Consider the following 56,755-nt stretch of genomic DNA (forward strand, 5'->3'; position numbering starts at 1 on the left):
GAGTGTCTTCTTTGATGGCATTAGAGTCAATGAGCCGTTTGGTGATGTGGTGAACTGGGACATGATTCCCATGAATGCATTGTCGGGCATTGATGTCTTCCCAGGCTCCAACCCAATTTTCGGACGCAACACATTAGGTGGTGCGCTGTCGATGAAAACCAAAGACGGTTTTGAGAATGCAGGGGTTGATGCACAGGTGCTCACTGGATCCTTTGGGCGTAAATATCTGCAAGCCGAAGCAGGATGGAACAACGGTACAATCGGGCTGTTCGGCGCTGGAAATTTCTTTTTAGAAGATGGCTGGCGAACAAATTCACCTAGTAAGGTGAATCAGTTTTTTGGTAAAGCCAGTTACCGTGGTGACAGGCTGGATTTAAATTTAAGTACGCTTCTGGTTAAAACTGATTTGGTGGGTAACGGCTTGGTGCCGTCGCAAATGTACGAGCAAGATCGTAATAGCGTATTTACAGGTGAGGATACAACCAAAAATAAACTTCAGCAGTTTCAGTTATCAGGCAGCTACTTTGTTAATGATACGTTTACTGTTACAGGTCAGGTTTATCGACGAGATAGCAATCGGCGTGCGTTGGGTGCTGATGCTTATATGGATGGTTTTCCAAGCACGCAAGAATTGAAAAGAAATCTCAATCCTGGTGAGGAGATAAGTTGTCAATTCGTTAGTACGAACCAATATGGTGTTCCAGACTATTATGTGTTTGCTTTGAGTGATGAGTTCGATGGAACTTCAAATCCATTAATTCAAGAGTACATTAATAGAAACGGTGTAGACCCAACATATGATTACCAAACGGCCTTAGCCTCAGCAAAAAATGGGGAGCTGTCTGCAGAGTTTGCAAAAGCGGCACGTGAATCATTTGTTTATTGGAGTAATCCACAAAACCAAGCTTTATATCAATATAACAATATTCCTGTACCTGTGAGTAATGGGGATGTGACGAATTACTCAAATGGCAATAGCTCATATGTGGCTTTAGATTCTTTGTGGGATTTTTACAGGACCGCATCGTCAGACTTTGATCCGACGGTAGGGATTGAAACTTCGGTTAACTATTTTTACGATAGAAATGGCGTTAAGCATGTAGTCATCCCGATCGCCCCAATTAATCGCGATGTATGTCAAGGGGCATCAGCAGACCTTACTATCAGGGATGCGAATGGGTTGCCAGTCAACCCCGATGGTGCTGGGCATAATGGTACAGGTGTTGTTGATGGCATCCCCACGTCAGTACTTACTAACAATAATATCAAGCAACAAACAGATGGTGGTTCAATCCAATTTAATTGGAATTTAGATAAACACAAGCTAATGGTAGGGGCTTCTTTAGACTCAGCCTACGCAGCATACAGCAATAGTCAACGGTTCGGTTTACTTGATGAAAATCGAAAGGCATATCTGGCACCAGACCAGATACTGGATATGTATACAGCTGCGGACTCACCGATTTCTAATAATAATTTCAGCGGTACATCAATAACTAAAAGCATTTATGCCAGTGATACTTGGAGCCCTATTGAAACACTGCATATCACTGCTGCAGCAAGATACAACCAGACAAAGGTAAAAAATACTGTTGCGACCAGAACAGCTTTTACTTATTACAGCCTGGGATCATACGTCTCAACTCCAGACACCTTTAATCTGTGTGTTGGGGTTGAAGCCAATTGCCCATCAACAGGCTATCGAGTGGGTGATGGTGGACAGTTACTTAAACCAGCTGAAACCGAGAAATTCAGTTATTACTCCCTCAATCCATCTCTTGGCATGAGCTGGCAAGCCAAAGAAGATTTGAATTTTTATGTCAACTTAGCCAAAGGAACACGTACACCGAGTGTCGTTGAACTTGGTTGTGCTTATGATGGCCGCCCTAGTGGTCAAACAGTGCCTTTTGATTTGAATGGAAATGGTATTACAGAGCCTGGCGAGGTTATAGATATTCCCAATAGTCTTGCACAGAATCGCTCATGTACTTTACCAACAACCTTGTCAGGTGACCCATATCTGCCACAAATTAAGGCTACTACTTACGATATCGGTTTACGTGGAACTATAGGTGACAATTTTAATTGGAATATTGGTGCCTATCAGACGGATCTCAAAGATGATATTTATTTAGTCACCGTTGGTGCTGCCAATAGTTTCTTTAACACTATAGGCAAAACCCGCCGTCGTGGAGTTGAAGCTGGCATTTCAGGTAAGTTAGACCGTTTTACGTTAGGAGTTAACTACTCTCTCACAGATGCTACTTTCCAAAGTGAGTTTGACATGATCTCCGATAACAATAGCAGTGCAGTAACTACGGATCTTGGTAATGCGCTAGCTTCATTCAACGGAGAGGCTTTTCAATCAATCACTGTTAAGCCTGGTGATCGCATGCCAGGTATTCCTCTGCATAATTTAAACCTTAATTTTAGCTATGAAATCACGGACAAATGGAGGGCAGGGTTCAGTGCAGTTATGCATTCGGGCAGCTTTGTGCGAGGAAATGAAAATAACAAGCATCAACAAGGTTTAACTCAAACTCGTGTTAATAATTTGGGTAACTTTGTATCCCGTCAAACTTCAGAAAACCCAGGGAAGTTAGATGGTTATGGCGTTATTAACTTCCAAACAAGTTATCAAATCTCTAAAGAGTGGTCTGCGACTATGCTCATTAATAATATTTTTGACAAAGAGTATTTCACTGCGGGGCGATTAGGAAGAAACCCATTCTCGCCAAGTATTAACGGTGCAATTGGTCCTGGTGGCTATAACCACAACTCCGATGATTGGTTAAGTACCAATTTCTTAGCGCCAGGCGCACCTAGAGCAGCATGGTTCAGTTTGAGGTATCAATTTGTGCCCAACTAACCCCTCAACTTAATAGATTTAACGGCCTTTAGGTAAAGTTATGTTAACGACGTCAGGCTTTTTGCGTCGCCAGCGATTAAACAAGTAAGAGGGTGTAAATGTGAAAAATTCCCGTTGTGTGTATGGAATTTTCCCGATTGGTTTTTGCGATAGTAATTTTGGGTTGCGCTTGGCCTTGATCCGGTAATTTGCATTTGAGCAGTTTTTATTGATAAGTCTATTTTTGGAGCGAGCTGTGGATTTGGTGCCTGATATTGTTGATCTCGTGTTGTATTTGCTGGGTGCGCTCTCGGTGCTGGTGTGGTCCATCATCATCGTCAAAAGCTGGGTGTGGTTCAAGTTGCGCAGTGAGTCCAACAGTTTTTTGTCTGAGTGGCAGCAGGTGAAAACCATTTATGAGTTGCCGCGCATTATTTCGCACAGTAACAGCAGCTTTGCTCGGTTGTGTGATGCGGGGATGCGGGCGATGAATGAGGTGATGGCGAATTCGGTGTTGCGCCGCAATGAGCGCCAGGAGGTGATTTTGCTCTCGCTCAAGCAACAGGCTTATCTGGAGCAAAAGCGCATGGATGGCGGCGTGGCGGTGTTGGCTAGCATAGGCTCTACTGCCCCGTTTATCGGCTTGTTTGGCACGGTGTGGGGCATTATGAATGCGCTCAAGACGATCACAGCGACGGGCTCTGCCGGGTTGGATGTGGTGGCCGGGCCGATTGGTGAGGCGTTGATTGCGACGGCGATTGGCATTGCCACGGCGGTGCCTGCGGTGTTGGCCTACAACTATTTTATGCGCAAGCAAAAAGTGCACAGGGCCGATATGGAGCAAGTGGCGAGCCGTTTTCAGTCCTTGCTGACACAATCTGGCGTAGAGGGTTAATGCCATGGCGATGTTTAGTGATGGTGAGAGCGAAGATTTGGTCAGCGAAATCAATGTGACGCCGCTGGTCGATGTGATGCTGGTGTTGCTGACGGTGTTTATTGTGACGGCGCCATTGCTGATGAACGCGGTGAAGGTCAAATTGCCGCAGGCCAGTGCCGAGGTGGCGGTGACTGTGCCTAAAACCGCACACATTAGCGTGACCGATGCCGGGGAGGTGTTTCTGGACCAGCAAAACATGCCGCTAGACACCTTGACCAAAGAGCTGGGCGTACTCAAGCAGAAGCACGACCCGGCGGTGGAGATTTATGCCGATGAGCATGCGCAGTATGGCGTAGTGGCCAAAGTGCTGGCCGCGATTCAGCGCGCGGGTATCAGCAAGTTCAGTTTTGTGATGTCGCCTGAGTCACGAAAGTAACACGCCATGACCACCCTGATTTATCCTCAAGCTCAGCATGACTCACTGCTTTGGCGGGCCGTTGTGCTGTCGCTGGGGTTGCATCTGGTCGTGGTGTTGCTGTATCCAACATTGAGCCAGATTCAGTTGCCTGCCATCCCCGAGCGCATGGAAATTGAGTTTTTTTCGACCAAAGCGCCAGCCCCAGCTGTGCAACAGGTGTCACCGCCCGTGGAGACGCCCAAGCCTGCTGAGCCACCCAAGCCGATGGTAAAGCCTGTGACGCCTGTAGAGACGCCAAAGCCGGTATTGGCAGCGCCTAATAGCCATGACGCAGATTACCGAGTGCAGGAGCAGCCTGTACAGCCGCCCGCCAAGGTTGAGCCAAGCCCGGCGCCGCCTGCGTCCAGCAATACGGCCGAGAGTGCGCCGCATGCGACAAACTCAAGTACTGAAAACACCGCCAAAGATGCCAAGCCCAGCGCTGCCGCAGTCGCCACCGCTCCTGCATCAACCGAGTCTGATGAGCTCAGTGCGAGTGATAGCGATGCCTGGGGGGATTATGGCGAACAACTGCGCTCACTGGTGAATAAAAGCAAACAATATCCGGCTATTGCCATCCGCCGTCACCTCGAAGGCGAGGCGACGGTGGTCGCGCAGTTTGTGCGCGGTGAGTTGGTCAATGTGACGGTTGCTGATAGCAGTAAACATGTCCCCCTCGATGAAGAAGCCATGCGCATGGTGAAAAAGGCCATTGCGCAACTCGGTGTCAAAGACAGCCTGAAAAAGAAGAGCTTCAAAATAACAATACCGGTCTCTTTCAAGCTGGAATAACGCGCGGTTTCATGAAGTCAGGCATGCTCAGAAAGTTTATCCCTCACTTTCGCTAACAGGTATGTCTGCTCTCCAACCCCTGTACCTGCCACTTTCCTCCGGTGGGTACAGGGTCTTTTTTTAAGTGAATATTGAGAGGAATCAATGGTGATCAATCATGGTAGCGCTGGTGACCGTTTAATGAAATAAACATAAGCTTTGGGAGAAGCGTAGTGATATCAAACACAATTAAAACAACGTTGCTGGTGATGGCGCTATTGATCAGCCCGCATGCCCAAGCCAAGCTACAAACATTTGAAGAGGTTTTTAAGGGGACTTTGCCTTCGGTTAAAAATTCGGAGTTTGGTTTTTATGACGAGGTGACTACGCTGTTGAGTAAGGATGCGACATTGACCTTGTACTATCAGGTGGTGTCAGACGACCCTTTCAATTCTATTGGTGGTGGGACGTTTACCAGGGCAGATGCGCTGGGCGCATTTTCTGGCAATTTCTTTTTTTATTTATCCTCGAGTGATAAGGGGGTATCGCTATCGGGGTTTTTTGATCAGGACCTTGATTCAGCATTACCCAATACGGGCGCTTACAAATATGCATGGGCATTGGGAGACGCCGGGGCATATGGTAAAGGTGGGGGAAGCATCACAGACCAAGGCGATGTGACTTTAAACATTCACTGGCAGATCCGAACCCCTGACATTTTCATCCCAGTGCCAGAGCCGCAGATGGCCTGGTTGTTTTCTCTCGGCCTAGTCACGCTGTGTTTTAAGCGGGCTCAAACAATAATCAAATAAGGATTCAAAATGAGAAAAATCATCAAACAGGGATTATTGCTGTGTACATTGCTCGGGAGTCTGCAAGCACAGGCAAAGGTTGAAACCTACCAGCAAAGTTATGCTGGTTATTTGGCTATGAATAACATGATGGCTGCGGATTACTACGTCGATGCCACGAGTTTTAGCAACGCAGGAAACACAGTCTCGCTTAACTATGAGGCGTTAAAGCTGGTGTCTGATCCCGAAAACGCTTTATATATCGTGTTTGGCAGTTACACCAGAAGTGGCGGGCATCCGACCGTCTCCGGGACTTTTGACTTTGGTCTGAATTTATATGATCCCACGGTCCCCGTTGACCCGTACGCGGATCCTTTACCCATCATAGGTACTTTCAACTTGCAGGACCTGAAAGACTTACCGGATGGCTCATATGAGGTGCTTTATGGTGAGACGGGCACACTCAAAGGCTATATTTCTAAAGATGACTATGTTTCATTCACCATCGATTGGGTTATTTATACACCTGATAGTGTGGCTGCAGTGCCCGCCCCACCTGCCTCATGGTTGTTTGCTTTTGGCTTGTTATTGATCGGTGGTATGCGATTAAACAAACATAGCGCATAAGCCAGTGTTTGGTTGTTTATAGCCAAAGTGGTGGCTGAAATCACTCGATTTTGTGAGATTAGGCCCAAATCGGCCATTTTTACCGCTCAAATAGCATGGCACAAATTTTGCGAAATCCTTGCATGGAAAAAACAATGCATTGGTGCGGCATTAATCTGCAGTGGGCGTATACCGACTTGCTCGGTTATATCCGCTTTAAGGTGGCTTGCCCGCATGTGGCCAAAGATATTCTGCACGATGCATTTATCCGCTATACCGTCTCCACCAGCCTCAACAAAGACCAAGAGCCGCATGCTTACATGCGTAGCATCGCCAAAAACCTCATCGTGGATAGCTATCACCACCAGCAGCGTTTTATTTCGCTTGAAGCCGAGGTGGGGCTCAACCGCGAGTGGCTGGATGCGCCAGCCTTGTCGGTGGAACATCTCAACGACATCAAACAGCGGCTAGAGATGATTCAGCAGATTCTTGAGCAGTTGCCACCGCGCTGCCGCCAGGTGTTTTGGATGTATCGCGTTGAAGGGTATACCCAACCTGAAATTGCTGCCAATCTTGGCATCAGCAAAAACATGGTCGAGCGCCATGTGATGCGTGCGATTCTGGACCTCACCAGTGCGCGTGAGCTCATGTTGGTTGAAATGTGATGCACAAGCACGACGAGGCGATCAGACAGGCTGCCGTGCGCTGGTATATGCGCATGCGAGAGGCCGCCCCAGATGCGCCTGAGCGCACGACATTTGAAGTGTGGTTGATGACGGACCGCAGGCATCAGGCCGCTTACCAGATGGTGGAATCCACCATGGAAGACTTCAGCTCGACCGAGCGGCTCAAGGCGCTGTCTAGTGCCATGTCGCAAAAGCAATACTTTGAACAAAGCGCACGCCGCAAAAAACTCAGCAAGCTGGGCTCAGGCCTGGCAGTCATGCTGCTATGCGTAGGCTTGGGCTTTTTCGGTCGCAGCCAATATGTGCAGTGGCAAGCACTGCCTTTGTCGACGCAAGTGCACACCACCAGTGTGGCGCAGCTCTCCAAACAAACCCTGGCTGACGGCTCGGTGATCACCGCGAATGCCAACACGACCATGGAAATTGTCTACTATCGCCATCAACGCCTGATCAAACTCAGCCGTGGTGAAGCCATCTTCGAGGTGACCAAAGACGCTCAACGTCCATTCGTGGTCGAAACCCCGCAAGCTAAAGTCACCGTATTAGGCACACGCTTTGCCGTCAATCAGCTCAGCAAAAAAGTGCGCATCAGTGTGGATCATGGCCGCGTGCAAGTCGGGCGTAGTGATGGCAGCGCCCCCACCTTGATTCTGCACAACGGTGAAGTGGCCGAGATTGAGCCAAACAGCACGCCGCACAAAGTCAATCGCCAGGCGGCAGACAGCTTCAGCTTTATCAGTGGCCGCATCGTGTTTGACCGTGCCGATATGTTTGAAGTGGCCGATACGCTATCACGCTACCGCAACCCGCCCGTGCATGCGGCGTTTGCAGCAGAGACGCCCAAAGTGAATGCCGTGCTCAAAATTAGTGAGCTGGAGCGTTTTATCAGCACCTTGCCGCAATCGGTGCCCGTCGCCGTCAAACCCAAAGAGGATGCCCTGGTCATCGCCCCTAAATAATCTTTACAAGTATTTTTAATCCCGCATATCAGGCATTTTGCCTGCTCGTCAGTTACCCCTCTATCAACCCCTGTAACTGACGGATGCACTATGCAAAATCATAAAATCACACCCGCCATCATCGCCGCGCTCATCGCAGCCGCGTTATCCTTTGCCAGCCACGCAGAACTCAACACCCAACTGCCCGCCGAGCAAGATGAAAGTTTTGCCTTGCCGCTCAACCTCGACTTGCCCGCACAACCGCTCGCGGCCTCGCTACGGCAGTTCGCCATACAGTCCAACCTCTCGCTCACGGTAGACAGCGCCCTCATCGTCGATAAAAAAGCCCCGGCCGTTAAAGGCCGCATGACGCGCAAAGAAGCCATCAAACGCCTGCTGGATGGCAGCGGTTTGCAAGGCAAAATCAATGGCGAAAGTATTGTGATACAACGCGCGGTAAAAGCTGAGGCTAAAGACATTCAACTCGAAAAAATCGAGACCATCGCTAAGCGCCGTTACGATGTGGGTCCGTTGCGTGGTCTAGCAGTGACCAAAGAAGAAATCCCCGGCAACGTACAAAGCATCAGTGCCAAAGAGATCAAAGAGTCTAAAGCAGTCAGTCTGACTGACCTCATGAACAGCAAGTTGCAATCAGTCAATATTAACGACTACCAAAGCAACCCATTCCAGATGGACGTCACTTATCGGGGCTTCACTGCCAGTCCTCAGCTAGGCACCTCACAAGGCTTAAGCGTTTTTCTGGACGGCATCCGCGTGAACGAACCGTTTGGGGATGTGGTGAACTGGGACATGATCCCCATGAACGCGCTCAACAGCCTGGACGTCTTCCCAGGCTCTAACCCTCTATTTGGCTTGGGTACGCTGGGTGGCGCCATCAGCATGAAAACCAAAAGTGGTTTTGACAGCAACGAAGGCACCGTGGAATACCTGGGTGGCTCTTTCAAGCGTAACCAGTTTCAAGGTTCAGTGAGTGGCAATAACGGCGTAGTTGCGGGCTTTGCTGCAGCTAATATCTTTAGAGAAGACGGCTGGCGTGTGAATTCACCCAGTGAGGTCAACCAGATATTTGCTAAAGGCGAGTGGCGCAATGACAAACTGCAACTGGGCTTAAGCATGCTCTATGCAGGTAACAAGCTGGTTGGTAACGGTTTGCTGCCGACTGAAATGGCAAAACAAGATAACAGCCAGATTTTCACCAGCCCGGACCAAACCAAAAACCATTTACTGCAATTTCAGCTCAATGGCATCTGGGATGTCAGTGACACCTTCAACATCACCGGTCAAGTTTACAAACGCAAGAGTAGGCGTAACTCCAGTACAGGCGATATTAATCAGAACTTTAGTGGCGGCGCAACCAGACGGCCATTGCCGGGTGAGCAACTGGTTACAAGTTATGCAGACTTGGATCGGGATGGTTTGCCAGATCCGGACTACACACAGATGGGTGTTTACAATGTTGCGCTTGATGCAAGCGGCAACCCAATTACAGACAGTAGTGGCAATCAGGTTATTGGAACAAATGCAAATATCCCTGCTGATCCGAATCAGGGCACTCAAAACGTGCTGGATAGCAAAGGGAATGTTGTTGGAACCAAGCCGCTGTGGGGCCCGCAATTAGTGTCTAATTCGTCAGAGCCAAGTGAGGCTTGGAAAGAAAAGGCGCGTCAACTCTGGGGACTCAGAAATTACAATACCCAAAGTAATGATTTGATAGCTAAACTGTTTAATCTCAACCATGGTGCGACTGAGCCAAATGAAGTCTTTGATGCGCGGAATGGCACTATTTCTGGTCAATACTTTGATTCAAATGGTTTTATGACTGTGCTCAGTTACAACCCAATATATTTCTCGGCACAGGATGCGCAAGGTAATAACATCGTAGAGCAATTCCCTGGTGTCAACATGGGGCTTGGTAGCCCTACTGGTATTTTAGTACGCGACCCTGTTACAGGCTTTCCGATACAACGTAATGGGGCTGACTGCGATACTGTCGCTTCCCCAACCGGCGTACGCGGTCAGTGTTCAGGCTATATTGAAGGCACGCCTACCGCATTAATCACCGAAACGGACATTGACCAAGTGACGGATGGCGCGGCCATGCAGTTAAATTGGAATCTGGAAAAACATAAGTTCATGGTAGGTGCCTCCGTGGATGCCTCAGATGCCAGCTACACCAGCGGACAATACTTGGGGCTTTTAAGTAACCAACGCAAAGCCTACCTAGACCCTGCCAATGTCGGCTATGAGTTTGCTGCCGCCAGCCAAAAGTTGGGGTTAAACGACTTTGCCGGCAATAGCATCACCAAAAGCCTGCTGTTTAGCGAAACTTGGACGCCTACCAAAGAATGGGCATTTACTGCTGCTGGTCGATATAACATCACCCATATTAAAAATGAATTGGCGGTTAATAACTATTTGGGACTGAATGGACCGACGGCATTCAAAAACTTTCTTGAAACACAGCAGTTGTGTAATGACCTCAACAATGACGGGACAGTAACACCCGACGAATGTCCTTCAATCACCATCATCCCGTTTTCAACCGCATTGGCAAATGATTTAGGCGCGATTGGGCCAGGTGAAACCGAGAAATTCACCTACCGTTCATTTAACCCTAGCTTGGGGGCAACCTGGCAACCGACAGAGACGCTGAACCTTTACGGCAACTGGAACAAAGGTGCACGAACTCCTAGCGTGATTGAGTTAGGGTGCGCCTTTGATGATACGCCGGTTCCAGTTGGCCAGCAGGCGGATGGTACAACGATCTATGCCCCTCGCAGCTTGCAACAACGGCGCTTTTGCAGCCTGCCCAGCACCCTTTCCGGTGACCCTTATTTAAAACAAGTGCGTTCAGAAACGCTGGAGTTTGGTGGGCGCGGCTATCTCACCCCACAAGTGCAGTGGAACGCCACTATTTACCAGACTGACCTGACGGATGACATCTACTTTGTTTCTTTTACGCCAGAACGTAGCTTTTTTCAGAATATTGGCAATACTCGCCGCAGAGGCTTAGAAATGGGGTTGCAAGGCAAAGTGGGTAAATGGGGCTTTAGAACCAGCTACTCCCTGACAGACGCCACCTTCCAGGACTCTTTTAGTGTCGCCAGCCCGAATAACAGCAGCGCCGGTAATGTATTTCAACCTGAAGGGACTGCCTATAAAGCGACAGGGTATCAACAAATTCGCGTGCATCCTGGTGACCGTATGCCAGGGGTGCCGCTACATAACTTTAATTTCACCTTGAGTTATGAATTGACACCAGACTGGATGGTGGCTTTAACCGGCGTGATGCATTCTGAGAGCTTTGTACGCGGCAATGAAAATAACAAGCACCAAGCAGGTGCGGCCAACGTTACTTATAACTGCGGCTATCAAGGTAGCTCCATCAAGGATGGCGACATTATGTATCCAGACTCAAGGTGTTCAGTCTTTGCGACCAAACCGAACTTTCGTTATCCAGGCAAGGTGCCCGGTTATGCGGTGTTCAACTTTAGAACCAGCTACAAACTCACCAAAAACCTCACGGCGGGGCTGCTGGTTAACAACCTATTTGATCGTGAGTATTACAGCGCGGGGCGCCTGGGTACAAATCCATTCTCCCCTTCTGTGTATGGTGCCATTGGCCAAGGCGGATTCAACTACAACAGCAATGACTGGTTAGCGACAACCTTTCTTGCACCAGGGGCGCCGAGGTCTGCATTCTTTACGCTGACTTATGATTTTGATGCAGGAAAGTAGAGATGGTTGGATACTTGGGGGTCAGAGTAAAAAGTAAAGAAATCTCACTTTTACCCTGACCCGATCGACATGACTTTTAAGTGTCAGGTCAATCGCTTTAAGATCATTGGATTTGCAACTGTGTAAATTGCGTCTTGTAATCATCCACCCATTGCTGCGCATGATGGCGTTGCTTAGCGGTTGTACTGGCATGTAGGCTCGCGATGGTTTCACAGGTTTGCTGCGTGACTTTATCAATATGACTTTGGTAAGCCGAATTCGGGCTGTTTTGCATACGTTCAAACCCTGCGCGGACCAGTTGCGATTTTTCTTCGTTTGACGAGGCGGGATTTCTTAATGCCTTGAGGATAGTCAACGCATCTTCGTCGCGCCGCAGAATTTCGGCATAGATGATGGCGGGATCAATATCACTCCTGGCAATGGCCTGTTTTAAAAGGGTGATTTGTTTTTCGTTTAAATCGCCATAGACTTTTTCAGCAAAATCCGTGGATTTCTCTAACCTCACCTCTCGCTGTTCTTCTAACGTTTCCTGCCACCAGTCCTCTTTCCATTCCTGGTTGCGTTTTTCCAGCTTTTTCTCGAAATGCTGCAGTTGTTTTTCACTCAGCGTGTCGGCGACTTCGACGATGATAGGGATGACTTTTGTTTGTAGCATCTGCACATTTGATTTGATGGATTCAATACGCTGGCAGGCCATTTGTGCGCTCACATCATGGCTAAGGTCATCATGTATTTCATCCAGCAAAGACACATACCGCGGTAACTCATTTTTACGATGCCAGGCATGCAAGTCCCGCAGGGCGGGTTTGAGTTTGGCTTTTTGCGCTGCACTAAAATCAAAATAATCATCTAGCCGCCATGCGATGAGTGCAGGTGCGTTGTTGTAAGCGGTCTTGACCAGGCTACAACTCATGAGTGAAAGAGCGAGGGTGAGGATTAAAGTTTTTTTGATGATTCGCATGTTTCTACGACCAGGATTGCCGGACTAAGTTTGCGATACTGGCTACTTGTATTAGCACTGTTTTCAGTGCTAATACAAAGGCGCTTTCGGCCTGCCTCTCTCGGGATCGATCTGGCAAGGGAATGAGGCGCATCAGGCAGCACGCCACTGCCTGATGGCTGGACTAACGTTGATAACCCGGAGGGGGAGGTGGGGGCGGTGGATAATAGGTTGGAACACTTGCTGATGAGGCGCGCTGGCTGCCTTGTGAATAGGTCCTTGCCATGCTGGCAGGCACCGGGATTTTATGTCCAGCTGCATACATGCATTGATAGTAGGCATTGTCGTATTTGTCTTGGGCGTTCATGCCACTGACGGTCGCTGTATTGGCGCCGATGGCTCCACCAGACAGCGCACCCATGCCGGCACCAATGGCTGCGCCTTCGCCGCCACCAGTTGCAGCGCCTATGGCTGCCCCTATGGCAGTACCTACAGCGGTCGTGGTAGCGAGACTGGCGTTATATTGTTGGTTAACAGTCTTGCCGCCAATTTGCGTCAGCGCAAAATCCCGGCAAGACAGGTCATCTGCCCTGAAGGCGTTGAAGTCTTTGCCGGTACCTGGCAGGGCCATGCTGCTGGGGCCTGTGGGGTTAGTCGCGCAGGCAGTCAGGCTCAGCATAAGTAGCAAGGTCATGTGCCTATTGAGATGCATGACAGTCTCCTATTTGGCTGGTGTGTTTGTTGGCGGCGTCGGTGTGACTTGTTTCCAGCCGGCGGGACACTCTTTAACATAGGGGTAATAGCCGTTAGCAGCCTCGCAGTAATACCAGTAGGCAGTATTGTTGCTGGCGCTGGTTGCTGGCGCTGTGCTGTTGCCTGGGGCTGCATTCGTGGCATTGTTACTGTCCTGCTCGATATACACCTGTGACTGCGGCTGGGTGATCACCACGGGCGGTGGACTGTACACATACGGGTAAGGGTAGGCGTAGGGTGCGTAGGCATAAGGAAAAAACGGGTAAGGGGCGCCAAAATACAGACCAACGCCGCCATGCCAGCCGCGGCCAGGCGGATGTGCGTATGCAAGTTGGCTGGCGAGGGCGCAGAATACGCCCAGGCTAAGGTAAATCATCTTTTTGAGTGTGGATGTTAGCGGTAGCATAAGCCCTCCAGAAAACGTTATGTACATAACAATTCTGACAAAAGGACTTGCAAAACCCTCCCGATGAGCGGGCTTGGTTTTGTAACGGAGTGTATCTTTAAAGCACCTGAGCGGGGCTATTGACGGTGCGGATGGTACACAACGCAGGTATTTTTGCCGGACTCCTTGGCTTCGTACATGGCCTGATCTGCGTGACGAATCAACGTATCGACTGTGCAACCATGGTCGGGGAAGATGGCGATACCGATACTGATGGAGACAGACGCAGCATAGCCATTGAGTGGGATGGGTTCTTTCACCACTTGCAGGATTTTGTGGGCGTGCAACAGCATGTCTTCGCTATTGCTGATATTGATCGCTAGAATGGCGAACTCATCCCCGGCGAAACGGGCGAAGGTATCCGCTTGTCGCGACATTTTCTGGATACGACTGGCAATCTCAATCAGTAGCTGGTCGCCTGCCAGGTGGCCATGGAGGTCATTCACTGCTTTGAAACCATCCAGGTCCATAAAAAATAGCGCAAATTTTTTCTGTTCGCGCTGACTGCTGTAAATGGCCTGCTGTAAGCGATCCAGAAACAGTCGACGGTTGGGCAGGCCGGTCAGGTTATCGGTATGTGCCTGCTGCCAGATGGATTGTTCAAGCAATTTCGATTGCGAGATATCGGTATGCGTGCCTATCATGCGCTTGGGGGTGTCTTCGGCGGTGCGTTCTACCACCATGCCGCGAGAGAGTACCCATTTGTAATCGCCATTTTTGCAGCGAATCCGATATTCGATTTTGTACTCAGGCTGTTGGCCATAGAGGTAGGCATTGAGAGAATTTGTGAAGCGTTCCTGATCTTCCTCGTGAATCAACGCACGCAGTGTCTCTAGTTGCGGGAGCAGCGGCTCACTTTGGTAGCCCAGCATTTTTCGCCAGTTGGGGCCAAAAAAGTAATGCCCAGTGATGAGGTCATAATCCCAAACCCCATCGCCGACGGCATCCATGGCTTGTTTCCACAGCTCCTGACTTTTGGCTTGCTGTTCATAAAATACTTGTAACTGCTTGCTCAGTTCCGTACGCTGAACGATCTCTCTGCGCAACTCCATCAGTTTCATGGCCTGGTTCGCCAGGATGGTCAACAAAGTGAGTTCGGCCTCGCTAAAGTGGCGAGGTACATGGTCCATCACGCAAAAAGTGCCGATGGCATAGCCTTGATCATTAATCAGCGGTATTCCGGCATAGGCACGAATATACGGCGCCTGAATGACAAGCGGATTATTCTTGAACAATGCATCCTGCAGTGTGTCTTCAATCACCAGCCGTGTTTTTTGTTCCACCGTCAGTTGGCAAAAGACATCCTCACGCGGGGCTTCGCAGAGATCTAGTCCTTTGGCAGATTTAAACCATAAGCGGTCCTCTGCCATCACTGTCACGCTTGCAATTGGTGTTGAGAAGAAGGTCGAGGCCAGGGCGACTAACTGATCAAAATCAGCTTCGGGCGCAGTGTCAAGGATATGATAGCTTTCAACTGCCGCCAGACGTTCTAGCTCTTTATTATGGTTTAACAAGTGAACGGTACTCCATCAAAGCAGACATTAAGTTGGTCACACGCTTGGTAAGTTGGTTCTAAAAGCAATCATACGCTAATTAATCTTAATAGATTTGGTGATAAGCTTAACCTTTTTTATTTTGTTTGGTAAATGTTATCTCGATAATTTATCGTTGTTGGAGAGGCTTGTTTGTGATGAAAAGCCGTCAGATTCATGTCATTAAATGCCGCAAGGGTAAACTCTGCATGCTTAGAGGTAGGCAGTTGCGGGTCAACACGGTATGCTAATACCTGTCCCGTGATAGGTTAAATCCGCATGCAACCGCAATCCATACAGCAAATCAATCTTTCTTATGACCAGCATCAAGACCGCCTGCTCATGCGTGCGGCGGTGAGTGACGAACAGGAAATCCAGGTCTGGATTACCTACCGCGTGGCAAGGCAGATTTTCAAGGTATTTAATCAGGAGGCGCATTTGCCGGTGTCTGGTCCGTTGCCCTTGTCTGAGCAAAGCCTGCCGGAAGCCACCCAGCAGTTTGCACAAGAGGCGGAAGCAGTAGAGGCCCTGGATGATCTGGACTTTGAGACGGCCTATCAGGCGCCAAAAAGTGTAGTCACCGAGCAAACCCTGCTGGCGGTGGAAACGCGTTTTGTCTCGGTCAACGACCAACTTAATCATGTGCAACTGGTGTGCGCCAATGGCATTAACGTGAATATCAATGTGAACCATGAGCTGGTGCTGGCGATCAGTCGCATGTTGCTGTTGGCCAGCAAAGAGGCAGGCTGGACACTGCCATCCGCGCCCGCCAAGGAACCTCAGTCCGTTTCGAGTATCGTAATGGACATCCCGGTAGAAAAACAGGTATTACATTGATGGATCAAATTACGCTGGGAGACAGCGGTATTCGCGTCTCCAGAATCACCTTGGGCACCATGACTTATGGTGACCAGAACACCCAACAGGATGCAGAACACCAGCTGGATTATGCGCTGGCACAAGGCATTAATTTTATTGATACGGCAGAAATGTACCCGGTGCCGCCCCGTGCAGAAACGGTGACGCGTACCGAAACCATGCTGGGGCACTGGATCAAAAAACAGCCGCGCGACCGGTTTGTGCTGGCCAGCAAGGTGGCCGGACCCCGCCGCGGCATGCACTGGATCCGCGGTGGCCCGAGTGGCATGGACCGTGCCAATATCCGCCAGGCGGTGCATGACAGTTTGCAGCGATTGCAAACCGATTACCTGGATGTCCTCTATCTGCACTGGCCCGAGCGCAATGTGCCCATGTTTGGCCAATATCAATTTGACCCGCATGCGGAACTGGATGCAGAAGGCCAGGCGATCAACTGGGTACCTATCCAGACCCAGCTTGAAGTGCTGGATGAGTTGGTGAAGGAAGGCAAAATCCGTGCAATCGGTCTTAGTAACGAGCAACCGTGGGGGTTGATGGAGTTTTTGCGTATTGCGCGCGAGCAGGGCTTGCCGCGCATTGCCGTGCTGCAAAATTGCTATAACCTCATGAACCGCGGTATGGAGTTTGGCATGACCGAAGTGCTTTACCGGGAAGGGGTCGCGCTGGCGGCCTACTCGCCCTTGGCCTTTGGGCACCTCACGGCCAAGTATGTTGATGATCCGGCCACGCCCGGCCGCGTGACTTTGTTTGAGGGCTATGCCAAGCGCTATAAAAAGCCCGCGGTGCCGGCGGCGGCCAAAGCCTATGCCGAGTTGGCCCGTAGCCATGGCCTGACGCCGGTACAGCTGGCCTTGAGTTTTGTCTATCACCGCTGGTTTGTTGGCACCACCATTATCGGCGCGACCAGCCTGGCACAGTTACAAGAAAATGTGGCGGCTTATCAGGTCCACCTGAGCGAAGAGGTGCTGGCGGCCATCGAGCAACAACATCTGGTCATGATGAATCCAGCCCCTTAAGTCGGGCGCAATAGAAGGGAATCCATATGCTATTTTTTCGCAGACTGCGCAGCCAGTGGCGACAGGAGCGGCTGTTGAATGCGCTACTGGTGAGTGGCCTGCTGCTGGCAGGTCAAGCACAGGCAGCCCTGGTGAACGACATGCAATCCGCCTTGCGTACTTGCCAAACCGAGTTTGCAGACGATGCTGGCCGGCGACTGGTGTGCTTTGATAAAGTGGCCGAGCAATTCGCGCCCAGCCATGTGGTGGCGCCTATCTTGGCGCCCAGCCAGGAAGCACTGGTCAAAAGCGTGAGTGCTGACACCGGCTACCTGTCACGCAAATGGCATTTGAATAGCCAGGATGAGTTGCATTTTACCGACCTTGAAACGCACCAGCTCAATTACATTGTCACCAGCTATTCGAGCAACCCTAACGAGGTCCCGGTTTCGCCGTCACGCCCCAACACGCAAAACCGTGACCTCGGACACAACGACCTGCATTTTCAGATCAGCCTGAAAACCCAGCTGATGAATATGTCAGACTGGCTGCCCAAAAATCAGTGGGTGCAGAGCGCGCGCTTATGGGGCGCTTATACCCAGCAATCGTTCTGGCAGGTTTACAACGAGGCACAGTCTCGGCCCATGCGCGATCATAACTATTCGCCCGAGCTGATTTTGTCGCTGGGGCTCAACAAGCCGGCAGAGGGGGGGCTGTGGACCGCCATGCCTAATATGCTCAATCTGGGCCTGGTGCATGAGTCGAATGGCCGCTCACAACCGTTATCGCGCAGCTGGAACCGGTTCTACCTGCAAGGGGGTTGGCAATTGAATGAACAATATAGCCTGCTGGTCAGGCCATGGTGGCGCATCCCTGAGAACAAGTCAGACGATGACAACCCGGATATCAGCAAGTATATGGGCTATGGCGATGTGACCTTGCACTGGGACAATGAACCCCACACCCTGGCCGCCAGCGTGACTTTGCGTAACAACATGCGCAGTGACAACAAGGGCTATATCCGCACCGATGTGCAATACAAGCCGTTTAAAAACGAGAGCGTGAAGTTTTATGCCATGCTGGCCAGTGGCTATGGCGTCTCGCTCCTGGACTACAACCAGGCACAAAACATGTTTGGCATCGGCTTTGCCATTGGCGAATAGCTCGCCGCAGCTGACGGCCAAGTCCAATTAGGGTTATTGAATTATGTTACTGATCACCAAAACCTTTCAACGCTTTTTAGACTCGGAGCAGGCCAGCAGTGTCTTGCTAATGCTGGCTACCGTGCTGGCACTGCTGATCGCCAATAGTGTGTTTGCCAGCCACTATCATGCGTTCTGGCATCTGCACGGCTTGGGGCTCAGCCTGGAAGAGTGGGTGAATGATGGTTTGATGGCCGTGTTCTTCCTGCTAATTGGCTTGGAGCTCAAGCGCGAGTTATATGTAGGCGAGCTTTCCAGCGTCAACAACGCGCTGTTACCGACGATTGCCGCCATGGGCGGTATGATTGCCCCTGCCTTGATCTTTTGGCAGTTGAATCATGGCACGGCTTACCAGTCCGGCGTGGGTATCCCGATGGCCACCGATATTGCGTTTGCCCTGGGCGTGCTCTCCATTTTAGGCAACCGTGTGCCGGCGCCGTTAAAAGTGTTTTTAGTCGCTTTTGCCGTCATTGACGATCTTGGCGCAGCCATCATGATCGCCGTGTTTTACACCGCCTCAATCTCGCTGCCGCACTTGCTGGCCGCGCTCACTGTGCTTGCCTTGCTGTTTGCGCTCAATCGCTTGCGCGTGCTGTCTATGCTGCCATACCTGCTCGGCGGGGCCTTCATGTGGTGGCTGACCCTGAAATCAGGCGTGCATGCGACGCTGGCGGGGATTGCGCTGGCGTTTGCCATTCCTTTTCAGCAGCTGGCCGAAGACGAGGATTCGCTTTCGCAACGGCTGGAACATGCCTTGCACTTGCCTGTTGCGTTCTTCATTCTGCCGGTTTTTGCCTTTGCCAATACCGGTGTTCATTTGGCAGCGGACAGTGTGCAATCGGTGTTTACGCACAGCAACAGCCTGGGCATTATGGCTGGCTTGATTGTGGGCAAGCCGGTGGGCATTATGCTGGCAGTGTGGCTTTCAGTGGTTTTCGGGCTGTGCAAGTTACATCCGCCTTTGCGCTGGGCGCACATTTTGGGCGCTGGCATGTTGGGTGGTATCGGTTTTACCATGTCCATTTTTATTACCAACCTGGCTTTTGCTGGTATGGACGAGGCAATCAATCTTTCAAAAATGGCGATTTTGACCGGTTCGCTGCTGTCTGGACTCCTTGGCTGGGGATGGCTGAAGTGGACGCTGGGTCGCAGCCCGCACTGATTTTTGGCAGCAGGTGGTTCTCAGTAAAATCATGAGCTGTTTTTAAGCCAGCTACGCAAGTGCTTTCTTGCCCTGCGGCGTATAGTGATTCTTAACGAGATGCCCGTTGCCTCTCTTAATCATTCAAGGAGATTTATTATGTGGACTAAACCAGCAGCGACTGAAATGCGTTTTGGCTTTGAAGTCACCATGTATGTGATGAACAAATAATTCTGACCAAGGTTTTATTGCAAAACACCCGGTGTTAACCGGGTGTTTTGTTTTGGGCCGACGTTTTGTTGTGGTCAGGCTAAAAAGCAACGCGCAATACCACCGTTATCGCGGCGGTTAAATCTCTATAGATTTTGTGACGCTATCGCCTTCAGCCAGAAGGGTCAGTTTCGTCAAGTCCCAGTCAGGCTGTTCTGCTGCCAGGCGGCTACGGCCAAGACGGTAGGCTTCTTCTACACTCAGCGCCAATACATTGGTTTCCCAGACGCGCTCACTGGCATCGGGTGCGCCTTGCCAGGCGCTGATATAAAAAATGGCCATACTCACTCCTTGATTAACATGCCACAGACCACAGGCCGTCTGCATGCGGTTGAGACACATAGAACGTGTCAGTAAGAATATCAGCAAAGTATCGCGCTGCCCGGTCAGACGCTCGTGCGATTTTACCTGTGACTTTCGCTGTGATGTCCCCTGGCCCATGCCCGCTGACCAGCGTTATCGGGGCTCACAATTCTTACAGCAAACTCAGTCTTGCCGCGATAGTGAGGGGAACCCTCGCCAGCCACACTCTCCGCTTAAGGTCACTGCATGAACCATCACCGTTGAGAGGAGACAGACATGATAGATGCCCGTGAAATTAAACCCGATATGCCCGTCACCACCGCCCAGTCCGAGCATGTCGCTGTGGTTGATCATATGGTCAGCGACGACCTGATCAAACTTAAACAAGACACGTCTGGCGTGCATCACTTTATCCCGGTGAGCTGGGTGATTTCGACTGAGGGCGGTATCGTGAAAATTAACCGGACGCTGGCGCAGGTGACCACAGACTGGGCCACTGAGGCATCATCCTGAGTTTGCCCTGCATCAAGGCTTAGGCGATGTGCACACGTGGACGGCGCTTGCCTGGATTTGCCCGTGAGCTCAATGTGTTGGACGTGAAACATCGCTAAACATCCGCTTCTAAGCCGCGCGCACAGCCAAAACAAAGACCTGCGGTAAGCAGGTCTTCGCTATCAGGGTGCGCCAGTGCAGGGTGTGACTTTCTGGCCTGGTTTAAGAATGCGCATCGGCCTCTGCCTGCGCGGCATCCCGCAATTTCTTCACCTCGTCATGATTGCGTTTTGCGCCTTCGAGCTGACGAACAACCACAGCACGGATATGGGTTGGCAAATCCATTTCAGCGGCTTCTTGGTAAGCCTTCAGCGCCACATCCTCGCCGCGTTCGGTTTCATTAAGCACCGACAGCGTATTGTTGCTGGTGAGGGCTGTTTTAAGATCTATCCAGTGTCTGTGCAGCGCGCCGCCCAAGCTGGTTGAGGCGGCGGGTTCGCCCCCTTGCGAGCGCACCAGCCCTTGCAACTCTTGTACGCTGGCCGCCACCTCTTGCGAGCGCCGCATGAAAAAAGCCTTGAGTTGGGGATGATCTACATTCTCAGCCGATGCGCGAAACCCTTCTTCGCCATCGCGGGACACCTAAATCAAATCGTTCAGGGTAGCAATGAAATCGTCTCTGTCTGTCATGTCTCAGTCTCCAAAAGCGGTTGTTGATGGTGAGAAGATCTGAGTATGCGACAGCACAGCCTGGCCCCCCATCGGATGAATGCGCAAGCTGGTGTAAGAATGGCTATCTATAGGCCCGCTTATCTGGGCAGATAAGCCCATTTCTCTCACCTGGCCACGCCAAGGGGCTGCTTATGTTTCCGTCGGCCAACGTAAATTCTGACAGTCAGATCAGCCTGTTGCGGGTATGGATGCGGCTGTCCTGCTTGCATAATGGCGCATCGTTCTTTACAGGAGATGATGATGAATCCCATCCGTTTATTCGACTATGTGACACCGCGTAGTGAGCAGCCCAAGGTGCTCGCGATGCCCAAACCCGGTGTCACGCAGTTGCTGATATTTTATATATTGCCACTGTCCTTGATCCCATGTATCACGATGTACTTGCGGCTGGATCATCAGGTGCCCAAATTGTTTTTTGACCAATTACCAGGTAACCGCTTGCTGATGGTGAGCGTCGAGTTGTTGTTTCTGCAATTGCTGCTGGTGCTGGTGATGGCATGGATTACACAGCATCTGGCGCAGATGGTGGGTGTGAAGCCTGGCTTCCGGGATGCGCTGTTGTTAATCACGCTGGCGACAACCCCGCTGTGGCTGACTTCGCTGTTTTACCTGGTCCCCAGCCTGAGCGTTAATGTGCTGGTGCATGGGGTGGCGGCGCTGATTGCCGTTGCGCTGGTGTACCGCGGTGTGCGCTATGTGTTTGGCATCCGTGAGCGCGGGGCACTGTTCTCACTCACCCTGGCCATTATCTGCACCGCCGGGCTGGGCTTTGGCGTGATTCTGATCGGCTCGTTGATTTCGTGGGAAACCATTGAACAACTCCAATTTGCCGTCAAAAAACTTTAGCCACGCTGCCGGTGTTATTTGAATCCGTCTAGTCAGGGTTCTGCCGGGTCTGACGGCTCAATGTGGTCGGGGCTGGGATCAGGCCATGTGTCAGGGCATAACGGATCAACGCCGCATTATTGGGCACGCCCATTTTGCGCAAGATTTTGGCGCGGAAGACACTGACAGAACCCGGCGCAATGGCAAGCTCGTCTGCCACGGCGTTGACCGGTTGGCCTTTGATCAGCTTGAACAAGACCTGTAACTCCCGCAACGATAACTGCTCATGCCGCATGGGTCGTGACTCCGTCAACAGTTGGTGGTGGCGCGGCATCAGGCAGGATTTTCCGCGCGCAATGCTGCGGATGGCTGGAATCACCTGCGAACTTTGCGTGGTGTAAGGCAGATAGCCCTGACAGCCCAAACGGATAAAATGAATCATGCGGTCAGGCCGCTCACTGCCATTGATCACCAGAATCGGCAGCCCCGGTGCGGCATGTTTGAGATCACACAAAACTTCAAGACCATTTTGGTTGGGGGCCGAAATGTCCAGAATAATCGCATCCAGCGGTTGCTGATGGATCAGGTGAATCGCTTCGCGCACCGTGGGCACTTCGTAAAGCAGCTGCAGGCGCAGGTCATTTTGTAACAGGGTGTGTAATGCGTGATGGCTCAGGGCATGACCATAAACCAGTAATAATTTTTTCATGGCGGTCTCGTCTCGTTTCAGTGTGATCAAAACCGGCACGCGAATACCGGGGCTTAAAACGCCTTCCAGTTATTTTTTAATGTTTTTAATTTTTAATCGTGTGCGGCTACGGTCGCATGCACACCGCTGGTTGCTTCCCTATTCTCAGAGGCGTTCGAGTCGGCATGTCGGGCAGTTTTATGGCTGCCTTTGACATTCCAGATCACATTGCCGACATCATCTGCCACCAGCAACTGCCCTTTTTTATCAACAATCACACCGACGGGACGCCCCCGTGCCTGCCCGTCTGCATTCAAAAACTCGGTCAGTACGTCAATGGGTTGCCCGGCGGGCTTGCCTGCTTCAAACGGCACAAAAATGACTTTATAGCCGTTGTAAGGCTGACGGTTCCAGGAGCCATGCTGGCCGACAAACATGCCGTTTTGAAATTGCTCGGGCAGCTGATTGCCTTTGGCCGGGAATAGGCCCAGTGAAGCCGTGTGTGTGCCCAGTGCATAATCAGGAGGGATCGCTGTGGCAACCAGCTCAGGGCGGGGCGGTTGTACCCGCTCATCTACATGTTGGCCGTAGTAGCTGTAGGGCCAGCCATAAAAGCCATTCTGTTTGACCGAGGTCATGTAATCCGGCACCAGGTCACTGCCGAGTTCGTCTCGCTCATTGACCACGACCCATAAGTCGCCAGTATGCGGTTCCCATACCATGCCATTCGGATTGCGCAAGCCGGAAGCATAGATGTGATGCTGGCCAGAGACTGCATCGACCTCCCAAATAGCCGCCCGCTCTTTTTCTTCGTCCATGCCGTTTTCACCGACATTGCTGTTGGAGCCGACGCTAACATAGAGTTTGCTGCCATCTGGCGCGGGCAAAATATTTTTGGTCCAATGATGATTGCGTTCTGCGGGCAGGTTGGTGACTTTGGTGGGGGCGGCGGTAATTTCAGTCTGGCCTGGCTTATAAGGGAATTTGATCAAGGCATCGGCGTTGGCCACATAAAAGGTGTCCCCAATCAGGGCCATGCCAAACGGCGAATGCAGGTCTTTGATAAAGACATGTCGTTCTTCTGCCACGCCATCGTCGTCATTGTCGCGCAGCAGCATGATGCGGTTCATGCTCTCAGCCCCTGCGCCGCCGTCTTTCATAAACAGGCTGGCAATCCAGCTTTTGAGGCTGAACCCTTCATTGTTAGGCGGGTGATTGGTTTCTGCCACCAGAATATCGCCATTAGGCAACTCATACAGCCAGCGCGGGTGATGCAGGTCGCTGGCAAACGCGACTACATGGGTGCCTGGCGCAGAGGCTGGTTTTTCACCTTGCGGCCAGCCAACCGCTTTTGCCACATGGACGGTGGGAAGCCAGCTGGCATGATAGGAGGACAGGTCTGGTGCTGGCCCGTAGCTGGCCGACTCAGGCAGTTGGGCCGGTGGCGAACAGGCACTCAGTCCCAGCAGGCAACCGCTGATCAGGGACAGTTGAAAACGGGGCGGACGGTCTGTGGCGGTATGCATCGTGTACTCCTCTCTATCATCTGTTTCTGGTCTTTACCAGACTGGTTTTCATGGCATGGCCTGCCAGATGGCAGCTAGCGCCGGGTCGCCACAATCTGGTGAATGCCGGTGAGTCCCTGTTCAAACTGGATCAGGCTGGCGGTCAGATACAGTCGCCAGGCACGGTAACTGCGTTCGCCCAGGGTGCGGGTGATGTCCTGGTGTTGCGACGCCAGTCCACTCAGCCAGTGGCGCAGGGTCTGAACAAAATGCTGGCGCAGCCCCTCAATGTTAAACACCTCAAACTGGGCGGCATCCATACACTGCAGCAGCTGTGGAAAGGTGGCCAGCTTGCCTTGCGGGAACAACTGCTGATTCACCAGCGTATGGGTTGGGTCCTCTGGCTGCCAGGCTGCGCGCTCGTTGGTCATGCCATGGCTCAAAAACAAGCCGCCCGGTGTCAGCGCGGCATGGACTGTATTCAAGAACGCCGGCAAATGCGGTTCACCTACGTGTTCGGCGACCCCGATACAGACGGCTTTGTCGTACTGGCCTTGTGCCGCCACAGCGCGATAGTCGCCAGGGATCAGTGTCACCAGATGGGTGAGTTGTTCGCTTTGGATCAGCTGGCTGGCATAGGCATATTGGGCAGGGTTCTGGATATAAGCATGCACAAAGACCCCGTAATGCTTGGCGGCCCAGCAGGCCAGTCCGCCCCAGCCGCCACTAAGGTCGAGCAAATGGTCACCGTGTTGCAAACGCAGCTTCAGGCAAATCAGTTCCAGCTGGTTTCGTTGCGCCTGCCCGAGCTCACGCGTTTGGCCACAAAAATAGGCGCAGGAATGCAGCATACGTTCATCCAGCCAATGGCGATAAAACTCAGCCGGCACATCGTAGTTGAGTGGCAACAGACCAGACTTTGGTACAGCGCCGTGGCGAGGTGGTAATGGTGCCAGGGCACGTAATGCACGCGCGAGTGTGGTGGCCAAGGGGATAGGCAGAGACTGGAAGTATTCCAGGCATTGCATCGCGGCGTGAAAGTCGCCCACGACCTGGATGTGACCGTCTATATACGCAGTCATCCAGGGGACGGATGTGGTCAACAAGTGAGGATCACGTACCAGTTCTGCAGACAGTGACAGCGTAAATGCCGGTGATTGCTCGCCCACATAAATCAACTGGTCATTCCATAAACGCAGGGCAAACGCATCTGTATAGTCTTCAAATAGCTGATTCAGCAGTAATTGGGCCTGGGTCAAGGCCTGTTGATCTTCTTCTTGTTGCCTGGCCTGAGGCCAATGCCAAAATTGCTCTAGCGTCAGGGCATCCAGTGGGCGTGCCTCCAGAGGCAGCACATTAATAGGGCGGTTGTACATTGGTGACTCCTCACAGTTGTCCGTGTTTCCGTCAAAAAATAAAGCCCTGCTTTGACTGCTGCGTTGCGTCAAATGAAGATGTCGATGAACTTTCGCGTCGCCGCCGCAGTAAAAAAAGCAGGTGGTTTGAATGTGTCTTCAGGCCTGAAGTGTAAGAAAAGCGCCCAAGCAGCCAATATAGGCACATGACTGATTGTCATGTCAGACCTGTCTGACAGTGCAGACGGGGTGTCTTTTGCCGGCGGAATGCCTCGTTCTGTCATGCTTGACTCAATACCGTGACGCCCCTGAATGTTGCCCGTTTTCCTGTCCGACAACTCCTACAATAAATTGCGCCGTTGTGACATGGGCACTGGTTTCGCTTTTCTCCATAATCATTCACACATTCATTTTTCAATCACCCTTACCATTGAGGAGACCATCATGAGATTAAAAACTGGCCTGGAAAATCGTCCAATGGCTACCTTGCCTCAAGCAAGCCCGAATGCAACATTGCGTGCTAAAACAAGTCTGGCCTTGCTGGTGTTAGTCACCGGCCTGGCTGCCTGCGACAAACAAACCACGGCTTCCGGCGAGTCTTCTGCTAAAACCGAGGCGGCTGCCAGCACTGAAACGATCAAGTTTGTCACCACCCAGGATGGCTCGCCATTGGAAATCAAGCCTGAATTGTTTGATACGCCAGCCGCCAAAGAATTTTTAGCGACAGGTAAGAACCCTTATGTCGGTAAAGAAGATGCGATTGCAGCAGGTAAAAAAATCTTCCAACTATATTCTTGCACCCAATGCCATGGCCCGGAAGCGGGTGGGCAAGTGGGCCCTGCGCTCACCGGCCCCAACTATAACTATGCCAAAGACGCCACCAATAAAGGCATGTTTGAAACCGTGTGGCATGGCACCAATGGCGGCATGGGGGCCAAAGGCAAAGGCTTGATGGACCCTTCAGACCCGAATAACGGCATCACCCCGGATGAGTTACTCAAAGTCATTGCCTGGATCCGTAGCCACGGCCAACTGACCGGCAATGAAGACGCCGCTTCGTGATAATCCTACAAATTTGAGGTCGCTAGGCTGACATACAGCCTGCCCGTGCATCCTTAGCATAGAAGCATGCCTGTCTGACCAGACAGGTTTTCTTCTTCTTTGATAAGGATGCCCCTATGAACAATCCCCTTTCTTTTTTGATCGCAGCCCTGTTGGTGGCTTGCAGTGTGCCCAGCCGGCTGCGGATCATGTCTCTCCCGATGCCGTGCCTCCGGCGCAAAAACAAAAAAACCAGGTGCCGGATACCACCAAAAACGGTCACTATCTGGAGCCGCAGCAAGATAATAATAATCTGCCGCCCAGCACCAAAGACACCGCCAGCCAGCCGCAAAATGCCCAGTCTTCCAAGCCTGGCAATATGGAAAAAAGCAAACGCTTTCAGCAGGATCCGAAACAGGGTGGCACCGACGTCAAGTAACGATCACGGGCTTAAGCCCCTTGCTGCATATTGAGTGGCGGTAGCAACAGACCCGTGCGGCCCCGAGCCTATCTTCGTACGTGGGTTGCGCGGCATAAAAAATGCCCCTGGCCATGGCTGGCACAGGGGCAACGGAGAGAAGATCGTAGCGTGGGGACTTACTGTGCGACCACAATATCGTCTTTCACAGCAGTCACACCTTTGACATTTTTAGCCAATTGCACTGCTTTATCTGCTTCGGCCTTAGTTTTAGCCACGCCAGATAATTGCACCAGGCCATTGCTGTCGGTTTCAACTTTGATATCGGTGGCACTCACGGCTTTGTCCTTGGCCAAGGCCGCCTTTACTTTGGCCGTGATCACGGTGTCTTCTACCTTGGTACCAATGGAGTCGCCATCCGCAGCAAAACTTGCCATCGGCAACAATAAAGCACTTGCCAGCAAAATGGATTTCAATGTCGTTTTCATGTGCAGTCCTTTCAAAATCATCGAGCTCTCATTATTCAAAAAATGCGCAGGGCCAGCCATACACCGGATTCTGATCCTGCCGTAGGAGTTGACTGACGAAGTTTGTAAGTACGATAAGATAGCGCTTTAGCGCTTCACTCCCCGTTGAAATCTTTTTTACCATGACCACTACTTTTCCGTTGCTACATCATCAAGTCTTAAACGCGTCCACTGAACCCAGTGGCACGCCTTTGTTATTGCTCCATGGCCTGTTTGGCTCCGCCGACAATTGGGGCAGTATTGCCAGGCATTTCGCCCAGAAGGGGCCGGTGATCAGTGTCGATTTGCGTAACCATGGCCGCTCATCTCACCATGACTCGCAAACCTATGCAGAAATGGCAGCGGATGTGCTGGCGGTGTGTGAGCATTTGAACCTGGCAAAAGTGCATGTACTGGGCCATTCACTGGGCGGCAAGGTGGCCATGCAGTTTGCCATGCAATGGCCGCAACGCGTGAGCAAGCTGATTGTGGTGGATATGGCCATGCGCGCTTATGCCGACGTGCACACGCCGCTCATAGATGCCATGCTGGCGGTAGACTTGCACCAGTGCGCGTCCCGCGGTGACGTGGATAAAGCGCTCGCTCCCGCTATCCCCAACCTGATGGTGCGCCAGTTTTTGCTCACCAATCTGCATAAGGTGGATGATCGATTGCAGTGGCGGCTCAATCTCGCGGCCCTCAAAGCCAATTATGGGCAACTGCAGTCAGCACTTTTGCCGCCAGTGGCCACTGGCCTGACGATGCCTAGTCTGTTTATTCGCGGGGAGAGAAGTGATTATGTCAATGCGCAAGACATGCATACAATTAGCCAGCACTTCACTCAAGCCCGCTTTGTCAGCCTGCCCACCGATCATTGGGTGCATGCAGAACAGCCGCAATTATTTATCCAGGCTGTCGACGCATTTTTAGCCTAGTATGCGTATGATTGTGCATCGGTAAAAACGGCGTGCCGCTTGCGATGCTGGGGACGATTAACCGCCAGAAGCGACGCCGTCTCAGCTTTTGCGCCTCCAATCACATTTAATCTATGTAGTCAGTAATCAATTGGGCATTTATGAAAATTGCTCTAAAATGCATTGGCATTAATGTATTGGGGGTTGAGTAGTGCAGTGGTGGCATGAGGTATGGGTTGTTTCGATGTTACGTGAGCCGTTATACATACGGCTTCTGGTCATATTTGCGATCACAGCAGTGCTTCATGGCGTTTCTAGCCTACTACTGCATAGACTGAAACGCGTTGCCGAATACAGCCGCAGTTATCTGGATGATGCACTTGTTTATGGTGCGAGCCGCCCGTTACCAGCGCTCATCTGGTTATTAGGGTTGGCCTACATGGCTAAGCTATATGCCAAAGCCCATCATCCTGAAGAGTGGCTGGAGATGATTTCGCTGGTGCGGGATATTGGCTTTTTGCTGGTTGTGAGTTGGTTTTTCTGGCGTACGATCAGTGAGTTTCGTCAGCAGTTCATGACCCGCGACACGCGCAGTGACAGTCAGGTTGATCAAACGACCATCGATGCACTTTGTAAGCTAGGTTATCTGCTGGTCGTGGTGATTACACTGATCACCTTTTTGCAGACCATAGGGATAAGTATTTCTGGATTATTGGCTGCCGGGGGTATCGGCGGAATCGCCATTGGTTTTGCAGCAAAAGATATTTTGGCGAACTTTTTTGGCGGATTGACCATTTATCTTGACCGTCCGTTTAGTGTCGGAGACTGGATACGCTCGCCTGACAAGGACATTGAAGGCACCGTTGAAATGATCAGCTGGCGACATACACGGATTCGCCGCTTCAATAAAAACCCGATTTATATCCCCAATATGTTATTTACGACCATTGCGGTTGAGAACCCATCGCGCATGAGTCACCGCCGTATCCGTGAAACCATAGGGATTCGATATGCTGACCTTGATAAAATGGCTGGGATTGTCAGTGCAATTCGAGACATGTTGCAACATCACCCAGAGATTGATCAGTCTCAAACCCTGATCGTGAATTTTGTCACTTTCAACAAGTCTTCATTGGATATCATGATCTATGCTTTTACCCGCACCAGGGTTTGGGAAGAGTATCACCATGTAAAACAGGACGTGTTGCTCAAAGTGGGGGAAGTCATTTCGGCGCTTGGGGCTGAAGTGGCTTTTCCAACTCAAACGCTGCATTTGGCCACGCTGCCAGAACCCCAGTCGACTTAAACTGCATACCGCTTAAGAGCGCAATCCTGATGAAAATCATGAGCCGAATTCGCGTAAAACTGCGCTCAACAATTTTCAAGCAGGCGCTCATACTAGTTACACGTTTGAGTGTTAACTTTTTAGGAGATCTACCATGTGGACTAAACCAGCAGCGACTGAAATGCGTTTTGGCTTTGAAGTGACTATGTACGTAATGAACAAATAATTTTAGCTAGGCTAAAATGACAAAAGCCCGACTCGATGTCGGGCTTTTTGTTTGGGGCACAGGCATTAGAAATGCATTGTCAGTGTGACTTCTGCGCGACGCGGCGCACCAGGACCATTGAGGTTATTGCTGGTACCGTGGCCAGAAGCATAGTAACGCTTATCGGTCAGGTTTTTCAGATTGAACGCAAGGTCGTAACGTGAGCTATGATAAATAGCTGCTGCATCTGCCGTCATATAACTACCGAGGGCCACCAGATTGTCATTCGACGCATAGCGATTACCGACATAATTCAGGCCGCCGCCCACACTCCAGCCTTCATTGAGTTGATGCATCACCCACAAGTTGACGCTGTTTCTCGGTGTCAGGGCTGCCCGTTTGCCTTGCAAGGCCACGCCGTTTTGTATCGCTACTGAGTCAGTAATGCGCGCATCCAAATAGGCGTAGCCAGCAAACACTTGCCAGCGTGGCGCAAGTTCACCCGTCATGGTCAACTCCAGCCCTTCTGTTAATTGTGTCCCCACGCCTATCAAAGCATTGTTGACTGGATTAGTCCCTTTGATGTTTTCGCGCTCAAGATGAAACAGGGCGGCGGTGGTAGACAATTTGCCATTGAAAAAATCGGTTTTGCTGCCGATTTCAATATTATTTGTCTCTTCCGGGGCTAGCTGGCTTTGCTGCTGCGAGAAGCTCAAGGTTTCGCCAGAGGGCTGGAAAGAGCGGCTCAATGAAATATAGTAAGACTGCCAATCCGTTGGTTGGTAGACCAGGCCAGCACGGGGGCTCCAGGTATGATCTGTGCGCTCGGGGTTCACAGAAGACAAGCGGTCTTCAACCTTTTGCGCGAACCGGTCATGGCGGCTGCCGACCAGCGCTTTCCAGTGCTCGGAAAGCGTAATCATGTCCTGCACATAGACGCCAGTCACTTGCAGGATGGTCTGGTTACTGAGGTTGGGGTTGCTGCCGCGAACACCGAATTGTGACAGGCTGGGTAATACCGGATCAAACAGGGAGACGGTCACCGTCGGGTTGCTCCATGCCCAGCGCTTCATGGTTTTGCGTTGCTCGCCTACTTCCAGACCGTAGAGTAATTGATGCTGCATGCCAGCCCATTCGGCTTTTTGCAGTACTTCTAACTGGTTGAACCAGCCATCGTCCTGGCGCCATAGCTGGTTATGTGTCAGGGTCGCTGTGCGCAAATTATCATTCACCCCTGAAACCAGTGTGTTGTTGCGATCCATTTCGTAATGATAGGCGCCAACCATATTGCGCACGGACCATTGGTCGTTAATCTGGTGTTTCAACACCGCGCGGCCAGACAACACATCTGAGTCGGTGTAATCATCATCGCGGGCATTGCGTGAGCCATAGTAGGTGTCTGGATCAATGTTGAGTGGCTTGCCCCGATAAGCCGGGATCCCGAAGTCGGTCACTCGGCGGTCATGCAGTTTTTCTACCTGCAACAACAAGCTGGTATCTTCACCCAGTTGCAAGTGCAACGAAGGGGCAAGGTTTTGCCGCTCCAGAAAGCCCTGGTTTCTAAAGCTGCCGGAATCCTCTACGGCGCCGTTAATCCTGAAGGCGGCTGAATCCCCCAGTTTGTCGCCGACATCAAACTCGCCGCGGCGCTGTTTGTAAGAGCCGCCGTTGAGTTTAATGGTGCGGATGGTCTCGCCAGGTTTTTTGGTGATACGGTTAATCAAGCCGCCAGAAGAGCCACGGCCATACAATACCGCGGCTGGCCCCTTGAGCACTTCCACGCGCTCAATATTCGACAGGTCACGGTAATACAGCGCGTCATCACGCATACCATCAATATACATGTCACCCATCGCATCAAAACCACGAATCACAAACTGGTCGCGCTGGCCATCCCCCAGGTTCAGCGAGACGCCAGGCACGTTCTTCAATACATCCTGTAAAGAGTGCGCGGCCTGGTCCTGAATAATTTGCGCAGGGACCACATCCACCGTTTGCGGAATATCTCGCAGTGGTGCAGCAATCTTGGTTGCCGTGCTATTCACCAGCGGCTGGTAGTCAGTTCGGCTGCTTTTCTTTTCCTTGACCGTGACCTCGGGCAAAGTGTCAGACTCGGTATCATTTTTTGCAGCGTCAGCTGCTTGCGCGTATGTCGCCTGGGTTGCACTAGCCAAAAGCAAAGCCAGCGCAATCGGCCGTAACGTCGATGAGTGGTAATACATGAGAACTCCCATAGAATAAAAGGCTCTGCCAGGCAGAGAGGCGTGCGGTTGAGTCTAGGCTCAACTTCTGTTAATGGTAATGATAACGATTTTCATTAATGATTTGAAGGATGCAGCAAAGAATTTGCTTCTGTTAACATCAGGCTGGTGAAAATCATGAGTTGCATTCGCGTAAAAGCGCGCTCAACAAAAGGCTAGTGGGCAGGCATACTGGCTACACGTTTGATTGATTGTTAACTTTATCTAGGAGAAACACCATGTGGACTAAACCAGCAGCGACTGAAATGCGTTTTGGCTTTGAAGTAACAATGTACGTAATGAACAAATAATTTTAGCTGAGGCTAAAATGACAAAAGCCCGACTCGCTGTCGGGCTTTTTTGTATTCTAGTTTGATAACTTATGTTAAGTTTGTATGGCTGATTTGCCTGAAATATTAGGGAGTGACAGTTGGGTAACTTTACATTTATCATCCGATGATATATAAATGCAAGACGATCATACATTAAATACATTGCTGGAAATGCATGACACCCTCTATGTCTTAGAAGGGGGGTACTGGCTCAAGTTTGAAGTATGGCAAGTGCGTGTATCTGATGCCATTCCCCACGGCATCCGCTATTCACTCACATTGCATGATAAGCACGGAAAGCGGCTCATGGGTTATGACAATAGTCATGCCGTCAAACCGCCCAAAAAGTTTAAATATGCGGGGCAACGCCTGCCTTATGACCATCAGCACAGACACGCCACTGATCAAGGTGTGCCCTATGCATTCAAAGATGCCGGGCAATTGCTCACTGATTTTTTTGCGGAAGTTGAGCGCCTGTTAAAGGAACTGAAATGAATCATCGAATCACCATTGGTATCATGTCTGAAGTGCAGTTTCGTGAGCGCATGCTAGCGATAGCGAGTGGTGAATACCAGCCCGCCGCAGATGAACCCAAAATCTGGTTTTCATCCATGAAGTCGCTGGCTGAAGTATTGAGTGACGAGAACCGTGCATTATTGAGAGTCATCCAAGAGTCACAGCCCGCATCCATTAGCGAACTCGCCATCATTACGGGCCGAAAACAAAGTAATTTATCGCGCACTTTAAAAACCATGTCCCGTTATGGACTGGTGGAAATGTTACGCGAAAACCGTCAGGTAAAACCTGTTGTAAAAGCAACAGAATTTCAAATATTAGCTGCCTGAAATTTTACCCTGCGCTGGTGAAAATCATGAGCCAGGTTCAAGTAAAACAGCCCTGAACAAACATCAAAACGCAGCGCATACTGTGCATACGTTGTACAGATTACCCCCAACAAACTCAGGAGAAACACCATGTGGACTAAACCAGCAGCTACCGAAATGCGTTTTGGCTTTGAGGTAACCATGTACGTAATGAACAAATAATTTTAGCTGAGGCTAAAATGACAAAAACCCGACCAAGTGTCGGGTTTTTTGTTTGAAGGAGGTGCCTGTTTTACTATAAGACATGAGAGTTCTCCATCATGATTTTAAGATCGATAACAGAGTTCACCACCAGGTGTTAAGCCAAAGCAGTAGCCCCTCAAACAGAGAGAGCACGATTGATTGTACGTTAAACTAGTTGTATTCTTTGGTGATAAAAATCGTTAGATCACTTAGTGATTTGATAACAAATTTAATAATAAGGATAACAATAATGTCTGGCCTCATCTCCCAATTTAACTATTTTATCGTTGTACTGGCAGCCTCTATACTGACCAGTTGTGCATCTGTAGATCAAATGCATCAACAATTATCGCAATCCAAAGCACCTCAAGCTTCAAGCATTAATGATATGGCCTATACGCCGTTGAAAACGGGTGTAGAGCAATCTATTTTGTTTGGTGACAAAACACCGACATTCCAGTTTCCACATGGCAAAGGCTACTATGCTGCTTTTGAATTAACAGAAACAGGTCAGCCCAGGCTGGTCACAGTTAAAACTTACCTAAGTGCCAGTTATTTGCCGTCAGCTTCAATTCTGGTACCAAATTTATTGGTTTTGGATAAAGATAAACAACAGATAGGGAAGATCGAAAACTACCGTATTGAAAGTGATTCGAATTTCTTTACGGGCATGACTTACTACGCTGACCTGCCATTGCAAGCAAACGCAGCCTATCTGGTCGTGTACGCGGCACCAACACATTCCGAGAATATCTATGTGTACTCTGAGAATGGTACTGAATATGTATTGCCATTAGCGCCAGCAGGTAAGCTCCACATCACAGCAGGTCAGTTACTACCATTAGAAACCGACTTTTCTAAAGTCACGATTAAAGATTCATATCAAGCCTATGATGCAGAAAAGTCTGACTTTTTTTATGTTGAAAGCATCGATGGGAAATATGTCAAAAACAGTTTGCAGCGTTCTGTTGAATTAAATCGCGGGAAAGGCTTTCGCCTCAACCCATATTTAATTGACAGACAAGTGCCCGCTAATAAACCGGTTAAGCTTAGCCTGGCTGCAAAAACACAATATGGTGCACCCATTCAGGAGCTATTTGGCAAGGTGTATCAGGTGAAGGGAGAAATCACATTCACGCCTGAAAAGGGTAAAAAATATATTGTAAAAGGTGAGTTGGGTGCAGGCGCGTCATCAGTATGGTTAGAAGATGAAGAAACTCATCAAGTGATTGATAAAAAAATACAAGGGAATGGTAAATAGGATTTTACCTGCCCAAAAACAAGGCCTACTCAATTATTTAGGTGCTCAAGTACCTATGCGCAGAGTGGGTGACCCAGATGAAGTGACGAAAGCCGTGGCATTTTTATTATCACCAGATGCCAGTTTCATTAATGGCATTGAGTTCTTTGTGGATGGTAGCCAGGCGCAGATTTAAGTTTGACCAGAAGTAAAGGCCCTCTGTTTAGAGGGCCTTTCACCGTCTAAATATGTTTAATCACAGCCCCTGTCTATCATGGTATTCGGCACGAACAAATGTAAATCCTGACTTTTGCGTATTAATGTAGCCTATCCCAGGATAGGGCAAATGCGGTGCCGCAATCATGGCACGGCTTTTAGCTAATCGATTAAATTGGGTCTGCCGCTGTTTTGCGGCACTGGCTTGGTCAACATCGTAAGTAATGGTGATGTCAGGGTGAGGAAACTGCACCGCTTCCACATGCACCGAATCGCCGATGAATGTAATCGACTGGCCCTTGCTTTCCAGCCGATAGTAGTAATGTCCTGGTGTATGGCCGGGTGTCGGGTAAGCAGTAAAATCACCCAATATCTTTTGTTCGCCTCTAAGCGGTTTTACGTGGTCCAGAGCTACATACGGCTGCATCGCAGTCTGCGCCTGCTGAAAATAGGCTTTGTCATAGCCATTCACCCCGTTTTGATTTTTAGCATCCAGAAAAAAGTCTATATCGGCTTTACCCACATAGATATTCGCATTAGCGAAAACCGCTTTGCCCTCATGCACCAGGCCGCCTGTATGATCGGTATGGATATGGGTAATCAATATGTCAGAAATATCTTCCGGCTTAACGCCTAACTTTTTTAAACGCTCACTAAACTTGCCGCCGAACCCCTTGCCAAAGAAATCGCCCGCACCCGTGTCCACCAGGATGAATTTCTTGCCGGTGTTAATTAAAAACACATTGATGGATGCCTCAACCGGGTTACGCAAATGCACTTGGCTCAACAAGCCATCCACCGTTTTTTGGGATGCGCCTTTTAGCAATACATGTAAGTCTTGAGGCACTGTGCCATCTGAAATCACCGTGATTTCATACGTACCCAATTTGAACGTGTAGTAACCAGTTTCAGCATGGTATTTAGCCACTGAACTCGCTGGTGATTCAGCCCCGGCAACAGAAGTGTGGGCATAAGCCAGGCACTGTAAAAACAAGCCAATGGCTAACACTGTCTTCTTGAATGCCATTCTTTTTTTGCCTTCCACATTGCTCATCCATATTCTCCTTTTTCATTTAAAGTGCTGCCAGAATACGTATAATTAATGATTATTTAAAATTGAATATTTGTATTGAACATATAAATATTATGGATATAAAAAGAGCCGACCTCCCGTTATTGATTTCGCTGGATATCCTGCTGGAAGAAAAAAACGTCACCAAGGCTGCGCAGAGGCTGAATATCAGCCAGCCAGCGCTTTCTACGCAATTAGCCAGATTGCGGGTGCTGTTCGAGGATCCATTGCTTGTTCCAGCTGAAGTAGGGCGCGGTATGGTGCTGACTGAAAGGGCATTAAACCTTCAGCATAAATTACGGGCATCTATTAACGAGCTTAAATTTGCCGTCAATTTCAAATCCAGTTTTGATCCGCTCACTTCCCGCCGCAAATTCACCATTGCAACTAACGATAGCGTGTTCACGATTCTGGGCCTGCCAGTGTTAAAGAAAGTGCTTTCCTTTAATAATCCAGGGCTGCAAATTTCATTCGTGTCAGTGTTTGGCGTGAATGTGAAAGAAGACTTAGAGCAAGGCCATATTGATCTATACATAGGCGATATCAACAAAATGCCAGACAGCCTCAAGGTCAGGTATTTAATGAAAGACAGCTTTATCATGGCGCAGAAAAAAGGGCATGCGAGAGGCACAAAAAAACCGACGCTCAATGAATATTGCCAGTTGTGCCATGTCATTGTTTCTGCAAAAGGTGACTTATCCAGCTCAATTGATCACTTGTTATCCGAGCAGTCGCAAACCCGGAACATTGTCGCCTCAGTGCCCAGTTATAACCAGATTGCTTTGGTGCTCACCAATAGCGATTGCGTCGCCACTTTACCTAAACAGCTACTCGAAAAATATCAAGACATGTTGGATTTGATTGAGCTGCCATTTGCAATCCCGCCTTTTGAGCTAGGTATGGCATGGCATGTAAAGACTCAAGAGGATGAGGCGATGGTTTGGTTAAGGCAGCAGTTTGTGAGTGTGTAATTACGATATTGATCCATCTGCAATCTAAAAAAGGCTGTGTGGGGACTATAGCTGATAAATTTTCCAGTTAGAAATAAGTCATTTTTCTTGGGAACATAGAGGATACCAAACGTGATTTATTTCGGGCTAATGAGTTAAAGAGGGTGAGCCGGAAGTTGTAACTAAACTTAAGGAAGATATGGGTTTGACGCAAAAGTGCTAATTGAGTAGGGACTACTTGTTTTCATGAGTGGTTACTTAATCTTAGGCTAGATAAGACATTTAGTAACGAAACACCAATTACTCTGTTTTATAAAACGTGTGATTCGCATCTAAAAAGACTACGTAGAAAGTGTTCGTGTCAAAATAAAAGCCGGTATTTTTGTTCAATTGATCTTTATATTGTTCTGGAATTATAAAACCAATAAGTCTTCTAGTATGATCGAGTCTAAATCTAGCCCACCTAGCTTGATGAGGTACATTTTTTGGAGCAGAAAAATCCGAACTTGAAGGAAATGATCCATATATAGCAAGTACTGTCCCGGATTTACCAATAGTCTGTTTTTCCCAATGTTTTAAAGGGAATTGTGAGTATTGTTTGAGTTTCTGTAATAAGTCTGTTAAATGCTCTTTTGACCAATCCCCAAAATCTTGCCCCGGGTGCTCAGCGCAAAAGTAATGAAAGTTAAACTTTGATCTTTTTGTAAGTTCGTCGGTGCTTAGTTCTAAGCTGGCCGTAGGAATGCTTGCCAGAAATCTTTCACGACCTGAGTTTTTATACCCTTTCATTGAAAGTTTGGTACTCCACCAATTTTTTTGTCTAAATATGCTGGTGATATGGGCCTATCGTTTCTTAAAATATCGCCAGGTACATCATCAAGCCTGTAACAATAACTTGCATTTTCTTCTTTGTTTGTGAAATAAGTTCTATACCTACCTAAGAAGTCAATAATTTCTGTATTGTGCGTAGTGAAAATAAGTTGCCCATGATTAGGATTCGTTTTTATATCTGTGTATAGCTTCAAAATTTCTTCAAGAATAAATGGATGTAAATTAATGTCCAACTCATCAACTATATTTATGGTGCCGTTATTTATTGCATACCAGTGACTGGCCAGATACTTCATTAAAGCTTTTGTTCCGCTTGACTCAACAGCATCAGGTATTTTTATTGAAGTTTTTTCATGGTCATGGGTAAATAACGGAAAGTAAATATCTTTGTTGTCTTCATTTTTTTGGGTAATTATTTCAATATCACTGACCCCAATATCAATTTTTTTGATAAAGGCTTTTACAAACTCAAAAACATCTGGATTATCAGCCAAGATTTTGCAAGCTTGCGACATCGACACTCTGTCTTGTCTCAAGCCAGAATAAGTGACGTTTGAGAAAAAATCTTCGAAGAAAGGAAAAATGTCTTTTAAAGGCCCTAAATCAAGATGTTTGCAAGTTGAAATAATAGAAGCGTTTTTCCTCAATTTAATATTGTCTAATACTGCCAATTCTTTGGTACTACTCACTAATTTTTGTTTTTTTCGTTCGAATAGTTTTACTTCCTTAAGTTTTTTTCTATAGAGAGACTCATTTAAGACTTCGGCAGTGGTCAAAGTTAATTCATATCTGTAGTAGATGTTTTTAACAATAAATTCGATATAAAACTCTGTTGGGGATTTGCTTAGGAAAAAGCTCTCAAAAGCAATTTCTTTTTCAGGATCACTTTTAAAAGATTCTGATGCAAAAAAAGACAAGAATGTAAGTGCACGAAGTACATTAGTTTTACCAGAGCCATTAGCCCCCTTGATGCCCAAAACAGGCGTGAAATTAAGTCCGTTGCTAATTGTGGTAGGACAATTAGCATCCAATTTAAAACTTATTACTGCGCCTTCTTTAAACGAAAAGAAGTTCTTAAATCCGAATTCTAAAATCAAGGCAATCCTAATTGAATGTTTTTGGCGAAATTGACATTGAATATACTTTTTGGTGGTATTGTTGTCAACTTATTAAGCTACTACGTGGCTACTAATGTAAGGGATTGTATAAAGGAAAGCGGCCTCCATCTCTGGAAGCCGCTTAGGTATTGGTGATGAAAGAGAGGCTTGAACTCTCAATCTCAAGAGTAATAGCGCTTTAAAATAGTTACCAAATTAAGTCCGCCAAGGATGCTTAGGCACATCACACACCCCAGCGACATTCACACCTGCTTGCGCGACCAAATGATCATTTTCAACCGTGTCTCCACTGACACCAATTGCACCAATCAACATACCTTCTTCATCTACAATCGGTAAGCCACCTGGGAAAGTAATCAATCCATCGTTGGAGTGCTCGATACCGTATAAAGGCGAACCAGGTACTGAAAGTTTGCCAATTTCGCCAGATGGCATGGCGAAGTAACAGGCGGTTTTCGCTTTTTTGATGGCGATATCAATACTGCCGACCCAGGCATCATCCATTCGAGTGAAACTTTTCAGGTTGCCACCAGAGTCCAGTACGGCGATACACATCTTGACGCCGATTTGTTTGGATTTCTCTACTGCTTTTTCAATGATTTCTTGTGCGAATTCAAAGCTTACGTGCATGTGTTTTCCTTATTGTCTAATTGATTGGTATCAATGTGACTATGCCCACAGGTTTAAATTCATTTAACTTTGCACTCGCTTGAAATAGGGGGCTTTGCAGAAGGTAGCGATAAATAAAAACGGCTCCCATTGCTGGAAGCCGTTTTTGTATTTGGTGGTGAAAGAGGGACTTGAACCCTCGACCCCAGGATTATGAATCCTGTGCTCTAACCAGCTGAGCTACATCACCAGATTTGAAAGACCGCGATTATAGCAGTTGTATCAGGGCACGACAACAACCCTTTGTGACCTTTTTTACTACGCATTTTCTTGAATTTTGTGGAGAGGGTTTTCAGGGGATTCATTTTGGGAGTATGCTAAACCGTATAAATCAATTAAAACTCGGGGATGCGATGAGCGAGGCTGTCAGCAATCACAGCGGGGTATTGCATTTGGGCAAGGTTTTTGCCGATGCTTTGCGGATGCGGGATGCGTATACGCGCTTGCATAGCGACCGTGTGATGGCGCTTTCTCATGGGATTGGGCTGGATATTGGTTTGAGCCGCCATGAGCTGGATGCCTTGGAGTTGGGCGCTTGTTTGCATGACATTGGCAAAATTGTGGTGCCGGATGCTGTATTAATGAAGCCGAGCAAGTTGAATGCGGAAGAGTTTGCCATCATGCAGACGCACCCGTCGGTGGGGGCGAATTTGATTGAGGTGTATGAGCATAAGGATGCACAGCGGATTGCGGACATCGTGCGTTATCATCATGAGTGGTTTGATGGCAGTGGCTATCCTGGCCATTTGGTTGGCGAAGCGATCCCGTTGTTGTCACGCATTGTGACGGTGGTGGATAACTATGATGCGATGGCGGTGCGGCGCGTGTATCAGGAGGCGCGGCCACACGATGAAATTTTGCGCATTATGGAGAGTGAGTCTGGCAGCAAGCTGGATCCCGAGTTGTTCCAGCGGTTTGTTAAGGTGATTCATGATCCACGCTATGCCGAGTTCAAGGCGTCGTGAGGCATAAAAAAGGCTGGAAATCTCCAGCCTTTGATTTTTTAGCTTGATACGTGGTTAGACGTTGAATCTGAAGTGCATGACGTCGCCGTCTTGCACAATGTACTCTTTGCCTTCGAGGCGCATTTTACCGGCTTCTTGCGCGCCTTTTTCGCCTTTGTATTGCACGTAATCGTTGTAGGCAATCACTTCGGCGCGGATGAAGCCACGCTCAAAATCGGTGTGGATGACGCCAGCGGCTTGTGGTGCAGTGGCACCTTTTTTCACGGTCCAGGCGCGCACTTCTTGTACGCCGGCGGTGAAGTAGGTTTGCAGGCCCAGCAGGTCATAGGCGGCGCGAATGACGCGGTTGAGGCCGGGCTCTTCCTGGCCGAGTTCTTGTAAGAATTCGAGTTTATCGGCATCGTCCAGCTCAGCGATTTCGCCTTCAATTTTGGCGCAGATGGTGACGACGGGGGCTTTTTCGGTTTTGGCCAAGGCAAGCACTTTGTCTAAATGCGGGTTGTTTTCAAAGCCGTCTTCGGTCACGTTGGTGATGTACATCACCGGCTTGACGGTAATCAGACACAGTGGCTTGAGCAAATTGAGCTCTTCGGCATCCAGATTGAGGGTGCGCACAGCTTTGGCTTCGTTGAGGCAGGGCAGCACTTTATCCAGCACTTTGATCAGGGCGATGGCGTCTTTGTCGCCGCTCTTGGCTTTTTTGCCTTCGCGCTGCATGGTTTTTTCGACAGTTTCCATGTCGGCTAGCGCCAGCTCGGTGTTGATCACTTCAATGTCGGCGAGTGGGTCTACCTTGCCTGCAACGTGAATCACGTTGCCGTCTTCAAAGCAACGCACCACGTGGGCAATGGCGTCGGTTTCACGGATATTGGCGAGAAACTTGTTGCCCAGACCTTCGCCTTTGGAGGCACCTGCCACCAAGCCGGCAATGTCCACAAACTCGACGATGGCTGGTTGTGTTTTTTGTGGTTTGACGATGTCGATCAGTGGTTGCATGCGCTGGTCGGGGACTTCTACGATGCCGACATTCGGCTCAATCGTGCAGAAAGGATAGTTCTCTGCGGCGATGCCCGCTTTGGTTATGGCGTTAAACAGGGTGGATTTGCCTACATTAGGCAGGCCGACAATACCGCATTTCATAATGGATGAACCTTAGCGTGAGAATTGCCGCAGTGTGAAGTTGCGGCAAAGAGTCAATAAAACCAATATTTTACCGTTAGTCACAAGATAGAGCTAGAAACAATCTTGATTTGACTTAAATCCTGAACAGGATTAACTTTTAAACTCAAAAATAAATTCATCGCATGACCGGGGGATGCTGGTGTGTGTCATGCGACTTCCTGACGAAGGAGGATAGATGTTTCGTATTCGAATTGCATCATGGCAGCAACTGCTGACCTCGCGCTGGCTGGCCCTGGTGATTTTGGCTTGCGGCTTGCAGCTGACTGTTTTGCTGTGGATGAATGCTCGCGAGCATGCGGAAGCCTTGCAGGCGGTTAAGTTCCGGCAGGCGGTGTTGTCAGCGACCGAGGCTGTCCAGCACCGTATGGACGCTTACCGCGAGGTGTTGACCGGGGTTGAGCATCTTTATCTTTCTTCGCAGTTTGTTTCTTCCAAAGAATTCCGCGAGTATGTCAATGATTACACGCAAAGTGAACAGTACGGCAGCTTAAATGCAATAGGCTTTATCAAGTACATCCACCTCAATTATCCAGAGACGTTTAAAGACCTGGAAACGCCAGTGAAAAGCCTGCTCGCCAGGCTTGAGTTTGTGCAGGGCGATGATGAGCTGGCGCCGGTGCTGTATATTGAGCCGCGGAATGACCAGAATCAGGAAATTTTGCTTAAGAATACTTTTCTGGATGCGCGGCTGCGTGCTGATTTGCTGCAAGCCAGCGAAACCCAGCAAATCGTGATGTCGGGCCAGTCTACGGGTAGTCCGCAGATGGGGCATCCGTATTTCTTGCATGCGCCGGTGTACCACGGGCGGCCGGATGAGATTTCTGAGACGGATCGCCGTCGCATGTTGAACGGCTGGGTGTTTTTGCGCTTTGATGTCCATGCCTTTTTGGCTGAGGCCTTGCAGGTGGTCGAGCTGCGGCAAGTGCATTTTGATGTGTTTGATTTGAATGGCAAAGAGGGGCAGACACCGCTTTACCATAGCCCGAGCGGGGAGGAGGCGCATCCCCATGAGCGTGCCGCCCGCTTTAGCGCCGCACAAACCATGAATATGCATGGCCATTTGTGGAGTATGCGCGCGCGGTCTACTCCGGCCTTTGAGGCGGTCACTGATTTGCGCGAGGCCAATCAGGTCGCCGTGATGGGCGTGCTGACCAGCGTGTTGCTGGCGGGGCTCGCCTATTTATCCATGGTGCGCAGCCGTGCACGTGAAACCGTTGAAAAATATAGCCAGGCCTTGACCAGTAGTGAGCAGCGCTGGAAGTTTGCCATGGAAAGCACCGGCGATGGTGTCTGGGACTGGAATGTGACCGAGTCGCGCGTGGTGTTTTCTGATCACTGGAAAAGAATGTTTGGTTTTGCGCCGCATGAACTGGCGCATAACCCGGCCACCTGGCAACAGCGGATTCATCCGGAAGATATCGAGTCAGTACAAGCCTTGCAGCAGCAGGTGCTGGATGGCGAACGTGAGCAGTATGCGATTGAATACCGCATGCTCTGCAAGGATGGCAGTTGGAAGTGGGTGTTTGACCGGGGCATGGTATTGATGCGTGACGAGGCGGGCAAGCCGACACGGATTCTGGGCACGCTGGCCGATATCTCCAAGATCAAGCAATCAGAAGAGGTGGTCTGGCAGTTTGCCAATGTGGATACGCTGACTGGCTTGCCTAATCGGCGCATGTTTTTCGAGCGCCTGGAGCAGGCGCTGTTAACGATTAAAAGCAGCAGCCAGAAGTTGGCCATTATCTTTCTCGATTTGGACCGGTTCAAAGAGGTCAATGATACACAGGGGCATGACCAGGGCGACCGTTTGCTGATGCAGGCGGGTAAACGCTTGTCGGCCTGCGTCGGCAACAAGGATCTGGTTGCTCGCCTGGGCGGCGATGAGTTTGTGCTCATGCTCGGCGATGCCACTGCGGGCTATGTTGAGGCCCTGGCACAGCGTGTATTGCAGACCTTGTCGCAACCGTTTCAGCTGGATGATACGCTGGCCTATGTGTCTTCCAGTCTGGGGATTGCCATTTTTCCGGATGATGCCAGTAATAAAGAGGATCTGATGAAGCGGGTGGATCAGGCCATGTATGCCTCCAAGCAAAAAGGCGGCAACTGCTTTACCTACTTTACGCCACGCATGCAGCAGCACGCTGAAAACCGCATGCGCTTGTCGCACGACTTGCGCCAGGCGATTACCAACCAGGAGTTTTTTCTTGAGTACCAGCCTGTGGTGAATTTGCAAACCAACCAGGTGGTCAAGGCGGAGGCGTTGTTGCGCTGGCAGCATCCTGTCAAGGGACTGATCCCACCCATGGACTTTATAGGCATCGCCGAAGATAACCTGCTGATTGCGCCGATTGGGGAATGGGTATTTAAAACCGCCATTGCGCAATGCAAATCCTGGCGACTGTCCTTGCATCCGCAGTTTCAGATGGCGATTAACAAGTCGCCTGTGCAATTTGCGCCGGATCATCGCAAGCAGGAGGACTGGTTGTCAGAGATGGGGCAGCACCCTGAATTCAATGGCATGGTGGTGATTGAGATTACCGAGCGCTTGCTGTTGGATGCCAGCACGCACGTCAGTGAGCGGTTGGCACAATACCGGCAAGCGGGGGTGCAAGTGGCTCTCGATGATTTTGGTACCGGCTATTCTGCGTTGTCCTACCTGAAAAAATTCTCGATTGATTACGTCAAGATTGACCGTTCATTTGTGCGTGAATTGGGGGTTTCCAGTCAAGATGGTGCCTTGTGCCAGGCCATTATCGTCATGGCCCACAGCCTGGGCATGCAGGTGATTGCCGAGGGCATCGAAAACCTGCGCCAGTTACGCATCTTGCAGGAGATGGGTTGTGATTTTGGCCAGGGCTATTATTTCTCACCGCCATTGCGCACTGAGGATTTTGTGGCCTGGTATCAGGCATGGCAACGCCAAACCGTCATTTCTACACGCCATCCATAGATTGGCGTCAGAGTTATTTGCTGTGCAACTGCAGCATGGCTTTTTCAAACTGGCCTTGCGCCAATAATTCGCTGATGCCACTGGCTTTAATCAGGCTGTCATCGATGGCTTGCTGCTCATCCTTGCTGGCGGCTTTTAATACAAAATTGACGACTTCTGCCTTGTTGCCAGGGTGGCCGATCCCCAGACGTAAACGCCAGTAATCCGGCGTGCCTAGCGCGGCATGAATATCGCGCAAGCCATTGTGACCGCCATGACCGCCGCCGAACTTGAGCTTGGCCTGGCCAGGCGGCAAATCCAGTTCGTCATGCACGATCAGAATTTCGGCCGGGGAAATCTTGTAGTAATGGGCGATGGCGGCGACAGCTTTGCCGCTGGCGTTCATAAACGTGGTTGGTTTCAGTAACCATTTGTCGCCATGCGGTTGCCATTTGCCGGCGATACCAAACAGTTTGGCCTCGGCCGTCAGGCGGCTACCGGATTGTTGTGCCAGCAGGTCTACAAACCAGAAGCCCGCATTGTGGCGGGTCATGGTGTATTTATCGCCAGGGTTACCAAGGCCTGCAATCAGTTTTATTCCACTCATATTCACACGCTAAGCAAATGTAGGAGGGTGCGATACGCACCAAAAAAAACGCGCACATAACTGTGCGCGTTCATTGTAGCGGATAACCGCCTGAGCCACTTAAGCAGCAGGGGTTTCTTCTGCTGCTTCGTCGCTACCACCACGTGGTTTGGCAATGGAAACCACAGCCGCGTCATCACCATGAGCCAGTTGTACAAACTCAATGCCTTTTGGCAGTTTGATTTCTGACAGGTGGATGGCGTGACCCGCTTCCAGGTTGCCCAGGTCCACTTCGATAAACTCTGGCAAATCTTTAGCCAGGCAGCTAACGTCAGCTTCAGTCTGGATGTGTGAAATGCTGCCGCCGCCTGTTTTAACGCCAGGAGCCACTTCTTCGTTCACAAAGTGGAATGGCACTTTCACGTGGATTTTCTCAGTCGCGGATACGCGCTGGAAATCGATGTGCTGAATGGTATTGCGTACTGGGTGCAGTTGGTAGTCACGCAACAAAACGCTTTCAGCTTTGCCATCCAGCACCAGGCTCAGGATGGAAGCGTGGAACGCTTCGTGACGGAATTGCATGAACAATTCTTTGTGGTCCAACTCGATAGACACAGCAGCTTGATCGCCACCATAAACAACACCAGGCACGTTGCCAGCGCGACGCAGGCGGCGGCTCGCACCCGTACCTTTAACGTCACGTTTGACGGCTTTAATTTCGATACTCATATGAGACTCCTAAAAACGCCCGAAGGCGGTACTGCACTAAAAACTGCAAGCCGCGACCAGCTTGCAGCACAAAAACTTAATTCATGCGTTCAGAATTGGTTGATGGAGGGTTAATCCATAAACAGGGAAGACACAGATTCTTCCTGGCTAATCCGTTTGATGGTTTCTGCCAGCAATGGCGCCGCACTCAGTTGGCGGATTTTGCTGCAGGCTTGCGCCTCTGCATTCAGCGCGATGGTGTTGGTAACGACCAGCTCATCCAGTGCTGAAGCAGAAATGCGCTGACCCGCGCCCCCGGACAAGACCGGGTGGGTGGCATAAGCCACCACCTTGGTCGCCCCGCGATCTTTCAAGGCAGCGGCAGCTTCACACAAGGTGTTGGCGGTGTCCACCATGTCGTCCATGATGACGCAGGTGCGGCCTTCAACCTCGCCGATAATGTTCATGACCTTGGCCACATTGGCCTTGGGGCGGCGTTTGTCGATAATTGCCAAATCCGCATTCAGCTGTTTGGCCGCCGCGCGCGCGCGCACCACACCGCCCACGTCTGGCGAGACCACGACCAGGTTTTCGTGATTCAGCGTGACCAGGTCATCGAGCAAAATCGGCGTAGCATAAATATTGTCGACCGGGATATCAAAGAAGCCCTGAATCTGATCAGAGTGCAAATCCATGGTCAGCAAACGGTTCACACCGACACTGGTCAGCATGTTGGCCACTACTTTGGCCGTAATGGCAACACGGGCAGAGCGTGGACGTCTGTCCTGGCGTGAATAACCCAAATAAGGAATGGCAGCGGTAATGCGGCCAGCGGATGAGCGGCGCAGTGCATCAACCATGACCATGACTTCCATCAGGCTGTCATTGGTCGGGTAGCTCGTCGATTGCAGCACAAACACATCGCGGCCACGCACGTTTTCCAGCAGTTCCAGCATGATTTCACCGTCAGAAAAACGGCCGACATCGGCACGCCCCAGTTCAATGCCCAAATGCTGAGCCACTTCTTGTGCCAGTACCGGATTGGCGTTGCCGGTAAATACCATCATGTTGGCGTTACTCAACGTTGTACCCTTTTTGCGATGACGATGTCTTGAAACCTGCGCCCATGCGCTTGGCTGGGCGCTATAAAAAATTTAAGCGTGTAAATCGTAAAATCTACACGCTTATGTTTGGCTGAGGAGGAAGGATTCGAACCTTCGCATGCCGGAATCAAAATCCGGTGCCTTAACCAGCTTGGCGACTCCCCAAAAAACTTGTCTTTAACACACTTGTTGTGTCGCTTGGTCACCGTCAGTGACCGAAGCAAAAAGCGGATGGTATTCTAACCCTTTTGCCCAAAAACCAGAAGTGTTTTCTGGTCTATTTGCAATTAACTGCTCCGCTTTTTCTGCACTATCCATGGCTACAAACACTGAAGCGCCGGAACCACTCATACGGGCATCGCCGTATTGTTTTAACCAGGCCAGCGTTTCGCCAACTTGAGGATAAAGCATACAAACAACCGCTTCCATATCGTTTCTGGCTTGCTGCCAGAACGCGCTGGAATTAGCGCCGTTTGAAAAGTCCGCTATTCTCAATGGTTTCGAGTCTCTTGTCAATGCTTGATGTGCAAAAATTTGTGCGGTGGGCACGGCCACCTGCGGCGTGAGTACCACGTAATATTGGTCGAGCAGCGGAGGCGGCAGTGAAACCGCAGATAATTGTTCGCCGATACCCTCGGCCCAGGCGGGCTGGCCAAAGATAAAGACGGGCACATCTGCACCCAGGCTAACGCCAATCTGCATCAACTGCTGCCGGGTGTAGCCCAACTGCCATTGCTGGTTGAGTGCCATGAGGACGGTGGCCGCATCCGAGCTGCCGCCGCCTAATCCACCGCCCATGGGCGTACGTTTATCACAGCCAATGTCGGCGCCCAGAGTGCAGCCGCTGACTTGCTGTAAATGGCGGGCAGCACGGATGCTAAGGTCTTGTTCGGCCGGGACGCCAGCCAGTGGATTCATGTGGAGAATTTGCCCGTCCTGACGTGGGCGGATGTGCAAGGTGTCGCCGTGGTCTAGCAGTAAAAACAGGCTTTGCAGGCTATGGTAGCCATTGCTGAGGCGACCAGTAATGTGCAAAAACAGGTTGATTTTGCAGGGGGCAGGGTAGCTCAAGGTATGCATGGCCGCTATTGTAAAGCATGCCCGCCTGCTTGGGAGGCTTATTCAAGGACCATGCGGCCTTGGCTGTCCTGCAGCGGGCGCTGGTTGGGCGCACCGATGGCTTGTTGCAGGCTGGCCAACTGGAACTTGGAAACCTTGAGCGCTTCTTTCATGATTACCCATTGCACCCCTTCGGTACAGGGCGGGGCTGTCAGCGAGCCACTGTAGCGGTAGTAGGCAGGCTTGACGGGCATCAGGTCGGCCGGTGTGACACGGATGGTCAGCGGTTTGCTTTGCTCTTTATCTTTGGGCAGGCTGCCTAACAGCTTCTCTATGCCAGCATGGGCGTTGCCTTCTTCTATCATGATGGCAATAATCACACGGTGTCCGGCTTTGTCTTCATGCACCATTTGCATCTCGGCGGCATAGGACTTCTGTTTGACCTGGTGTTCGCCGGGCATATGCACACTAATATATTTGAGCTGGTAGGGTTTCTGGTCTAGCACCATCATGTTGCCGCTGCCCGCATCCAATACCAGGCTGTGGTCCTTGAGTGCAATATTCTTGATCGGGAATTTTTGCAGTCGCTTGATCGGTTTGAGGGCGGCTGTGATCGTATTATCCACGTGGATAGGCGATTGCTGGCTACCTGCATTGCAGACGGCAAATTCAGGATTCAGACTGCCCCATTTGTCTGGACCGTGCTCACCACTGTAGGCCCAGGACTTATCATCCGCAGCACCGGTTTTGTTCTTGTCTTTAGGTTTCTGATGATCAGCTGCCGCTTCTGTTTTTTCAGGCTTGCCCGTTTTCGCCGCGTCTTCTTTGGACTTGGCAGTGGTTTCCTTGGATTTAGTCGCACTGGCTTCTGTAGCCGTTGCGTCTTTAGCTGGCTTGCCGTCAGCCTTCTTGTCAGCAGGTTTGGCAGGTGCTGCATCTGGTGCAGGGGCAGGCTCGGCCACGCTATCAGGTGCAGCGGGCTTGTCTTTGCTACTGGCGACGGCAGGCATGACCGGATTGGCGGCACGTTTGGCTGCAGCTTCAGCGCGTTGCTTCTCTTTGTTCTGCCACTTGCAGACGTACTGCTGCGTGATCTCTACCTCGGAATCCGGCAAGGGCTCAATAAAATCTGCCTGTTTTGCAGTAATGCCTGCAGAGTAGACCAACTCTTCCCCTTCGTACTGGAACACCTGGATGGTCGCTGCCTTGCGCTTGTCGCAATCAAAGTACCAGAGCGCTTTTGCATGGGTGTAAACGCGGTCTACAGACTCTATGTTTTTTTGAGGTTGGCGGTAATCGACCTTGATCCAGGCTTTGACATAGGGTTTTTCTTCGAGCAGGGACTGCTTGTCTATCATGAGTTGGCTATCGTCCGTTTTTTTGATCGACAGCCATTGTGCGGCCACGCTGTACCCAGGCAAATTCAGGCCCAGCCACAGGCAGGCCAGCAGCCAAATTCGAAACGAGAGAGGGGTAAACAGATTGCAGCGCATACTGGCATTATCGACGGCATGGCCTGAATCTTTAACGCGAAAGCTGTTAAGGGCGCTTGTCGGTTTGCCTATCAATCGCGGCGTGAATCCGCGCCGTCATTGCTGCGTGGCGTAGCTTACCAGTGTTGAATGACCAGCTTTAGCCGGACATCTTGCTGCTGCAAGCGTGTGATGTGCGGTAGGGATGACTGCACGCCTTGCAATTGAACCTCACGGTAATCGTCGTAATCGATTTGCCATTGGTCCTGCATGAGGCGGGCAGGCTCACCCTGCGCAAGATAGCTGGCCTGGAACGGACTATTGACGTGCGGAGCTCCCAAAATCCATTGGCTTAACCCGGTCAAAGGCAGGCGCCAGCCTAACAACTGCGCTGTCAGGCTGGAAACATCCGCCGCCTGATGCGTGTTGCCACTTTGGTCGGTGAGGGTGACGCTGTGCGCACTGCGCTCGATGAGGGCCACTTGCTGACCGAGCGGGCTAAAAATACGCAGGGTATCCAGTGCCGGGCTGTGTTGCCATTCCAGCCTGGCAGTGTAGCCCTTGCCCGCATATTGCACGGCCAGCTTCGCCTCCACGTCAAAGGATTGCACGGCTTGCAGTGTGGCAAACCTGTGCTGGGCCGCGGGCGGCACGCTGGTTTGAGTAGGGGCGATGGCCTGGCTGGCACAGCCGGCCAGCAGACTCAGTAATAACCAGATGGCAAAAGCTTGGGCCAGCCTCGCTAGCACAGGTGTAGACGGCATACAAACACTACAGGGCGGATTTCAGTTTTTGCGCGACTGCGACCAGAATCTCGTTGCCGGGGTTGGCCGACAAGGCCTGATCCAGAATGCGTTGTGCTTCTTCACGTTGGCCTTGTTTCCAAAGTACTTCGGCCAGGTGGGCCGCAATTTCAGGATCTTGCTGAATGGCATAGGCGCGGCGTAGCTCTTCGGTGGCACGCGACAAGTCGCCCAAACGGAAATAGACCCAGCCCAGACTGTCCATGATGTAATGATCCTCCGGGGAGAGCTTGGTGGCGGTTTCAATCAGGCTCTTCGCTTCAATCAGCTTGATATTGCGGTCTGCATAGGAATAGCCTAGCGCATTGTAGGCAGCGGCAAAGTCTGGTTTCATTTTAATGACCCGGGTTAGCGTGTCTTCCATGATGTCATATTTGCCTTTACGCTCGGCGCTCAGGGCGTAGTCATACTGTAACTCGGGGCTTTCCGGGAAGGTTTTGGCGGCTTTTTCAAGCAGGGTGTAGGCTTCATCGCCGCGTTTGGCCTGGCTCAGCATGAGTGCCTGGTTTTGAATCACCAGCGCCTGTTGCTCGGGCGTCAGGCCATCCACATTGTCCAGCATGGTAATCGCAGCATCGACACCGTCGCGGCGGGCAATAATGCCGGCGGCGGCCATGCGTGCAGCCAGGTATTGTTCGCCATCGGTGATTTTGTCAAACCATTGTAAAGCGCGTGCATCGTCTTTTTGCTCGATGGCTGAGCGGCCCAGGTTGAAGTAGACCTTGTTCGGCTCCTTGAAACCGACTTCGAGCGCGTGTTCCAGATAACGATCGGCGAAAGTGTATTCTTTGGCGTCCAGTGCCAGCAGGCCCACAATCACGTTCATGTCAGGATTGTTCTGGTGGCGTTCGAGCAGCTTGGTGAACTCTACCTTGGCTTCGGTGGTATTTTTTTGCAAGAGCAAGGCGCGCGCTAACGATAAGCGAATCTGATCTGACTCAGGATAGGTCTTTAAAAAGTCGCGGTAAAATGCCATGCCTTTCTGGACATCTTTTTCCATCAGCATTTGCCCGTAAATCTGCGCGGGCGGTTCCCAGCCTGGGCGCAGCTTGGACGCTTCTTTGAGCTCAGCTTTCATGAGGCTCTCGTCGTGCGCAAAGTAAGCGGCTTGCGAAATGGCAAAGTGGGCTTCAGCGAGCTTGGGATAAGGCTTGGCCAGCTGTTGTATGGTTTTGAGCACGCTGGTTTTGTCGGTGATACGCACCATCAGGCTGTTGAGTTCCATAAAGGCATTGGCGCGAATATTGTCATTGGCCAGCACTTTCTGGATCTGTGGAATCGCTTTTTCGAGGTTGCCATTGGCAATCAGCAACTGGCTGGCGGTTTGGGCTGCCGGGATAGAATCCGGGGCCAGCTCAGACCATAATTCGGCAGAGGGCAATGCCAACTGCGGTGTGCGGGCAATGGTCGCCGCCTGCGTGGCGCGCTCGGCGAGCAAAGGGTCACGCGTTTGCTTGGCCAAATCCAGAAACAGCTGCCCGGCCAACACAAATTCTCCACGCTGCGCGGCCACTTCACCGAGCAGGTATTTGTAGACAAACTCTGCAGTGGGGGTGGTAATGGTGGGGGTGCCGCTGGCAGACCAGGCCGGGCTGCTCATCAACGCCAGCCATAATGCCAGTGTCGGACGGCGTAATGACGGGGTTTTCAAGTTGAGGCGGCGGGTAAGAGGCATACTGGATTCCTGTTTAAAAAGAGGTTGCATGAATGATGTCGTCACTGGGGCAGAAGGGGCGCTTAATCCGTCTGGAATTTTAGTTTAGTCCGTGACAGTTGCTGCAAGTTCATCCATAATGTGCGATTTGTAACTAAATTGTAATCGGCGTTTAAACACAGGTGAAAGCGTCGTCTACAGCACTATAACTTTTTGGTGAAATATTTGTCTAGGGATTTGCGGTCTGGCGCTGTAAAGTCAGGCTTGAAAGCATCTTTCCCAGTCGCGAGGTATGTGAAGAAATCATGGCAAATTTGACAGTTGAAGCAATTGAATTGACCCGTTTGTATGGCGGACGTGCCGCCGTCAGTGATGTGACGTTCAGCCTGCAGCAAGGCCAGGTGCTGGGCTTTTTGGGGCCAAATGGCGCCGGCAAGTCCACCACGATGAAAATGTTGACGGGCAACCTCGCGCCGAGTGCAGGCAGCGTCAAAATCTGCGGCATCGACATGATAGAGCAGCCCAAAGAGGCAAAAGCCTTGATCGGATACCTGCCGGAAATGCGCCCTTTATATAAAGAGTTTACGGTAGACGAGTACCTGACCATTGCGGCCAGACTGCACAACGTCTCTGGCAAACACATTAAAAAAGCGGTGGAACATGCCAAAGAGCGTTGTGGCCTGACCCACATGAGCAAACGCTTGATCGAAAACCTGTCCAACGGCTATCAGCAACGCGTAGGCATTGCCCAGGCCATTATTCATAACCCCATGGTAGTGATTCTGGACGAGCCGACCGTGGGCCTGGATCCGATCCAGATTCGTGATATCCGCGCCTTGATCAAGGAAATCGGCCAGGCGCACAGCGTCATCGTCTCTACCCATATTTTGCCCGAAGTGGAAATGGTCTGTGACCACGTGCAAATTATTGACAAGGGCAAGCTGGTGTTTAATGGCGGCATTGATGTGCTCAAGCAGCAGCGTATTGGTAACAAATTGCTGGTTGGCCTGCGTAACCCGCCGCCAGTAGCACAATTGGCTGCAATTGCAGGCGTGGCCGAAGTTGAGCCTGCCGAGGGTATGTGGCGTATCCGTTTTCATGAAGGCAGCCAGCCGCACGAAGCGATTGTGCAGGCGGCTGTGCAGCAAGGCTGGGGCCTGTTCCACATTGCGCCCGATCAAACCAGCCTTGAGGATGTGTTTGTACAATTGACTTATCACGAGGCAGACGTTGCAAAAGCAGCTTAAGTCGATTTAGAGAGCATAAAGTATGTTGAATATTGCAAGAAAAGAACTCAAGAGTATGTTCGCCTCGCCCATGGGGTGGATTATTCTGGCCCTGCTGACGTTTTCGTTTGGCACCTACTACCTGAATGGCGTGAATAACTACTTTGAAGTCATGTCCGGCTCCATCCGTCCGGCTGAGCGGATTGGGGTCACACAGTTTGTTGGGCAAACTGTCTACGGCCTGGCCTCCTTCATTATGTTATTTGCCGTGCCTTTGCTTTCCATGCGCCTGATTTCAGAGGAGCGCCGCAGCCAGACACTGCCATTTTTGTTCAGCGCGCCGTTGTCCATCAGCGAAATTGTGATGGGCAAGTTTTTAGGCCTGGTGGTGTTCCTGAGCATTCTGGTGGTTTACATCGGCGTGATGCTGACAACCTTGAATATCTGGTCAGATATTGATTTTGGCTATATTTTTGCAAATTCGCTGGGGCTGTTGCTGCTGGTCTCCAGCTTTGCCGCGCTGGGCCTGTATTTCTCCAGCTTGACGGCACAGCCGATCATTGCCGGCATTTTGAGTTTTATTGCCTTGTTTGTGCTCATGATTCTGGACCGCTTTTTTGCCGGCGACCCGACCAGCACCATGCTCAAGTTTTCGTTGATGCGTCACTTTCAGTCATTTGCCGGTGGCTTGATTGATACGGCTGACCTGGCCTATTTTGGCTTGTTTATCCTTACCTTTATTACCCTGACGATTCGTCGTCTGGATGCAGATCGTTTGCGCGGCTAAGCCCGCGTTGTTGTCGAGTTTGAAAGCACTATGAAAATTAACAGTAAGTTTAGATGGCAGCTGCTGGCACAAAACTGGATGTTTGTGCTGGTGTTTCTGGCGCTGGTGGTGATGTTGGGCTACTTGTCCAGCCAATACCGCTGGGCCAAGGATATTACCCAGGCCAACCGCAACATCCTGACCCAGGGCAGTGTCAATGTGCTCAAGCAGATGGATGGCGACATCAATATCACCGTGTTTGCCACCAATGATGACGCCAATAACGGCGACACTTTCCGTAAAGGCATGCTGGATTTTGTTGCACGCTACCAGCGCGAAAAGAAAAATGTATTCATCAAGTTTATCAACCCGTCTGAAGAGCCCAAGATGGCGCAGGAGGCCGGGGTAAAAGTTGACGGTGAAACCATCGTTGAATACAACAAGCGCAGTGAACATATCACGCCACCGTTTGCCGAGCAGGAAATGACCAATTTGCTGGTGCGCCTGTCGCGTACCAACAACCAGCCGGTCATGTATCTGGATGGCCATGGTGAGCGTCTGCTGCAAGGCGTCAAGAATCATGACCTGGGAGAGTTTGGCAAGCAACTGGAAAGCAAGGGCTTCAAGTTTGCCAACCCGGATCTGACTATTGCACAGGACGTGCCCGCCAATGGCGCCATGCTGGTGATTGCCGCACCGCAAGTGGATATCTCTGCGGTAGAGGCCAAAAAAATCAAGGCGTATATTGAGGCAGGCGGTAACGTGTTGTGGCTGCTGGATGACGATAATCTGCATGGCTTGCAAGAAGTGGCTGACTATCTGGGCATCAAAGTGTCTGCGGGTATTGTGGTTGACCGCGCTGCCGAGCAGTATGGTGCCGATCCGAAAATGGCGTTTGCCAGCCTGTATGGCGATCATCCGATCACCCGCAACTTTATGCTGCGCACCGTGTTCCCGGAAGCGCATGAAGTCGATGGCCAGGCCTCGGATGATCTGGGCTGGAAAGTCGGGCGCCTGATTGATGTGGCGCCGAATGGCTGGCTGGAGTCAGACAAGATTCCTGCCGGAGCACAGAACCTCAAGGTCCGCTTTGATCAAGGCAAGGATAAAGCCGGTCCTATCAATGTGGGCGTGGCGTTAGAGCGCCAATATGGCAAAAAAGGCCAGCGCGTCGTGGTGATAGGCAATGCCAACTTCCTGGCCAATACCTTTATCACCAACGGCGGCAACCTTGATTTGGGCATCAATATCATCAACTGGCTGGCAGGCGATGACCGTTTGATCACCATTCAGCCGATGCCGCTCAAGGATATCAACGTCACGATTCCCGCCACTGATCAGGGACGGCTGGTGGCCTGGAGCGTCTTTCATGCCTTCCAGTATTTCATTCCGGTCGGGTTGTTTGTGGCAGGTTTGTTCTTGTGGTGGAGACGCCGCAAGGCTTAATGCCTGGTGAGCTGAGGGTGGAGTAGGTAAGTCATGAAAAAAAGATGGTTATTGAATCTGTTGTTACTGGCAGTGGTGGTGGGCATTGCGGTGTTTTTGCATTTGCAACCGCAAGCGCAGGCGCCCGCGGCCAAGTTTGAAGTCTCCACGCTCAAGATGGCAGACTTTGATGCCGTCAAAGCCGAATTTCCGGCCAAAGCGCCCACGGTCTTTGAAAAGCAGAATGGCTACTGGATGATGCGTAAACCCTATGCGGCGCGTGCCGACCAGGCCTCGGTTCAGCGCATCATTTCGATTATCGCCGCTACCACGGCCACCAGGTTGCCACTACAGGATGCGTCTAAATATGGTCTGGATCAGCCCGTGCTGAAGCTGACGCTGTCCGGCGCCAAAGGCGACCAGGTTTTTAGTTTTGGCACCTATAATCCGGTAACCGAGGAGCAGTATGTGGGCTATGCCGGACAGGTGTATTTACTGGCTGGTCAGTATAGCGAGGCCGCGTCTACCCAACCGATTGAGATGGTCGATAAAATGCCTTTGGCACCCGCTGAGCGCAAACAGTTGGCTGGCTTTGACCTGGCGCATCTGGAGCAGTGGGAAGCAAATGCCTTGAAAGTGCAACTGGCGACTGACGGCAAGTGGGCGGTGAATGACCCCAAGGCCAAACCCACGCAAAATGAGTTGAATGAGTGGATGGATTTTAGCTGGGTGCAGGCGCAGGCGGTCTCGGTCGAGTTTTACACCCCAGACCGCAAGCAAACTTATCCTTCTTTTGAGGTGTTGCTGCGGGATGGCAAGAAAATCCACTTTGAAAAATTGCAGGAATCCCCTGAGTACCAACTGGCACGTCCGGATGAAGGCATTATTTATCACTTTAGTAACGACACGGGCTTTACCATGGTGAACCCGCCCATCAATCTCCAGAAATAGCATGCCTGAATTACCTGAGGTTGAGGTCACGC

Annotated in this window: 58 protein-coding genes and 2 tRNA genes (2 of these 60 only partly in view); 35 read left to right on the forward strand and 25 right to left on the reverse strand. The window is 50.5% G+C overall.

The genetic code is table 11. The annotated features are described in order from the left end of the window. The 9 genes from ACT53G_RS09435 to ACT53G_RS09475 all read left to right on the forward strand — a co-directional run. On the forward strand, positions 1-2,869 hold the 3' portion of the coding sequence (locus ACT53G_RS09435; RefSeq protein WP_476169256.1) for a TonB-dependent receptor. Its footprint begins 662 nt before the window's first position; only the last 2,869 of its 3,531 coding nucleotides appear in the window; the start codon falls outside the window, past its left edge; it ends in the stop codon at positions 2,867-2,869. Positions 2,870-3,104: 235 nt separating this feature from the next. Next, a complete protein-coding gene (locus ACT53G_RS09440; RefSeq protein ID WP_313986782.1) occupies positions 3,105-3,743 on the forward strand; it encodes a MotA/TolQ/ExbB proton channel family protein in 639 nt (212 codons plus the stop codon). 4 nt (positions 3,744-3,747) lie between these two features. Continuing rightward, the gene (locus tag ACT53G_RS09445) at positions 3,748-4,161 is read left to right on the forward strand and encodes an ExbD/TolR family protein (protein WP_194748521.1); all 414 of its coding nucleotides are present in this window, start codon (positions 3,748-3,750) and stop codon (positions 4,159-4,161) included. Positions 4,162-4,167: 6 nt separating this feature from the next. Next, complete coding sequence (locus ACT53G_RS09450; protein ID WP_476169257.1) at positions 4,168-4,974, forward strand: energy transducer TonB; 807 nt, start codon at positions 4,168-4,170, stop codon at positions 4,972-4,974. Positions 4,975-5,222: 248 nt separating this feature from the next. Then, complete coding sequence (locus ACT53G_RS09455; protein ID WP_476169258.1) at positions 5,223-5,765, forward strand: hypothetical protein; 543 nt, start codon at positions 5,223-5,225, stop codon at positions 5,763-5,765. 9 nt (positions 5,766-5,774) lie between these two features. Continuing rightward, on the forward strand, positions 5,775-6,371 hold the full coding sequence (locus ACT53G_RS09460) for a hypothetical protein (protein ID WP_476169259.1): 597 nt from the start codon (positions 5,775-5,777) through the stop codon (positions 6,369-6,371). A 122-nt stretch (positions 6,372-6,493) separates the two neighbouring features. Next, positions 6,494-7,015: an RNA polymerase sigma factor gene (locus ACT53G_RS09465; protein WP_476169260.1), complete on the forward strand. Its 522-nt coding sequence runs from the start codon at positions 6,494-6,496 to the stop codon at positions 7,013-7,015. Beyond that, on the forward strand, positions 7,015-7,995 hold the full coding sequence (locus ACT53G_RS09470; RefSeq protein WP_476169261.1) for a FecR family protein: 981 nt from the start codon (positions 7,015-7,017) through the stop codon (positions 7,993-7,995). The genes ACT53G_RS09465 and ACT53G_RS09470 overlap by 1 nt, the downstream gene beginning before the upstream one ends. A gap of 90 nt (positions 7,996-8,085) precedes the next feature. Then, entirely contained in the window at positions 8,086-11,733 is a 3,648-nt protein-coding gene (locus tag ACT53G_RS09475) for a TonB-dependent receptor (RefSeq protein ID WP_476169262.1), read from the forward strand. 103 nt (positions 11,734-11,836) lie between these two features. Here ACT53G_RS09475 and ACT53G_RS09480 read toward each other — a convergent pair whose 3' ends face one another. From ACT53G_RS09480 to ACT53G_RS09495, 4 genes are all read right to left on the reverse strand, one after another. Beyond that, positions 11,837-12,694, reverse strand: a complete 858-nt coding sequence (locus ACT53G_RS09480; protein WP_476169263.1) for a DUF6279 family lipoprotein — start codon at positions 12,692-12,694, stop codon at positions 11,837-11,839. A 163-nt stretch (positions 12,695-12,857) separates the two neighbouring features. Further along, the gene (locus tag ACT53G_RS09485) at positions 12,858-13,385 is read right to left on the reverse strand and encodes a YMGG-like glycine zipper-containing protein (RefSeq protein WP_275356129.1); all 528 of its coding nucleotides are present in this window, start codon (positions 13,383-13,385) and stop codon (positions 12,858-12,860) included. A gap of 9 nt (positions 13,386-13,394) precedes the next feature. Next, positions 13,395-13,832 carry a hypothetical protein gene (locus ACT53G_RS09490; RefSeq protein WP_338655038.1) on the reverse strand — a complete coding sequence of 146 codons (438 nt, stop codon included), beginning with the start codon at positions 13,830-13,832 and terminating at the stop codon, positions 13,395-13,397. Positions 13,833-13,948: 116 nt separating this feature from the next. Beyond that, positions 13,949-15,385 carry a sensor domain-containing diguanylate cyclase gene (locus ACT53G_RS09495; protein ID WP_194748511.1) on the reverse strand — a complete coding sequence of 479 codons (1,437 nt, stop codon included), beginning with the start codon at positions 15,383-15,385 and terminating at the stop codon, positions 13,949-13,951. Positions 15,386-15,682: 297 nt separating this feature from the next. Here ACT53G_RS09495 and ACT53G_RS09500 point away from each other — a divergent pair, with 297 nt between their 5' ends. The 5 genes from ACT53G_RS09500 to pqqA (ACT53G_RS09520) all read left to right on the forward strand — a co-directional run bounded on the left by ACT53G_RS09500 (position 15,683) and on the right by pqqA (ACT53G_RS09520) (position 19,851). Next, positions 15,683-16,240 (forward strand): hypothetical protein, encoded by a 558-nt coding sequence (locus ACT53G_RS09500; RefSeq protein ID WP_338655034.1) that lies wholly within the window; start codon positions 15,683-15,685, stop codon positions 16,238-16,240. Beyond that, positions 16,240-17,298, forward strand: coding sequence for an aldo/keto reductase (locus ACT53G_RS09505; protein WP_476169264.1), 1,059 nt, complete (start codon positions 16,240-16,242; stop codon positions 17,296-17,298). Before ACT53G_RS09500 ends, ACT53G_RS09505 begins: the two co-directional genes overlap by 1 nt. Positions 17,299-17,324: 26 nt before the next feature. After that, on the forward strand, positions 17,325-18,440 hold the full coding sequence (locus tag ACT53G_RS09510; RefSeq protein WP_476169265.1) for a phospholipase A: 1,116 nt from the start codon (positions 17,325-17,327) through the stop codon (positions 18,438-18,440). A gap of 43 nt (positions 18,441-18,483) precedes the next feature. Beyond that, positions 18,484-19,641 (forward strand): Na+/H+ antiporter NhaA, encoded by a 1,158-nt coding sequence (gene nhaA / locus ACT53G_RS09515; protein ID WP_476169266.1) that lies wholly within the window; start codon positions 18,484-18,486, stop codon positions 19,639-19,641. Between the two features lie 138 nt (positions 19,642-19,779). Next, positions 19,780-19,851, forward strand: coding sequence for a pyrroloquinoline quinone precursor peptide PqqA (gene pqqA, locus ACT53G_RS09520; protein WP_081624291.1), 72 nt, complete (start codon positions 19,780-19,782; stop codon positions 19,849-19,851). Positions 19,852-19,968: 117 nt separating this feature from the next. On the opposite strand, the gene ACT53G_RS09525 is transcribed toward pqqA (ACT53G_RS09520), so the two are convergent. Then, entirely contained in the window at positions 19,969-20,172 is a 204-nt protein-coding gene (locus ACT53G_RS09525; RefSeq protein WP_194748506.1) for a hypothetical protein, read from the reverse strand. 297 nt (positions 20,173-20,469) lie between these two features. On the opposite strand from ACT53G_RS09525, the gene ACT53G_RS09530 reads away from it, so the two are divergent. Further along, complete coding sequence (locus tag ACT53G_RS09530; protein WP_194748505.1) at positions 20,470-20,706, forward strand: DUF2171 domain-containing protein; 237 nt, start codon at positions 20,470-20,472, stop codon at positions 20,704-20,706. 201 nt (positions 20,707-20,907) lie between these two features. Here the strand turns inward: ACT53G_RS09530 and ACT53G_RS09535 are convergent, their stop codons facing one another. Next, positions 20,908-21,327, reverse strand: a complete 420-nt coding sequence (locus ACT53G_RS09535; RefSeq protein ID WP_476169267.1) for a PA2169 family four-helix-bundle protein — start codon at positions 21,325-21,327, stop codon at positions 20,908-20,910. 330 nt (positions 21,328-21,657) lie between these two features. Here ACT53G_RS09535 and ACT53G_RS09540 point away from each other — a divergent pair, with 330 nt between their 5' ends. Continuing rightward, positions 21,658-22,263: a Yip1 family protein gene (locus tag ACT53G_RS09540; RefSeq protein ID WP_194748503.1), complete on the forward strand. Its 606-nt coding sequence runs from the start codon at positions 21,658-21,660 to the stop codon at positions 22,261-22,263. A gap of 28 nt (positions 22,264-22,291) precedes the next feature. Here ACT53G_RS09540 and ACT53G_RS09545 read toward each other — a convergent pair whose 3' ends face one another. From ACT53G_RS09545 to ACT53G_RS09555, 3 genes are all read right to left on the reverse strand, one after another. Further along, entirely contained in the window at positions 22,292-22,951 is a 660-nt protein-coding gene (locus ACT53G_RS09545) for a LuxR C-terminal-related transcriptional regulator (protein WP_476169268.1), read from the reverse strand. 92 nt (positions 22,952-23,043) lie between these two features. Beyond that, positions 23,044-24,456 (reverse strand): PQQ-dependent sugar dehydrogenase, encoded by a 1,413-nt coding sequence (locus ACT53G_RS09550; protein ID WP_476169269.1) that lies wholly within the window; start codon positions 24,454-24,456, stop codon positions 23,044-23,046. Between the two features lie 74 nt (positions 24,457-24,530). Beyond that, positions 24,531-25,811, reverse strand: a complete 1,281-nt coding sequence (locus tag ACT53G_RS09555; protein WP_476169270.1) for a class I SAM-dependent methyltransferase — start codon at positions 25,809-25,811, stop codon at positions 24,531-24,533. Positions 25,812-26,267: 456 nt separating this feature from the next. Between ACT53G_RS09555 and ACT53G_RS09560 the strand changes: the two genes are divergently transcribed. Continuing rightward, positions 26,268-26,852, forward strand: a complete 585-nt coding sequence (locus ACT53G_RS09560; RefSeq protein WP_476169317.1) for a c-type cytochrome — start codon at positions 26,268-26,270, stop codon at positions 26,850-26,852. Between the two features lie 160 nt (positions 26,853-27,012). Further along, positions 27,013-27,270, forward strand: a complete 258-nt coding sequence (locus tag ACT53G_RS09565) for a hypothetical protein (RefSeq protein ID WP_476169271.1) — start codon at positions 27,013-27,015, stop codon at positions 27,268-27,270. 158 nt (positions 27,271-27,428) lie between these two features. Here the strand turns inward: ACT53G_RS09565 and ACT53G_RS09570 are convergent, their stop codons facing one another. Continuing rightward, on the reverse strand, positions 27,429-27,737 hold the full coding sequence (locus ACT53G_RS09570; protein WP_476169272.1) for a BON domain-containing protein: 309 nt from the start codon (positions 27,735-27,737) through the stop codon (positions 27,429-27,431). Between the two features lie 161 nt (positions 27,738-27,898). Between ACT53G_RS09570 and ACT53G_RS09575 the strand changes: the two genes are divergently transcribed. From ACT53G_RS09575 to pqqA (ACT53G_RS09585), 3 genes are all read left to right on the forward strand, one after another. Continuing rightward, positions 27,899-28,690 (forward strand): alpha/beta fold hydrolase, encoded by a 792-nt coding sequence (locus ACT53G_RS09575; RefSeq protein ID WP_476169273.1) that lies wholly within the window; start codon positions 27,899-27,901, stop codon positions 28,688-28,690. 418 nt (positions 28,691-29,108) lie between these two features. Beyond that, a complete protein-coding gene (locus tag ACT53G_RS09580) occupies positions 29,109-29,975 on the forward strand; it encodes a mechanosensitive ion channel family protein (RefSeq protein WP_379075098.1) in 867 nt (288 codons plus the stop codon). Positions 29,976-30,108: 133 nt separating this feature from the next. Continuing rightward, on the forward strand, positions 30,109-30,180 hold the full coding sequence (pqqA, locus tag ACT53G_RS09585; RefSeq protein ID WP_081624291.1) for a pyrroloquinoline quinone precursor peptide PqqA: 72 nt from the start codon (positions 30,109-30,111) through the stop codon (positions 30,178-30,180). Between the two features lie 65 nt (positions 30,181-30,245). Here pqqA (ACT53G_RS09585) and ACT53G_RS09590 read toward each other — a convergent pair whose 3' ends face one another. Beyond that, the gene (locus ACT53G_RS09590) at positions 30,246-32,381 is read right to left on the reverse strand and encodes a TonB-dependent receptor (RefSeq protein ID WP_476169274.1); all 2,136 of its coding nucleotides are present in this window, start codon (positions 32,379-32,381) and stop codon (positions 30,246-30,248) included. A 257-nt stretch (positions 32,382-32,638) separates the two neighbouring features. Between ACT53G_RS09590 and pqqA (ACT53G_RS09595) the strand changes: the two genes are divergently transcribed. The 6 genes from pqqA (ACT53G_RS09595) to ACT53G_RS09620 all read left to right on the forward strand — a co-directional run bounded on the left by pqqA (ACT53G_RS09595) (position 32,639) and on the right by ACT53G_RS09620 (position 35,234). Next, entirely contained in the window at positions 32,639-32,710 is a 72-nt protein-coding gene (pqqA, locus tag ACT53G_RS09595; protein ID WP_081624291.1) for a pyrroloquinoline quinone precursor peptide PqqA, read from the forward strand. A gap of 156 nt (positions 32,711-32,866) precedes the next feature. Beyond that, positions 32,867-33,226: a toxin-antitoxin system TumE family protein gene (locus ACT53G_RS09600; RefSeq protein WP_275356113.1), complete on the forward strand. Its 360-nt coding sequence runs from the start codon at positions 32,867-32,869 to the stop codon at positions 33,224-33,226. Beyond that, positions 33,223-33,576 carry an HVO_A0114 family putative DNA-binding protein gene (locus ACT53G_RS09605; RefSeq protein ID WP_476169275.1) on the forward strand — a complete coding sequence of 118 codons (354 nt, stop codon included), beginning with the start codon at positions 33,223-33,225 and terminating at the stop codon, positions 33,574-33,576. Before ACT53G_RS09600 ends, ACT53G_RS09605 begins: the two co-directional genes overlap by 4 nt. 129 nt (positions 33,577-33,705) lie before the next feature. After that, complete coding sequence (gene pqqA, locus ACT53G_RS09610) at positions 33,706-33,777, forward strand: pyrroloquinoline quinone precursor peptide PqqA (RefSeq protein WP_081624291.1); 72 nt, start codon at positions 33,706-33,708, stop codon at positions 33,775-33,777. 271 nt (positions 33,778-34,048) lie between these two features. After that, positions 34,049-35,059 (forward strand): hypothetical protein, encoded by a 1,011-nt coding sequence (locus tag ACT53G_RS09615; RefSeq protein ID WP_476169276.1) that lies wholly within the window; start codon positions 34,049-34,051, stop codon positions 35,057-35,059. Beyond that, on the forward strand, positions 35,049-35,234 hold the full coding sequence (locus ACT53G_RS09620; protein WP_476169277.1) for an SDR family oxidoreductase: 186 nt from the start codon (positions 35,049-35,051) through the stop codon (positions 35,232-35,234). Before ACT53G_RS09615 ends, ACT53G_RS09620 begins: the two co-directional genes overlap by 11 nt. Positions 35,235-35,294: 60 nt before the next feature. Here the strand turns inward: ACT53G_RS09620 and ACT53G_RS09625 are convergent, their stop codons facing one another. Further along, positions 35,295-36,308, reverse strand: a complete 1,014-nt coding sequence (locus ACT53G_RS09625) for an MBL fold metallo-hydrolase (RefSeq protein ID WP_476169278.1) — start codon at positions 36,306-36,308, stop codon at positions 35,295-35,297. 92 nt (positions 36,309-36,400) lie between these two features. On the opposite strand from ACT53G_RS09625, the gene ACT53G_RS09630 reads away from it, so the two are divergent. Beyond that, entirely contained in the window at positions 36,401-37,297 is an 897-nt protein-coding gene (locus ACT53G_RS09630; protein WP_476169279.1) for a LysR family transcriptional regulator, read from the forward strand. A gap of 279 nt (positions 37,298-37,576) precedes the next feature. Here the strand turns inward: ACT53G_RS09630 and ACT53G_RS09635 are convergent, their stop codons facing one another. From ACT53G_RS09635 to ACT53G_RS09650, 4 genes are all read right to left on the reverse strand, one after another. Further along, positions 37,577-38,065: a hypothetical protein gene (locus tag ACT53G_RS09635; protein ID WP_476169280.1), complete on the reverse strand. Its 489-nt coding sequence runs from the start codon at positions 38,063-38,065 to the stop codon at positions 37,577-37,579. Then, positions 38,062-39,204, reverse strand: a complete 1,143-nt coding sequence (locus ACT53G_RS09640) for an AAA family ATPase (RefSeq protein WP_476169281.1) — start codon at positions 39,202-39,204, stop codon at positions 38,062-38,064. The genes ACT53G_RS09635 and ACT53G_RS09640 overlap by 4 nt, the downstream gene beginning before the upstream one ends. A 216-nt stretch (positions 39,205-39,420) precedes the next feature. Next, positions 39,421-39,855, reverse strand: coding sequence for a GlcG/HbpS family heme-binding protein (locus ACT53G_RS09645; RefSeq protein ID WP_476169282.1), 435 nt, complete (start codon positions 39,853-39,855; stop codon positions 39,421-39,423). Positions 39,856-40,007: 152 nt separating this feature from the next. Further along, a tRNA-Met gene (locus ACT53G_RS09650) sits at positions 40,008-40,084 on the reverse strand. Positions 40,085-40,208: 124 nt separating this feature from the next. Between ACT53G_RS09650 and ACT53G_RS09655 the strand changes: the two genes are divergently transcribed. Further along, a complete protein-coding gene (locus tag ACT53G_RS09655; RefSeq protein ID WP_228518773.1) occupies positions 40,209-40,859 on the forward strand; it encodes an HD-GYP domain-containing protein in 651 nt (216 codons plus the stop codon). Positions 40,860-40,913: 54 nt separating this feature from the next. On the opposite strand, the gene ychF is transcribed toward ACT53G_RS09655, so the two are convergent. Further along, positions 40,914-41,999, reverse strand: a complete 1,086-nt coding sequence (ychF, locus tag ACT53G_RS09660; protein ID WP_194748399.1) for a redox-regulated ATPase YchF — start codon at positions 41,997-41,999, stop codon at positions 40,914-40,916. Between the two features lie 217 nt (positions 42,000-42,216). On the opposite strand from ychF, the gene ACT53G_RS09665 reads away from it, so the two are divergent. Beyond that, the gene (locus ACT53G_RS09665) at positions 42,217-44,991 is read left to right on the forward strand and encodes a bifunctional diguanylate cyclase/phosphodiesterase (protein WP_476169283.1); all 2,775 of its coding nucleotides are present in this window, start codon (positions 42,217-42,219) and stop codon (positions 44,989-44,991) included. A gap of 13 nt (positions 44,992-45,004) precedes the next feature. Here ACT53G_RS09665 and pth read toward each other — a convergent pair whose 3' ends face one another. The 8 genes from pth to ACT53G_RS09705 form a co-directional block, all read right to left on the reverse strand. Beyond that, positions 45,005-45,577 (reverse strand): aminoacyl-tRNA hydrolase, encoded by a 573-nt coding sequence (gene pth / locus ACT53G_RS09670; RefSeq protein WP_338654989.1) that lies wholly within the window; start codon positions 45,575-45,577, stop codon positions 45,005-45,007. A gap of 99 nt (positions 45,578-45,676) precedes the next feature. Further along, positions 45,677-46,285: a 50S ribosomal protein L25/general stress protein Ctc gene (locus tag ACT53G_RS09675; protein WP_194748393.1), complete on the reverse strand. Its 609-nt coding sequence runs from the start codon at positions 46,283-46,285 to the stop codon at positions 45,677-45,679. A gap of 110 nt (positions 46,286-46,395) precedes the next feature. Continuing rightward, complete coding sequence (locus tag ACT53G_RS09680) at positions 46,396-47,331, reverse strand: ribose-phosphate pyrophosphokinase (RefSeq protein ID WP_194748486.1); 936 nt, start codon at positions 47,329-47,331, stop codon at positions 46,396-46,398. 124 nt (positions 47,332-47,455) lie between these two features. Beyond that, positions 47,456-47,532: transfer RNA gene (locus ACT53G_RS09685), tRNA-Gln, on the reverse strand. Between the two features lie 12 nt (positions 47,533-47,544). Then, positions 47,545-48,447: a 4-(cytidine 5'-diphospho)-2-C-methyl-D-erythritol kinase gene (gene ispE, locus ACT53G_RS09690; RefSeq protein ID WP_476169284.1), complete on the reverse strand. Its 903-nt coding sequence runs from the start codon at positions 48,445-48,447 to the stop codon at positions 47,545-47,547. A 38-nt stretch (positions 48,448-48,485) separates the two neighbouring features. Further along, positions 48,486-49,919, reverse strand: a complete 1,434-nt coding sequence (locus tag ACT53G_RS09695) for a carbonic anhydrase (protein WP_476169285.1) — start codon at positions 49,917-49,919, stop codon at positions 48,486-48,488. A 116-nt stretch (positions 49,920-50,035) separates the two neighbouring features. Continuing rightward, positions 50,036-50,662, reverse strand: a complete 627-nt coding sequence (lolB, locus tag ACT53G_RS09700) for a lipoprotein insertase outer membrane protein LolB (protein WP_476169286.1) — start codon at positions 50,660-50,662, stop codon at positions 50,036-50,038. Between the two features lie 7 nt (positions 50,663-50,669). Next, positions 50,670-52,376, reverse strand: coding sequence for a tetratricopeptide repeat protein (locus ACT53G_RS09705; protein ID WP_476154026.1), 1,707 nt, complete (start codon positions 52,374-52,376; stop codon positions 50,670-50,672). Positions 52,377-52,660: 284 nt separating this feature from the next. On the opposite strand from ACT53G_RS09705, the gene ACT53G_RS09710 reads away from it, so the two are divergent. The 5 genes in view from ACT53G_RS09710 to mutM are tightly spaced (at most 33 nt apart) and all read left to right on the forward strand, a layout consistent with a single transcriptional unit that may run on beyond the window. Beyond that, positions 52,661-53,602 (forward strand): ABC transporter ATP-binding protein, encoded by a 942-nt coding sequence (locus ACT53G_RS09710; protein ID WP_313986673.1) that lies wholly within the window; start codon positions 52,661-52,663, stop codon positions 53,600-53,602. Between the two features lie 22 nt (positions 53,603-53,624). Continuing rightward, positions 53,625-54,368, forward strand: a complete 744-nt coding sequence (locus ACT53G_RS09715; protein ID WP_194748387.1) for an ABC transporter permease — start codon at positions 53,625-53,627, stop codon at positions 54,366-54,368. 30 nt (positions 54,369-54,398) lie between these two features. Next, positions 54,399-55,793, forward strand: a complete 1,395-nt coding sequence (locus tag ACT53G_RS09720) for a GldG family protein (protein ID WP_194748386.1) — start codon at positions 54,399-54,401, stop codon at positions 55,791-55,793. A 33-nt stretch (positions 55,794-55,826) separates the two neighbouring features. Then, positions 55,827-56,723 carry a DUF4340 domain-containing protein gene (locus tag ACT53G_RS09725; protein WP_194748385.1) on the forward strand — a complete coding sequence of 299 codons (897 nt, stop codon included), beginning with the start codon at positions 55,827-55,829 and terminating at the stop codon, positions 56,721-56,723. 1 nt (position 56,724) lies between these two features. After that, positions 56,725-56,755 carry the start of a bifunctional DNA-formamidopyrimidine glycosylase/DNA-(apurinic or apyrimidinic site) lyase gene (gene mutM / locus ACT53G_RS09730; RefSeq protein WP_338654977.1) on the forward strand. The gene runs 824 nt beyond the window's last position, so the window shows 31 of its 855 coding nt (coding positions 1-31); its start codon is at positions 56,725-56,727; its stop codon lies off the right edge, out of view.

This window comes from Methylophilus sp. DMC18, from assembly GCF_056314005.1.

Bases quoted from the DNA above. Each gene is read 5' to 3' on its own strand.
- ACT53G_RS09625 (WP_476169278.1), bottom strand. From the start codon at position 36,308: ATGAGCAATGTGGAAGGCAAAAAAAGAATGGCATTCAAGAAGACAGTG.
- ACT53G_RS09455 (WP_476169258.1), top strand. From the start codon at position 5,223: ATGGCGCTATTGATCAGCCCGCATGCCCAAGCCAAGCTACAAACATTT.
- ACT53G_RS09555 (WP_476169270.1), bottom strand. From the start codon at position 25,811: ATGTACAACCGCCCTATTAATGTGCTGCCTCTGGAGGCACGCCCACTG.
- ACT53G_RS09705 (WP_476154026.1), bottom strand. From the start codon at position 52,376: ATGCCTCTTACCCGCCGCCTCAACTTGAAAACCCCGTCATTACGCCGT.
- nhaA (WP_476169266.1), top strand. From the start codon at position 18,484: ATGTTACTGATCACCAAAACCTTTCAACGCTTTTTAGACTCGGAGCAG.
- ACT53G_RS09590 (WP_476169274.1), bottom strand. From the start codon at position 32,381: ATGTATTACCACTCATCGACGTTACGGCCGATTGCGCTGGCTTTGCTT.
- ACT53G_RS09445 (WP_194748521.1), top strand. From the start codon at position 3,748: ATGGCGATGTTTAGTGATGGTGAGAGCGAAGATTTGGTCAGCGAAATC.
- ACT53G_RS09490 (WP_338655038.1), bottom strand. From the start codon at position 13,832: ATGCTACCGCTAACATCCACACTCAAAAAGATGATTTACCTTAGCCTG.
- lolB (WP_476169286.1), bottom strand. From the start codon at position 50,662: ATGCCGTCTACACCTGTGCTAGCGAGGCTGGCCCAAGCTTTTGCCATC.
- ACT53G_RS09560 (WP_476169317.1), top strand. From the start codon at position 26,268: ATGGCTACCTTGCCTCAAGCAAGCCCGAATGCAACATTGCGTGCTAAA.
- ACT53G_RS09480 (WP_476169263.1), bottom strand. From the start codon at position 12,694: ATGCGAATCATCAAAAAAACTTTAATCCTCACCCTCGCTCTTTCACTC.
- ACT53G_RS09665 (WP_476169283.1), top strand. From the start codon at position 42,217: ATGTTTCGTATTCGAATTGCATCATGGCAGCAACTGCTGACCTCGCGC.
- ACT53G_RS09470 (WP_476169261.1), top strand. From the start codon at position 7,015: ATGCACAAGCACGACGAGGCGATCAGACAGGCTGCCGTGCGCTGGTAT.
- ACT53G_RS09500 (WP_338655034.1), top strand. From the start codon at position 15,683: ATGCAACCGCAATCCATACAGCAAATCAATCTTTCTTATGACCAGCAT.
- ACT53G_RS09645 (WP_476169282.1), bottom strand. From the start codon at position 39,855: ATGCACGTAAGCTTTGAATTCGCACAAGAAATCATTGAAAAAGCAGTA.
- ACT53G_RS09525 (WP_194748506.1), bottom strand. From the start codon at position 20,172: ATGGCCATTTTTTATATCAGCGCCTGGCAAGGCGCACCCGATGCCAGT.
- ACT53G_RS09605 (WP_476169275.1), top strand. From the start codon at position 33,223: ATGAATCATCGAATCACCATTGGTATCATGTCTGAAGTGCAGTTTCGT.
- ychF (WP_194748399.1), bottom strand. From the start codon at position 41,999: ATGAAATGCGGTATTGTCGGCCTGCCTAATGTAGGCAAATCCACCCTG.
- ACT53G_RS09460 (WP_476169259.1), top strand. From the start codon at position 5,775: ATGAGAAAAATCATCAAACAGGGATTATTGCTGTGTACATTGCTCGGG.
- ACT53G_RS09545 (WP_476169268.1), bottom strand. From the start codon at position 22,951: ATGAAAAAATTATTACTGGTTTATGGTCATGCCCTGAGCCATCACGCA.
- ACT53G_RS09475 (WP_476169262.1), top strand. From the start codon at position 8,086: ATGCAAAATCATAAAATCACACCCGCCATCATCGCCGCGCTCATCGCA.
- ACT53G_RS09675 (WP_194748393.1), bottom strand. From the start codon at position 46,285: ATGAGTATCGAAATTAAAGCCGTCAAACGTGACGTTAAAGGTACGGGT.
- ACT53G_RS09450 (WP_476169257.1), top strand. From the start codon at position 4,168: ATGACCACCCTGATTTATCCTCAAGCTCAGCATGACTCACTGCTTTGG.
- ACT53G_RS09510 (WP_476169265.1), top strand. From the start codon at position 17,325: ATGCTATTTTTTCGCAGACTGCGCAGCCAGTGGCGACAGGAGCGGCTG.
- ACT53G_RS09485 (WP_275356129.1), bottom strand. From the start codon at position 13,385: ATGCATCTCAATAGGCACATGACCTTGCTACTTATGCTGAGCCTGACT.
- ACT53G_RS09725 (WP_194748385.1), top strand. From the start codon at position 55,827: ATGAAAAAAAGATGGTTATTGAATCTGTTGTTACTGGCAGTGGTGGTG.
- ACT53G_RS09550 (WP_476169269.1), bottom strand. From the start codon at position 24,456: ATGCATACCGCCACAGACCGTCCGCCCCGTTTTCAACTGTCCCTGATC.
- ACT53G_RS09630 (WP_476169279.1), top strand. From the start codon at position 36,401: ATGGATATAAAAAGAGCCGACCTCCCGTTATTGATTTCGCTGGATATC.
- ACT53G_RS09680 (WP_194748486.1), bottom strand. From the start codon at position 47,331: ATGATGGTATTTACCGGCAACGCCAATCCGGTACTGGCACAAGAAGTG.
- ACT53G_RS09620 (WP_476169277.1), top strand. From the start codon at position 35,049: ATGGTAAATAGGATTTTACCTGCCCAAAAACAAGGCCTACTCAATTAT.
- ACT53G_RS09465 (WP_476169260.1), top strand. From the start codon at position 6,494: ATGGAAAAAACAATGCATTGGTGCGGCATTAATCTGCAGTGGGCGTAT.
- ACT53G_RS09570 (WP_476169272.1), bottom strand. From the start codon at position 27,737: ATGAAAACGACATTGAAATCCATTTTGCTGGCAAGTGCTTTATTGTTG.
- ACT53G_RS09575 (WP_476169273.1), top strand. From the start codon at position 27,899: ATGACCACTACTTTTCCGTTGCTACATCATCAAGTCTTAAACGCGTCC.
- ACT53G_RS09580 (WP_379075098.1), top strand. From the start codon at position 29,109: ATGGCTAAGCTATATGCCAAAGCCCATCATCCTGAAGAGTGGCTGGAG.
- ACT53G_RS09655 (WP_228518773.1), top strand. From the start codon at position 40,209: ATGCTAAACCGTATAAATCAATTAAAACTCGGGGATGCGATGAGCGAG.
- ACT53G_RS09695 (WP_476169285.1), bottom strand. From the start codon at position 49,919: ATGCGCTGCAATCTGTTTACCCCTCTCTCGTTTCGAATTTGGCTGCTG.
- ACT53G_RS09600 (WP_275356113.1), top strand. From the start codon at position 32,867: ATGCAAGACGATCATACATTAAATACATTGCTGGAAATGCATGACACC.
- ACT53G_RS09715 (WP_194748387.1), top strand. From the start codon at position 53,625: ATGTTGAATATTGCAAGAAAAGAACTCAAGAGTATGTTCGCCTCGCCC.
- ACT53G_RS09615 (WP_476169276.1), top strand. From the start codon at position 34,049: ATGTCTGGCCTCATCTCCCAATTTAACTATTTTATCGTTGTACTGGCA.
- ACT53G_RS09530 (WP_194748505.1), top strand. From the start codon at position 20,470: ATGATAGATGCCCGTGAAATTAAACCCGATATGCCCGTCACCACCGCC.
- pth (WP_338654989.1), bottom strand. From the start codon at position 45,577: ATGAGTGGAATAAAACTGATTGCAGGCCTTGGTAACCCTGGCGATAAA.
- ACT53G_RS09720 (WP_194748386.1), top strand. From the start codon at position 54,399: ATGAAAATTAACAGTAAGTTTAGATGGCAGCTGCTGGCACAAAACTGG.
- ACT53G_RS09635 (WP_476169280.1), bottom strand. From the start codon at position 38,065: ATGAAAGGGTATAAAAACTCAGGTCGTGAAAGATTTCTGGCAAGCATT.
- ACT53G_RS09710 (WP_313986673.1), top strand. From the start codon at position 52,661: ATGGCAAATTTGACAGTTGAAGCAATTGAATTGACCCGTTTGTATGGC.
- ACT53G_RS09505 (WP_476169264.1), top strand. From the start codon at position 16,240: ATGGATCAAATTACGCTGGGAGACAGCGGTATTCGCGTCTCCAGAATC.
- ispE (WP_476169284.1), bottom strand. From the start codon at position 48,447: ATGCATACCTTGAGCTACCCTGCCCCCTGCAAAATCAACCTGTTTTTG.
- ACT53G_RS09540 (WP_194748503.1), top strand. From the start codon at position 21,658: ATGAATCCCATCCGTTTATTCGACTATGTGACACCGCGTAGTGAGCAG.